We start from the raw sequence: 57,671 nt of genomic DNA, 5'->3' as shown, positions 1-57,671 counted from the left end.
GCCAGGCCAGGGCGCAGGCGACGAGGGCGAGGACGGGCAGGGCGAGCCACCACAGGGTGAGCACGGGGTGGACGTGGTGGACGTGGCAGGGGCGGCAGAGCAGGGGGCCGTTGAGGCTGCGCCACGCCAGGCCGCCCGCCCAGTGCGTGCCCATGCCGCCCTCGGTGGCGCTGGAGACGTGCAGCCTGGCGCCGACCCCGCCCCAGCGTACGTACGCCTCCACGATCCATTCGGCGCCACCTACGACGAGTCCGGTGAGCACGGCGAGCGCGGGCGCCGGGCGCCGCCAGGCCGGGACGATCGCGCTCGCCGCGAGCAGGGGCAGGGCCAGCCAGACGCCGTCGGAGAAGCGGAAGCCGGTGGCGGCCGCGACCATGGCACCCAGGCCGATCAGGGCCCGCCGCCGCGCAGGGGGGTGTGCGGCGCGCAGGAACCACCCCACGGCCGCCACCGCGCACAGGGCCACCCACAGATTGGGCATGGCCTGCGGCCCATACAGCATGGTGGTCCACAGGCCGGCGAACAGCAGCGCGGCCAGGGCAGTCCGCCCGGGGCCGAGCAGCGGCTGCCAGACGCGGTAGGCCGCGTACAGGGCGGCGGCGGACAACAGCGCCAGGACGACCCGGAGCACGGTGGTGGAGTCGGTGACGGCGAGAACCGGGGAGGCCAGAAGGCTGATGCCGCGCGAGCGCGGGGCGCTGAAGTACGCCGCCGGGCGGCGCGGGTCGACCTGCGAGAGGTACACCGTCTCGTCCCAGCCCAGGCCCAAGTGCGGCACGACGAGGGCGAGTTGGACCACCGCATAGGCGAGGGCGACCAGCGCGAGCCACGGGATCCGGCGTGGCGGTCGCGGGACAGCGCTCGACAGGACCGTACGCAAGGCGATCACGCGGTGAGCGCCCCGGTACCGAGCAGACCGAACAGCAGCAGGCCGATGGCGATGCGGTAGATGACGAAGGCGTTGAAGGAGTGCTTGGCGACGAACCTCAGCAGCCAGGCGATCGAGGCGTAGGCGACCACGAACGAGACGGCGGTGCCCACCACGAGAGGGGCCGGGCCGACCCCGGCGCCGACGGCGTCCTTCAGTTCGTACAGGCCCGCGCCGGTCAGCGCCGGGATGCCGAGGAAGAAGGACAGGCGGGTGGCGGCCACCCGGTCCAGGTCGAGGAGGAGCGCGGTGGACATGGTGGCGCCGGAGCGCGAGAAGCCGGGGAAGAGCAGTGCGAGGATCTGCGAGCAGCCGACCAGCATGGCGTCCTTGAAGCTCGTGTCGTCCTCGCCGCGCTTGTGGCGGCCCATCTGGTCGGCCACCCACATCACACCGGATCCGACGACGAGGGAGGTGGCGACCACCCACAGGGACGCGAGCGGGCCCTCGATGAGCGGTTTCGCGGCCAGGCCCACGATCACGATCGGGATGGTGGCGCAGATGACCCACCAGGCGAACTTGTAGTCATGGTGATACCGCTCCTCGCGGCGCGCCAGTCCGCGGCCCCAGGCGGAGACGATCCGCACGATGTCCTTGAAGAAGAACACCAGCACCGCGGCGATCGCCCCGACCTGGATGACGGCGGTGAAGCCGACCACGGAGGTGTCGTCGACCGGAATGCCCATCAGTCCTTCGGTGATCTTCAAGTGGCCCGTGGAGGAGACGGGGAGGAACTCCGTGATGCCTTCGACGATGCCGAGGACTGCCGCCTGGCCGATGCTGATGGGACTCATCTGGATCCGTTTCCCTGGTGAATGAAGCGGGGTGGAGGAAGCGAGGAGGGTGAAGCGAGGTGGAGGGGACGGGGTCAGCGGCGCAGACGGCGCAGGGCCCGGCCCGCGCGACCGCGCCAGCGGGCCTTGCGGCGCTGCCAGGCGCGGGAAGAACGGGTGGCCGCGAGGTCGGCGAACAACTCCTCGTAGGCCCGGGCGACATGGGCCGGATCGAAGCGCCGGGCCGCGTCGCGGGCGGCCTCGCCCATGCGGCGGCGGCCGGGCTCGTCGGCGATCAGGTCGCACAGCGCGGCGGCCAGCGCCTCCCGGTCGCCCGTCGGGATCAGGCGGCCGTCGACGCCGTCGTCGACGATCTCGGCGGGTCCGAGCGGGCAGGCGGTGGCGACCACGGGTATGCCGCAGCGCATCGCCTCGACCAGCGTCATGCCGAAGGATTCCGCGTCGGAGGCGGAGGCGACGATCGACGCCTTCGCGAACTCGGCCTCGATCGGGGACACCGCGCCCATCAGCGCGGCCCGGCCACCGAGGCCCTGCTCCTCGATCAGCCGCTGGAGCCGCTCCTTGTCGGTACCCGCGCCATAGATGCGCAAGCACCAGTCGGGGTACTTGGCGGCGACGTCGGTGAATGCCTCGATGAGCAGGTCGAACCGCTTGGCGCGCACCAGCCGTCCGGCCGCCGCGACGACGGGGGCCCTGCCGTCGGCGGGCGGCAGGCCCGGGTCGGGCACGCCATTGGGGATGGCCAGGACCCGTACACCCGGCAGCCGCATCTTCGCCCGGTAGACGGCCGCGTCGGCTTCGGTCGTGGTGACCACGGCATCCAGGTCACGGTACCGGTGGGCGAGCTGGGCGCGCAGCTTCTTGGTGTGCATGTCGTGGGTGAGGTGCTCCTGGGCGATGCGCAGGGCCCGGGGCGGGGCGTGGCGGGCCAGGTACACGTTGATGCCCGGCCGGGTGCCGATGATCACGTCCGCGTCGCAGGTCCGCAGGTACTCCCGCGCCCGCTGGTCGGTGAGGCGGCTGTACTGCTCGTACCGCTTCTCGGCGGTGGGGAAGACCTCGGCCGGCCGGTGCAGCAGCGGGTCGGCCGCGTCGGTGGCGTCCGCGCGTATGTCGACCAGGGGCACCACCGTCACCCGCGGGTCGATGGCGAACCGCGGGCGGGCGCGGTGGCGCAGCATCGACACGATCGTCACCTCGTGCCGGTCGGCGAGCGCGGCGGCGAGATTGAGCGTGGTGCGGACCGTGCCGCCGATCGCGTACACGTTGTGGATCAGGAACGTGACGCGGACCGTCCCGGCGAGCGGGGTGGGGGTCAAAGACACCGCGGGGTCCTTTCCTGCCGAGCGCCGCCCAGGGCAGAGTTCTGCCCGGGTACGAGCGCATGGCACACTGGGGAGACAGTGACTTTTACACTCGTGTAGGAGTCCTACACGAGTGTAGGAGATGAGGGAAGGGACGCCAAACGCATGGGCACCCGCACACCAGGACAGGGCCCGAAGCGGCCCAACGGTGCACGCGAGGCCGAGGTCCTCGAACTGCTGCAGCGGGCCGGCGGCGCGCTGACCCCCCGCGAGGTCACCGAACGTCTGGGCAGCGAGCTGGCCTACAACAGCGTGGTGACGATCCTCACCCGCATGCACACCAAGCAGCTGCTCACCCGCACCCCGCGCGGCCGGGCCTACGCCTACGCCCCCGTGACCGACGACCCCGGCTTCGCCGCCCGCCGCATGCGCTCCGTCCTGGAGGAGCGGTCCGACCGCCAGGACGTCCTCGCCCGCTTCGCCGACGAGCTGTCCACCGACGACGCGCACCTGCTGCGCCACCTGCTCGGTCCCGACCAGTAGGAGGCCGCCACGATGCACATCGCCGTCTACATCCCCCTGCTGCTCTCCCTGCTCGCCCCCCTCGGAGCGCGCCTGCTGTCGGAGCGGTGCGAGCCCCGCCTGGCGACCTGGCTGCTCACCGTCTCAGCCCTCGCCATGGGCACGGCGACCACGATCTCGCTGGGCCTGCTGGCCATCACCGGACTGCTCCGCTTTCCCCAGCTGGCCGTCCTCGGCCACTGGTCTGCCCCCACCGCGCAGCGCGACGACCCCGACGAACTGTCCGTCGCCCTGATCGCCGGGCTGCTGCTCGGCGCCGCCGTCCTCATGGCCGCGCGCATGCTCTGGCGGCGTGCCCGCACCCTGGCCGCCGCCGCCCTGGAAGCGGCCTGCATGCCCACCGAAGACGGCCTGGTCGTGGTCGAGGACGAGGCGCCCGACGCCTTCGCGATCCCCGGCCTGCCCGGCCGCGTCGTCGTCTCCACCGGCATGCTGCGCACCCTGGACGAAACCGAGCGCGACATCCTGCTCGCCCACGAACGCGCGCACCTGGCGGCCCACCATTACGCCTTCGTCGCCCTGGCCCAGCTCGGCGCCGCCGCCAACCCGCTGCTGCGCCCCCTCGCCACCGCCGTGACGTACACCGTCGAACGATGGGCCGACGAGAGCGCCGCCACCGCCACGGGCGACCGCAAGCGGGTAGCCCACACCGTCGGCAAGGCCGCCCTCGCCGCCCACCGCTCCCCCACCCGCGGTCCCGGCGCCGCCCTGGCGATCTTCGGCCGCCGCGCCCCGCTCACCACCGCCGGGCCCGTGCCCCGCCGCGTCGCCGCCCTCCTCGCTCCCCCCTTCGGCCGCCACCCCGTCCTGGCCGCCACGACAGCCGCGGTCCTCGCCGCCGCGGCCCTGTCCACCGCCGAAGCCGCCCACGACCTCCACCTGCTGCTGGAGGCCGTCGGCGCCCGGTAGGCGGTCAGCCGATGACCGAGCGTGCGCGGGGCGGGCATTCCGGGAAGAGCCGCCTCTGTACGCGTGGGATTGGCGCACCCACGACGCATACCGGCCGGGTCGACGGGGCGCAAGCAGACCTCCCGGCACATCGGTACGGAGTTCTCGACCCCCGACGGCTCGCCGTACAGCCCCGACGGGCCGTCGCCGGTTCAGGGGGTGCGTGCGGGGTGGGCCGTGCGGGCGGCAGGCGTGGCGAAGGATGCGGCCACCACGAGTATCAGGACGAGGAAGAGGGCGTTGCGCAGCCCGAACTGCTCGCCGAGATGGCCGAGTGAGGGCGGTCCCACAAGGAAGGCGACGTAGCCGAGAGTGGCGGCGAGGGAAACCCTCGCCGCGGAGTTGTCGCCGGAGTCGCCGGCCGCGGACAGCGCGACGGGGAAGCCCAGGGACGCGCCGACGCCCCACAGGACGGCGGCTGCCGCCGCGACGGCCTGGTTGTCGACCAGGATCACGAGGGCGATGCCGGCGGCGCCGATGACCGCGCTGGCGCACAGGGCGGCCGCGCGTCCGTAAGCGTCGACGAACCGGCCGCCCGCGAAGCGGCCGACGGTCATCGAGGCCGCGAAGACCGCGTACACGGCCGATCCGAGCGCGGGGTCGAAGCCATGGCCGTCGACCATGACCAGCGGCAGCCAGTCGTTCGCCGTTCCCTCGGCCATGGCGAGGGCGAGGATGATGCCGCCGATGAGCAGCAGCCTCGGTTCCCGCCACACCGCGGGGCCCGCGGAGGTCTGCGCGTGAGTGGCGCTGCCGCTGCCGTTGCGGCCGTTGCCGGTGCGTCGGCCCACCCCGGCGGGAACGTACCGGATCATCGGCATCAGTACGGCCGCCACCACGGCGGTGACGATGGCGAGATGCCACAGGACGGGGAACGAGAGGGCGGTCAGGGTCATGCCGCCGACCGCGCCGACCACCGTCCCGAGACTGTAGAAGCCGTGCATCGCGGGGAGGGTGGAACGGCCGAGCAGCCGTTCCACCTCCGCCCCTTCGATGTTGAGGGCCACCTCGCCGCCACCCATCCCGAGGCCGATGAGTCCGAGCCCGAGGGCCGCGACCGCGTCCGCGCCCGCCGCGGCCCCCAGGCCGATCACGGCGGACCCCGCGGCGGTCGCCAGCGTTCCGGCCGCGATGACGGGCCGGGCGCCCCAGCGGGCGACGAGCGGTCCCGAGCACAGGATGCCCACCATGGACCCGACCGAGAGCCCGAACAGGACCAGGCCCATGCGTCCGGTGGAGGCCCCGAGCAGGTCGCGCACGTCGGGGGTGCGCGTCACCCAGGACGCCATGGCCAGGCCCGGCAGGAAGAACAGGGCGAACGTGGCGGTCCGACGCCGGCCGAGGCTGACAGTCACGGGGCATGCCTCCAGTGGATGACCGAACACGACAAGTCTGTACGATCGTACACACTTGAACGGAGTCGCCTTGTGACACATTGGGGGCCGTGAGCGGCACACGGCGTGAGATTCCCAACGACCCCGGACGCAGGGACCGGATCCTCGATGCCGCCCTCGACGTCATCGCCGAAGGCGGCGTCCACAGGACGACCCATCGGAAGATCGCCTCACAAGCCGGCGTCCCCCTGGGCTCGCTGACGTACTACTTCGACGGCATGGACGAGCTGCTGGCGCTGGCGTTCGCCCGCCTCGCCGACACGATGTCCCGGCTCTACCGCCGCACCCTGCACAGCGCCGGGTCGACCGCCGAGGCCGAGGCGGCCGTGGTCGAGCTGATCTGCGGTCCGGCCTACGCCACCGACCGCGACATGACGCTCATCTTCGAGATGTACGCCTACGCCAACCACAACACCGCGGTGGCCGCGACCACCCGCTCGTGGCTGGCGCGCAGCCGGGAGAGCCTCGCCCTGCACTTCACTCCCGGAGTGGCCCGGGCCCTCGACGCCCTGATCGAGGGCTGGCCCATGCACAGCCGCTTCGACGCCGCCCCTCTCAACCGGCAGCTCGTCGCCGGAGTCGTGCACGCCGTCGTCGAGGCCGCGCCGCACCTCCCCGACGAACAGCTCTGATCCCGCCGGTGAGTCTCACGGCCCACTTCTCGGCCGCAGGGGCGCGCACACCTGCGATCCGGCCGCGCGGACGCCGCGCGACCTGCGCAGGTCGGCGACGGCGAAGCAGCGCCGCAGCCACCGGTCGTGACCGTCGTAGCGGGGCCTGAATCCGGTGCGGCCGTGCACGGCGGTGCGGTTGTCCACGACGATCAGGTCGCCCGCTTCGAGCACCGTGCCCACCAGCACGGCGCACATGGCGTCGTGCAGTTCGCCGAACGCCCGCCCCGCGGCCTCGTCCAGCGGTTCCATGGAGTGGAAGTCGGCGACGAGTTCGGGCTCCGCGTCCGGCCCGGACAGGACGGGCAGCGGGAGCGAGACGTCGCCGGTGCCGGTGCCGTCGTGGCCGAAGGAACTGCTGTGCCGGATCCGGAACGAGGGCCGGCGCAGCGCCGAGAGGCATTCGGCGGACAGGCGGGGCAGCGCCCGTGTGATCGCGGCGGAGGTGGTGCGCGCGCGGCGTTCGTGATCGGCGCGCAGGCACAGCAGGGAGAGGAAGTCGGGCTTGAACGGGTGGAATCCGTCCTCGGTGTGCATTTCGAGCATCACACTCCCGCTGTTCTCCTGCCGCGACTCGGCGCCCCGGACCGGGACGATGTCCTGGACGAGGCGGCCGTCCTTCTCGTCCGCGTAGGCGATGACGTCCCCCAGCCAGGACACCGCCGCGAGCTGGGCGAGGGTCGCCAGCGGCAGCCGTGACCAGTCCGGGGCGACGCCGTCGGCGGGTGTCGGGGGCAGTGCGTCGTCGAGGGGCACGTTCCGCACGATCAGGGTGCCGTGCGGGTTGCCTTCCCTCCGGAAACGGCTGAGCGCGCGGGCCATGCGTGGCGGGAGCCAGCGGGCCGCCACCTCGATCTCCTCGAGCAGTTCGGGGGTGTCGAGCGTCGTCGGCCCGGCCGAGCCGGGGTGCGGCAGTGCGTCGGCCATCTCGGTGACGAGCTTGCGGAACCCCTCGGCCTCGTCCGGCGTCAGCTCCAGCGTCACCTCTGCCACACCGCCGAGGGCGAGCTCCTGGGGGTGGTCGAGCAAACCGGTCCTCCTGCCGTCAGTGCTCTCGAACGGATGGGTCCTCATGCGTCCAGCCTTTCGGCCAGTACGCGGCCGATCCGGGCCAGCGGCTCGGCCCGGCACATGTCGTGGTGGACGCAGTCCACGGCGTACCGCTCCACCTCCCCGGTGACGCAGGACTCCCAGACGGCGGCGGTGGGCATCGCGTCGGGGCGGTCGGCGGTCGCCGTGAAGTGCATCAGGCTTCCGTCGAACCGGCCGGGCACATACGCCGCCGCGAGCCTTCTGTGGTTCGCGTAGACCTCCGTCAGGGCCGTGACACGTCGCTCCTCCAGGTCCGCGAGGGGCCCGCCGCCGTGCCGCAGGATCTCCATGGCGTCGTCGACCCGCAGGGGTTCGCCGGTGTGCTCGTCGTGGCCCGCGAAGCTGAGCAGGGTCGACAGGATCTCCGCCACGTCCCCTTCGTCCACGGGCTCGGCCGGGGTTCCGGGGTCCGGGGGGTAGGCGTCGAGCAGGGCGAGGAGGGCCACTTCCTCGCCCTCCGCCCGGAGTCGCACCGCGGCCGCGTGGGCGGCGAGGCCGCCGAACGACCAGCCCAGGAGGTGGTAGGGGCCGGTGGCCTGTACGGAGCGGATCTGCTCGACGTAGTCGGTGACCAGGTCGTCCATGGTCTCCGGGTATGCCTCGGGCCGGGCGAGTCCGCGGGCCTGGAGCCCGTACACCGGCCGGTCCGGACCCAGATGCCGCAGCAGTCCGGTGTAGCACCAGCTCAGTCCGCCGCCCGGGGGCAGGCAGAACAGCGGGGGACGGCCGCCGGAGGCCCGCAGCGGGAGCAGGGCGTCGAAGGCGTCGTCCGAGACTCCGAGCCGCAGCCTTCCCATGAGGCGGTTGACCGTGGGCGCCGCGAACAGATCCCGGACCGACAGGTCCAGGCCCATCGTGTCCCGGATCCGGCTCACCAGCCAGATCGCCGCCAGTGAGTCCCCGCCGAGCGCGAAGAAGTCGTCGTCGATCCCCGTGCCGGCCACGCCGAGAATGTCGGCGAACAGGCCGCAGAGGATCTCCTCCTCGGGCGTGCGGGCGGGCCGCCCGGCGGCCGTGAAATCCTGACCCGGCTCGGGCAGGGCACGCCGGTCCAGCTTGCCGCTGGTCGTCAGCGGGAAGGCGTCCAGCACGACCACGGTGGCAGGCACCATGAACTCCGGCAGCGTCGCGGCGACGTGGCCGCGCAGATCGGCCGGGCGCGGCTCGGCGCCCGGTGCCGCGAGCACGTATGCCACCAGCCGCCGCTCTCCGGGCCGGTTCTCACGGGCCACGACCGCAGCCTGGGCCACGGTCTCATGCCGGGTCAGCGCCGCCTCGACCTCGCCGGGTTCGATACGGAAGCCGCGGATCTTGACCTGCTGATCCGCCCGGCCGATGAACCGCAGGACCCCGTCCCCGGTCCACCGCACGAGGTCTCCGGTCCGGTACATCCGTTCCCCCGGCGCCCCGAACGGGCAGGCCACGAACCGCTCCGCCGTGAGGCCGCGCCGGTTCAGGTAGCCCCGGGCGAGTTGGACACCGGCCAGGTACAACTCCCCCGTCGCCCCGGGCGGCACCGAGCCGAGCCCCGCGTCCAGCACATACGCGCGCACGTTTCTCACCGGCCGGCCGATCGGCACCGGGCGGCGGTCCACGCCCGCGGCGGCGGTGTCCGGGGTGGCCGTGTCCAGGGTGGCCGACAGGGGATCACAGGTCCAGGACGTCGTGTGGATGGCGGTTTCCGTCGGACCGTACAGGTGGTGCAGTTCCACGCCCAGCATGCTCAGGGTGCGGTCCCGCAGGTCCGCGGGGAGCGGCTCGCCGCCGGTCAGGACCTGCCGCAGGCCGGTGCATCCGGCCGCGGCGGGCTCGTCGAGGAAGACCCGCAGCATCGACGGTACGAAGTGCACGGTCGTCACCGCGTGCTCCTGGATCACCGACGCCAGGTACGCGGGGTCCCGGTGCCCCTCCGGATCGGCGACCACGATCCGGGCGCCGGTGGTCAGGGGCCAGAAGAACTCCCATACGGAGGCGTCGAAGGCGCCCGGCGCCTTGTACAGGACGATGTCGGAGGGCCCCAGCGTGAACTCGGCCGCCATGCCGAGCAGCCGGTTCACCACGGCTGCGTGCGGGACGACCACCCCCTTGGGGGTGCCGGTCGAGCCGGAGGTGTAGAGGACGTACGCGGGGTGCGACGGCCTCAGCTGTGTGGCGGTGTCGCCCGGGTTCCGGTCCGGCCGGTCGCCGGGGTCGCGTACCAGGCCGTCGGCGTGCAGCACAAGGACGGGCCGGGCGTCGTCGAGCATCAGGCGGGTCCGCTCGGCCGGCTGGTTCACATCGACGGGCAGATAGGCCGCGCCGGTCTTGATCACGGCGAGCAGGGCCACCACCAGCTCGGCGGAGCGCGGCAGGGCGAGGGCCACCACCCGCTCCGGGCCGGCCCCGCGCTCGATCAGCGCGTGGGCGATCCGGTTGGCCCGCGCGTTCAGCTGCGCGTACGTCAGGGTGATGTCCTCGGCGACCATGGCGACCGCGTCCGGGGTGCGGGCCGCCTGCGCCTCGAACAGGTCCCGCAGCGTCACCGGGGGCAGCGGCCGCGCGGTGTCGTTCCACCCCGTCAGCACCCGCTCGCGTTCGGCCGGGGCGAGGAGGCCGAGCCGCCAGATTCGCTGGGCCGGGTCGGCGGCCGCGGCCTGAAGCAGCCGCAGGAACCTGGCCACCAGGCCCTCGACGGTGTCCCGGTCGAACAGGTCGGCGTTGTACTCGACGCCACCGGCCAGCCCCCCGGGCAGACCATCCGGTCCGCGCTGCTCGGCGACCCTGAACAGCAGGTCGAACTTGGCCGACCGCGACACCATCTCCTCGGCCCGGCACCGCAGACCGGGAAGCTCCAGGGACAGGTCCCCGGCGTGCTGGAGGGCCAGCATCACCTGGAAGACGGGGTGCCGGGCCACCGAGCGGGCCGGGTTCAGCACCTCGACCAGATGCTCGAAGGGCAGGTCCTGGTGGGCGTAGGCGGCCAGGCCGGTCTCCCGCACCCGCTCCAGCAGTTCGGCGAAGCTCGGGTCCCCGCTCGTGTCGGTGCGCAGCACCAGCGTGTTGACGAAGCATCCGACGAGATCGTCGAGGACGTCGTCGGTGCGCCCGGCGACCGGTGTGCCGATGGGGATGTCGGTGCCCGCGCCGTCGCGGGTGAGCAGTGCCGCAAGCGCCGCCGACAGGACCATGAACAGGCTCGCGTCGCCCGCGCGCGCCAGTTCGGCGAGCCGGGTGTGGAGGTCCGGGCCCACGCGCAGCGGCACCACCCCGGCGCGGGTGCCGGTCACCTCCGGGCGGGGCCGGTCCCGCGGCAGCTCCAGCTCGACGGGCAGCCCGTCCAGCGTGCGGCGCCAGTGGGCGACCTGGCGGGACAGCACGCTGTCCGGGTCGTCTGCGTCACCGAGGAACCGGCGCTGCCACAGGGTGTAGTCGGCGTATTGCGCGGGCAGCGGCACGAAGGACGGGGCCCGGCCCGCGCACCGGGCGGTGTAGGCGGCGGACAGGTCACGGGCGAGCGGACGGTTGGACCAGCCGTCACCGGCGATGTGGTGGAGCACGATCAGCAGGACGTGCTCGTCCGGGCCGAGCGCGAACAGGGTCGTGTGCAGGGGCGGTTCGGCCGTCAGGTCGAACCGGTGCGCTGCGGTGTCCGCGAGGGCCTCGGCGAGAGCGGCCTCCTCGACCCGCCGGACGGGCAGGTCGACCGTCGCGTCGGCGGGGGCCAGGACGTGCTGGCGCGGTACGCCCCCGGTGTCCGGGTAGACGGTGCGCAGCACCTCGTGCCGGGCCACCACGTCGTTCAGGGCGGTGTGCAGCGCGGCGATGTCGAGGTCTCCGGTCAGGCGCAGCGCGTACGGCATGTTGTAGCCGACCGACGTGGGGTCCAGCCGGTGCAGGAACCACAGGCGCGCCTGCGCGAACGAGAGGGGCAGTTCGGCGGGGCGTTCCACGGCACGCGGCGATGGCCTCCGCCCGTCCTGGGGCGCCGTGCCGAGCCGGGCCGCGAGCCCGGCCACGGTCGGGGCCTCGAACACGTCGCGTACGGCGAGTTCGGCACCGAGCGCCGAGCGGATGCGCGACACCAGCCGGGTCGCGAGCAGCGAGTGCCCGCCGAGGGCGAAGAATCCGTCGTCGGTCCCGACCCCGGGAACGCCGAGCACCTCGGCGAACAGGCCGCACAGGACCTCCTCCGCGTGGCCGCGGGGCTCCCGGCCGCCGGTCCCGTGCCGACCGGCCGCCGGGGCCGGAAGGTCCCGCCGCGCCAGCTTGCCGCTCGGGGTCAGGGGCAGCGTGTCGAGCACGACGATCGCGGACGGCACCATGAACTCGGGCAGTACGGCGGCGGCGTGTTCCCGCAGCTCGTCCGGATGCGGCGGCCGGGCCCCGGGCGCGGGCACCACGTACGCCGTCAGCCGCTGGTCGCCGGGCCTGTCCTCGCGCACCACGGCGACCGCGTGCCCGACCGTGGCGTGCCGGGCCAGCACGGCCTCCACCTCGCCCAGCTCGATCCGGAACCCGCGCACCTTCACCTGGTCGTCCGCCCGGCCGGCGAACTCCAGCAGCCCGGCGGCGGTCCAGCGGGCCAGGTCACCGGTGCGGTACATCCGTTCCCCCGGCGCGCCGAACGGGTCGGCGGTGAACCGCTCGGAGGTCAGGCCCGGCCGGTTGAGGTAGCCGCGGGCGAGTTGCGCACCGGAGAGGTAGATCTCCCCGACCACACCGGGCGGCACCGGGCGCAGCCGTGCGTCGAGCACATAGACCCGCATGTCGCGGATCGGCCGGCCGATCACCGGCCGGGAGCTGTCACGGACCCGGGCGCCGACGGCGTCCACAGTGCATTCGCTGGGCGCGTAGTAGTTGTGCACCTCGATGTCCGGGTGCTCCCGGAGCGTCTCCCACAGCGCGGCGCCCGTGGCCTCCGCGCCGAGGAGGATCAACCCTGGCCGGTGCCCGGTGTCCTCCAGCATCCCCAGTCCGGTCAGTTCGCGCAGCATGGACGGCGCGACGCCCAGGTAGTCGATGCCCCGGTCGCGCACGTATCCCAGCAGCGCGGCGGGGTCGCGGCGGGTTTCGTCGTCCACGACGTGCAGTTCGTGGCCGGCCACGAGTCCGAGAAGCTGTCCCATGCTCGCGTCGAAGGAGAGCGAGGCGGTGTGCGCCGCCCGCAGTCGTCGCCCGTCGGTGGCGGCCACCTTCGCCGCCGCCGGGGCGAAGACCAGCTCGCGGTGGCTGGCGCACAGGTTCGCCAGGCCCGCGTGGGTCACCACCACGCCCTTGGGCACACCCGTCGAGCCGGAGGTGTACACGACGTACGCCGCGTGGTCCCCGCGCACCGCCGGCCGTGGGGTCCGGGCCGGCGGCGGGCCGGCGTCGAGGGCGTCGTCGAGCAGTACGACGTCCGCCGCGCCGCCCTCCAGCCGTGCGGTCACCGCGCGTTCGGTCACCACCACGGGCACGGCCGCGTCGTCGAGCATGAACGCGAGCCGCTCCGCCGGGTAGCCGGGGTCCAGCGGCACGCACACCCCGCCGGCCTTCCATACGGCCAGAACGGCGGCGATCATCGCGGCCGACCGGCGTACGCACAGCCCGACCAGGACATCGGGTCCCACGCCGCGGCCGGTCAGATGGCGCGCGAGCCGGTCCGCCCGCGCGTCCAGTTCGGCGAACGTCCACCGCGTCCCGCCGGACACCACGGCCACCGCGTCCGGGGTCAGCGCGGCCTGCGCCTCGAAGCACTCCGGCACCGGCGCGGCCGGGGCATCGCCGACGGTGCCGTTCCACTCCACCAGGACCCGGTTCCGCTCCGCCGGGGCCAGCAGGTCCAGGGCGCCGATCCGCAGGTCCGGGTCCGAGGCGGCGGTCCGCAGGACCCGGACCACCCTGCCCAGGATGGCCTCCGCGGTGTCCCGGTCGAACAGGTCGGTCTGGTGGTCAAGGCGCAGCCGCAGCGGTCCGCCCGGCATCACCATGAAGTTGAGCGGGTAGTGGGTGACGCCGTGGCTCGGTCCCGCCGTCACCCGCAGCCCGCCGCCGAGGGCCGCGGCGGCGAGCCCGTCGCTCCGGGCCGGAAGGTTCTCGAACACGGTGGCCGTGTCGAACAGCTCGCCCGAACCCAGGGTGCGCTGGATGCCGGACAGCCCGACGTGCTGACAGGCCATCAGTCCCGTCTGGTCCCGCTGCAGACGGGCCAGCATGGCGGACAGGGGCTCCGCGGGGGCGAGCCGGACCCGGACGGGCAGGGTGTTGGCGAACAGCCCGATCATCTTCTCGGCGCCGGGCACCTGGGGCGGGCGGCCGGAGACGGTGGTGCCGAACACCACGTCCGTCCGGCCGGTCAGCTGGCCGAGCACGACCGCCCAGGCGCCCAGGAACACCGTGTTCAGGGTCAGGCCCTGACGGCGGGCGAGCCCTTGGAGGGCCGTGGCGAGGTCGTCGGGCAGGTCGCGCAGCACCTGGCCGGGCAGCCCGGGCGCCCGGGACGGATCCGCGGGCGCGACCCTGGTGGGCTCGTCGACGCCCTTCAGCACGTCGCGCCACACGTCCTCGGCGGCCGCCCGGTCCTGGCCCGCCAGCCAGGCCAGGTAGTCGCGGTACCGGGCGGCCGGGGGCATCCCGTCCTCCAAGCCGCCGCGCGTGTAGAGCTGGAACAGGTCGTCCAGCAGCAGCTGCGTGGACCACCCGTCGGTCACCAGGTGATGGGCGGTGACGAGGAACCGGTGGCGGTCGGGGCCGAACCGGATGAGGGTGAACCGCAGCAGGGGCGGGCGGGCCGGGTCGAAGCGACGGAGCCGGTCGTGCACGGCGAGCCGCTCCGCCTCCGCCTCCCGCGCGCCGGGGTCCACCGCGCCGAGATCGTGCTCCTGCCAGGGCAGTTCCACCGCGCGCGGGATGATCTGCACCGGCTCCTCCAGGTCCTCGTGCCAGAAGCCGGCCCGCAGGCTCGCATGGCGGCGGAGGAGGGCCGACGCGGCGGCGCGCAGCGCCCCGGCGTCGAGGGCGCCGTCCAGGTCGAAGGCGCTCTGCACGGTGTAGAGGTCCAGCGCCGACTCGTCGTAGAGCGCGTGGAACAGCAGGCCCTCCTGCAGCGGTGCCAGCGGCAGGATGTCTTCCAGTTCCGTTTCCGCTTCCGCCCGCGTCATCGTGTTCTTCTCCTCCATGCGGCTTCGAGCTGCTCCAACTTGTTCTGACTCATCCGCACCAGCGGTACGTCGGACGGGGTGCGGCCGCCCGCGTCGGGCCGGGCGGCGTGGGAGGCGAGGGCTTCCAGGGCGCGCGTCCAGGTGTCGGCCAGGTCCTGTACGTCGGCCTCGGTCAGCGCCGCGCGGGGCCAGCCCCAGGCCGCGGTCAGCCGGGGGCCGTCCGGACCGTCCACGACGGCCACCCTCACCTCGGCCCGGTACTCCGGCGGCAGGCCGGACCCCTCCGGCCACGTGCCGGACGGAACGCGCGGAAGCCGCCCGAGGTAGTGGAACGCCACCTGGGGCGAGGGCCATTCGGCAAGGGCCGGAGCGGTGGCGGGGTTGAGGTGGCGCAGCAGACCGAATCCCAGACCGCCGTCCGGCAGGGACCTCAGACCCTCCTTGACCCGCTTGAGCGCCGTCCCGGCGGCGTGTCCGCCGTCCCACACCTCGCGCCGGTCCAGGCCGGTGAGGTCCAGGCGGACGGGATGCGTCGCGGTGAAGCGGCCGACGGTGCGGGACAGGTCGATGCCCTCGGCGATGGGTTCCCGGCCGGGCCGCCGGACGTCGGCCATCACGGAGTCTCCCCCGGTGTCCAGCGGGTGCGGGGTGGCCGGGATGTTCCGGCGGTGCCGCCAGTCGGCCACCGCCAGCGCGAACGCGGTCAGCAGCACGTCCTCGGTATCGGCGTGGAAGACCGCGGGCACGCTGGTGAGGAGCGCCTCGGTGCGCCCGGCGGGCAGGGTGACGGTCAGCGTCCCGGCCCCGGCCCCCGGCTCCCCGCCGGCCTCCGGCCGGATACCGGGCTCCTCCCCCGGTGCGTCCGGCCCGGCGAGGATCGCGGTCCAGCGGGGCATCTCCGCCTCCTGCCGGGCGTCCTGCGCCCGGGTGCGCAGATGCTGGGCCCACCGCCGGAACGACGTGCCGACCGGGGCGAGTTCGGGGCGGCGGCCCGCAGCGGCAGCCGCACAGGCCGCGGCCACGTCGGCCAGCAGGATCCGCCAGGACTCCGCGTCCACCACGAGGTGGTGCAGTACGAGCGTCAGCCGCCCGGCCCGGCCGGGACCGGCATCCCACCACACCGCCTGGAGCATGATCCCGGCCTGCGGCGCGAGGCGGGCCGCCGCGTCACGTTCCGCCGCCGCGGGCCCGGGCCCGTCCGGTTCGGTGCCCGCCCGGCGGAGGCAGTCCGCGGCCCGGACCGTCCCGGGCGGCGTCACCTCCAGCAGCCACTCGTCCCGGCCCTCCCCGGCGGCTTCGCCGGGGGTACGGGTCAGGCGCGCCCGAAGCGCGTCGTGGTGGTCCAGGACCGCTTGCAGGGCCGCCTCCAGCCGTTCCGCGTCCAGCCCGGCCGGGAGCTCCACGGCCATCGCCTCGTACCCGGTGCCGGGGTCGGCGCCGCGTTCCCGTAGCGCGTGCAGGGCCGGGGTCAGCGGCACCGCGCCGATGCCCGCCCGCGACTCCCCGTCCGGGGCGGGCGCGGCGCCGGGCGTCCCGGCGGCGGTGGCCAGCGCCGCCACGGTCTTGTGCCGGAACACGTCCTGTGGGGCGATCGCCACCCCGGCGGCGCGGGCCCGGCTGACGACCTGGATGGAGACGATGCTGTCGCCACCGAGGTCGAAGAAGTCGTCGTCGACGCCGACGGACGGGAGTCCGAGCACATCGGCGAAGATGTCGCACAGCAGCCGCTCCCGCGCGGTCGCCGGCGGGCGGCCCGCCGGGGTACCGGCCGCCTCCGGTGCGGGCAAGGCCCCGCGGTCGACCTTCCCGTTGGGCGTCAGCGGCAGTGCGTCGATGGTGACGACGACCGAGGGCACGAGGTATTCCGGCAGCTTCTCCCGCAGCCGGGCGCGCACCGAGGCGCCCAGGGTCACCGGTGGCGCCGAGGCCGGGTCGTTGGTGAAGGCCCGCAGTGAGGAGCGGTCCCCCGCCGCGGGGACCACCGGCAGGTAGAGGTCGGTGACGGCGGATCGTGTCGCGGTGTCCGCGTCGGCGAACACCGCGTCGAAGCGGCCCTCGCCCGCCGCGTCGGCCACGCCCGACCAGGTGACGGCCACCCAGTACCCGAGCCTTTCACCGAGTTCGCACAGCGTCTCCGGGTCCACCGCGCCCTCGCCCGCCAGCCGGGCATTGGGTATCCCTGTGATGCGCAGCGGCCGCGGCCGGCGCTCCTCCAGCAGCGCGGCGCATCCCCCGGCGCCGCCGGTCACCTCCCTCCAGCGCAGCACCGGTACGTCGGCGAACGACCGGGCCGGGGAGGTGAGCGGGGCACGGCGGAGCACGACGTCGTAGCGGTACCGGGACAGCTCGTTGTGGTACCGGCCGCGCTTGAGGCGGAGGTCCACGGCACCGACTTCGGGCACGACCCCGGCCAGGGCGGGGAAGAAGTCCGGGTCGACCAGCAGCTCCCGCTCCGGCGCGGTGCTTCCGGTGGCGGCCCGCAGAGCCGGCAGAAGCCGCAGGTCGCGGATGTCACCGAGGAACAGGGCGCCGCCCGGCGCCAGCAGCCTCATCGCACCGCCGATCACCTCGGTCAGGTACGCGGCGCTCGGGAAGTACTGGGCCACCGAGTTGATCACGACGGTGTCGAAGTGGCCCTCCGGCAGCCCGGTGAAGTCGTCGGCCGGCTGGGCCCTGAGCACCACCCGGTGGGCGATGTCCGGTTCGCCCGCGACCTGCGCGGCCAGGGCCTCGACGGCGGCCACGGACACGTCGGTGCCCCAGTACTCCGCGCATTCGGCGGCGAGCTGGGCGAGAATCAGGCCCCGGCCGACACCGATCTCCAGGACGCGCCCGGAGCCCGGGGCCCCGCCGCCGCGCGGGCCCAGGTCCCGGATCGCCGCGACGGTGGCGTCCCGCCACTGCCTCATCTCCGCGACCGGGATCGGCTTCCCGTCGTAGGCGCTGTTCCAGCCGGTGAAGTCCTCCCCGAACGGGGCGGGCTCCGATCCTCCGTAGAGCGTGTCGTAGAGCCGCCGCCACTCGCCGACGGCGGCCTCGGGCTCCCTGGCCGTACCGGTCTCCGGACGGGTCCCGGTGTCCGCCGCCGGGACCACGTACCCGACCAGGCGGGTCCCGCCGGGGCCGTCGTCGCGGGCCGCCGCGACGGCCTGGGCGACGGCCGGGTGGCCCGCCATGGCGGCCTCGACCTCGCCGAGTTCGATCCGGTGGCCCCGGACCTTGACCTGCTGGTCCGCCCGTCCGGCGAACTCCAGGTCTCCCGCCGCGTTCCAGCGGGCGAGGTCGCCGGTGCGGTACATCCGGGTGCCCGGCGCGCCGAACGGGTCGGCGGCGAACCGCTCGGCGGTCAGGCCGGGCCGCCGGAGGTAGCCACGGGCCAGGCCCGCTCCCGTCAGGTACAGCTCGCCGACCACGCCCGGCGGCACCGGGCGCAGGGCGGCGTCCAGGACGTACGCGCGTGCGCCGGGGAGCGGGGTGCCGATGGGCGGGACGCCGCCGTCGCCGGGCAGCGGGCGGCTCATCGTGGCGCAGACCGTCGACTCGGTCGGCCCGTAGGCGTTGACCATCCGTCGGCCCCGGCTCCACGCCGCGGCCGTCTCCGGCGGGCAGGCCTCGCCCGCGACCACCAGATCGGTCACCGGGGCGAGCTGGTCGGGCGTCATCACGCCCAGCGCCACCGGCGGCACGGTCAGGTGCGTCACGCCGTGCTCGGCCACCACCGCGCCGAGGTCGGGCCCGGGCAGCAGCCGCTCGGCCGGGGCCACCACCAGCGCCGCACCGGTCAGCAGCGCCATGCACAGCTCCCAGAACGCCGCGTCGAAGCTCGGCGAGGCGAACTGCAGGACCCGGCTGCCCGGTCCCGCGCCGAGGGACTTACGGTGTGCGGACACCAGGGCGGCCGCACCGGCGTGGGTGACAACCACGCCCTTGGGCAGTCCGGTCGAGCCGGAGGTGTAGAGCACATAGGCCGGGTGTGCGGGCGTCAGGGGGCGGGCCCTGTCGGTGTCACCGGGGTCGGCGGCCGGGCGGGTGGCCAGGTCCGCGCGCGGGCGGCCCTCGGCGTCGTCCAGGTCCAGCCGGGGCAGGCCGTCGGCGCCGGGCACCCGGGCGCCGTCGGTGCCTCCCGTCAGCAGCAGCGCGGGGCGGGCGTCGTCGAGCATGAACGCGATGCGCTCGGCCGGGTAGTTCAGGTCCAGCGGAAGGTAGGCCGCCCCCGCCTTGAGCGTCGCGAGGACCGCCACGATCAGGTCGGCGGAGCGCGGGAAGGCCAGGGCGACGATCCGCTCGGGCCCCGCGCCCCGGGAGATCAGCAGATGAGCCAGGCGGTTGGCCCGGGCGTTCAGCTCCCCGTACGTCAGCACCTCGTCCCCCGCGAGCACCGCCGGTGCCCCGGGGTCGCGCGCCACCTGGCGCTCGAACAGCGCCGGGAGGCAGGCCGGCGGGATCGTCCGGCCGGCCCCGCCGCCCAGCATGCGGGTGCGTTCGGCGGCGGTGAGCAGGTCGGCCCGGCCGATGGGGAGTCGCGGATCCGCGCAGACCGCTTCCAGCAGCCGGATCCACCGCGCGACCATCGCCTCGACCGTCTCCCGATCGAAGAGGTCGGTGCTGTACTCGACGGTTCCGCGCACTCCCCCGAAGGAGCCACCGGCCGCTCCCGGCGGGGCGGGGCGTTCCGTGACGCTGAAGAACAGGTCGAACCGCGAGGCGCCCGCGCCCACGGGTTCGGGCGTCACCTCGACGCCGGGCAGCGCGAGACCCGCCTCCGGAGTGTTCTGGAGGACCAGGGCCACCTGGAACAGCGGATGGCGGTTCGGGGTCCGGACCGGGTTCAGCACCTCCACCAAGTGCTCGAAGGGCACGTCCTGGTGGGAGTAGGCGGTCAGCGCCGTCTCCCGCACCTGGTCAAGCAGCGCGGCGAACGACGGATCGCCCGAGGTGTCGGTGCGCATCACCAGGGTGTTGACGAAGAGGCCGACCGCGTCGTCGAGCGCCTCGTCGCGGCGCCCGGCGACCCCGCTGCCGATCGGCAGGTCCGTACCCGCGCCGAGCCGGGTGAGCAGGGCGGCCAGGCCGGCGTGCAGCACCATGTGCAGGCTGGCCTCCCCGGCCCGGGCGAGGCCCGCCAGCCGGCCGTGCAGCGCGGGGCTCAGATCGAAGCCCAGCATCTCCCCGCGGTACGTGGAGACGGCGGGGCGGGGGCGGTCCACCGGGAGCGCGAGCTGCTCGGGCAGGCCGGCCAGGGCCTTCGTCCAGTACGCCACCTCCCGGGCGAACCGGCTGCCCGGGTCGTCCTCGTCGCCCAGCAGCACGCGCTGCCAGAGCGTGTAGTCCACGTAACCGACCGGCAGCGGCGCCCACGACGGGGCCTCGCCACGGCACCGCGCGGCATAGGCGGTGGCGAGGTCGCGGGACAGCGGGGCCATCGACCATCCGTCCCCGGCGATGTGGTGCACCACCAGCAGCAGGACGTGTTCGCGCTCCCCCAGGACGACCAGCTCGGCCCGCAGCGGCAGGTCGGCCGCGAGGTCGAACGGGTAGCGTGCCGCCTCGCGCAGGGCGTCGCGCAGCCCCGGCTCGCCGATGTGCCGGACGATCAGTTCGGGGCGGGCGGCGGCCGCGTCCAGGACGAGCTGCCGAGGCACCCCGCCGACCGCGGGAAACACGGTGCGCAGGCTCTCGTGCCGCGCCGCGACGTCCGCCAGCGCGCTCCGCAGCGCCGTCCGGTCAACCTCACCGCGCAGGCGCAGGGCGACCGGCATGTTGTACGTCGCGCCCGGCCCCTCCAGCCGGTGCAGGAACCACAGCCGCGCCTGCGCGAACGACAGCGGCACCACATCGGGCCTGGGCATCGGCCGCAGGGCCGGCCGCGCCGTGTCCTCCCGGTTCCCGGCGCCGTCCAGCCGCTCGGCGAGCCCGGCGACCGTGGGCGCCTCGAAAAGGGCCCGCACGGGCAGTTCGGCGCCGAGGGCGGAACGGATGCGGCTGATCAGCCGGGTGGCCAGCAGCGAATGCCCGCCTAGGTCGAAGAAGTTGTCGTCCACGCCGACCGACGCCACGCCCAGCACCTGCGCGAACAGATCGCACAGCATCCGCTCGCGCGCGGAGGAGGGCGGGCGCGAGCCCGCCACGGAACCGAGATACGGCGCGGGGAGCGCCGCCCGGTCGAGCTTGCCGTGGGCGGTCAGGGGAAGTGCGCCGAGGACCGTCACGGCGGCCGGCACCATGTACGCGGGCAGTTGTTCGCGCAGCGCCGTGGTCAGCGTGGCGGCCAGTCCGGCGCGCTGCCGCGAGGCCGCCGGGTCGTTCGCGAACGCCTCGGGCGGTGTGGTGGCGGCGGCCGGTACCGGGCGGTGGACACCGGCGAGCGCGGTCGCCGCCGGGCCGGAGGCTTCCGGGGTCACGAAGAGCACGTCGAGGTGGTCGGCGGTGTCGCCGGACCGGGTCACCGCGACCCGGTGGCCGGTGCGCTCGCCCAGCGTGTGGAAGGCGTCCGGGCCGAGTTCCGGCGCCGACGACCGTTCCGCCGCGCCGAGGAGGCCGAGCAGTTCGGCGGGCGGGCGGCCCTCGTCCAGGGCGCGCAGGGCGGCGGCCTCGTCCGCGATCCGCTCGTCCGGTACGCCGGTCACCCGCAGCGCCTGCCCGCGGTGCCCGGTCAGGCGCCGTTCCAGGTCGTCCGGGCCGGACACGTCGTGGCCCCACCGCAGTTCCGGGGAGGTCTCCAGTGGCCGGGGCGTGGCGGGCCGCTTGTGCAGGACGGCGTCGTACCGGTAGCGGCTCAGCTCGTTGACGTAATCGCCGCGCTTCACCTGGAGGTCGACCCCGGCGATGTCGTCCCGTCGCGCCGAGAGCGCGGTGAAGAACGCGGGGTCCAGCAGCAGTTCCTTCTCCATCAGCATGGCCTGCTCCACCGCCCGGCGCAGCACGGCGCCGTCGGCGGACGGCGTGGCGCGGCGCAGCTGCGCCGCCGTGTGCAGGCACCGCAGCAGTCGCAGATCGCGCACGTCACCGAGGAACACCGCCCCGCCGGGGGCCAGCAGACCGAGCACCGTGTCGATCACTCCGGTGAGGTAGCGGACGTCCGGGAAGTACTGGGCGACCGAGTTGATCACCACCGTGTCGAAGAAGCCGGCCGGCAGTCCGCCTGTGTCCGCGGCGGACTGGACGCGCAGTTCCACCCGCCCGGCCAGCTCTTCCCTGGCGGCCACCTGGGCCCGCAGCCCGTCGACGGCGTCCGCGGAGATGTCCGTTCCCCAGTAGGTCTCGCAGTCCGGTGCGAGGCGGGAGAGCAGCAGGCCGCTGCCCACGCCGATCTCCAGCACCCGGCGCGGCCGCAGCTCACGGATCCGCGCGACCGTGGCGTCCCGCCACCGGCGCATCTGCCCGACCGGGATCGGCCGCCCGTCGTAACTGCTGGTCCATCCGGCGAAGTCCTCGCCGAAGGGCGCCGGTTCGGCGTCGGCCCGCCCGGCGCCGTAGAGCGAGTCGTACACCTCCTGCCATTCGGCGAGCTGGGTCCGTGCCGCGTCGCCGTCGCGCCGCTCACCGGCCGCCGGGACGACGTAGGCCACCAGGTGGGTGCCGGACGCCGCGTCCTCCCGCGCGACGACCGCCGCCCGGGCCACGGCCTCGTGCCGGGACAGCACCGCCTCGATCTCCGCCGGCTCGATCCGGTGGCCCCGCACCTTGACCTGTTCGTCGGCGCGGCCCGCGAAGACCAGGTGGCCGTCCCCGGTCCACCGGGCCAGGTCCCCGGTGCGGTACATCCGCTCCCCCGGCCCGCCGAACGGGTCGGCGACGAACCGCTCCGCCGTGAGCCCCGGCCGGTTCAGATAACCGCGGGCGAGCTGCGCCCCGGCCAGGTACAGCTCCCCGGCCACACCGGGCGGCACCAGCCGCAGCCCGGCGTCGAGCACGTACGCCCGGGTGTTCGGGGCGGGCCGCCCGACCGGCACCGGGCCGTCCGGGGCGGCCGCGCCGGGCGGCACCCGGTAGGTGACGCAGCCCACCGTGGCCTCGGTCGGCCCGTACTCGTTGACCACCGTGGCCTGCGGCTGCGCGCGCCGCCAGGGCGCGAGCTGTTCGCCGGTGAGCTGCTCACCGCCGACGACCAGGTCCGCGACGGGCGTGACGGTCCCGTCCCGCCCGGACGGGGCGGCGAGCGGGACGAGGTGGCTCGGCGTCGCCTTGAGGAAGGTGTACGGTCCGGGCGCGGGCGCTCCGGGGGCCAGATCCCCGATCAGCACCCGCCCGCCGGTGGTCAGCGGCGTGAACAGCGCCGTGACGGTCAGGTCGAAGGTCACCGCCGAGTGCAGCAGCGCCGTCCCGGCCGTGCCCGGGTACGCCTCGCGGGCGAACGCCAGATAGGCCGCCACCGCCCGGTGCTCGACAGCCACGCCCTTGGGCCGGCCCGTGGAGCCCGACGTGTGGATGACGTACGCGGGATGCGCGGGGCGCAGGTCCGCCGTCCGGTCGGCGTCCGTCGGATCGCTCTGCCGGTGCTGCCCGGCGGCCCGTACCGTCTCGGGGCCGTCGACCGCGAGCCACCGCGAGCGCGGTCCTGGCAGGTCCGCGGCGAGCGCGCCCAGGGTCAGGCCGCAGGCCGCGCGGGTGTCGTCGAGCAGGAAGCGGAGCCGCTCGGCCGGGTGGTCCGGGTCCAGCGGCAGATACGCGGCGCCCGCCTTGAGCACGGCCAGCAGCGCGACGACGAGACCGGCCGAGCGCGGCAGGGCGACCGCCACCACCTGCTCCGGGCCGACGCCCCGGCCGATGAGCACATGCGCCAGCCGGTTGGCCCGCGCGTTCAGCTCGGCGTACGTCAGGTCGGTACCGCCGTCGGTCACGGCGACCGCGCCCGGTGTCCGCGCGGCCTGTTCCTCGAACGCCCCCGGCAGGGTCGTGGGCGGCAGCGGGGAAACCGCGCCGTTCCACGTCACCAGCAGGCGTTCCCGCTCGGCGGCGTCGGTGAGGCCGAAGGCACTGATCGGCCGGTCCGGCCCGGCCGCCGCGGCCTCCAGCAGCCGCACGAGGCGCGCCGCCAGGGCCTCGGCGGTGGGGTGGTCGAACAGGTCGGTGCTGTACTCCAGCACCCCGTCGAGCCGGTCCGGGTGGCCGGCCTCGGTGTACCGGTCGGTGAGGCTGAACAGCAGGTCGAACTTGGCCGCGTCGGTCTCGGCGACGTCGGGGGTCACCCGCAGGCCGGGCATGGCGAACTCGGGCTCGGCGTTGTTCTGCAGCGTCAGCATCACCTGGAACAGCGGGTGCCGGGCCGCCGACCGGACCGGGTTGAGCAGCTCGACCAGGCGCTCGAACGGGACGTCCTGGTGGGCGTAGGCGGCCAGGTCGGTTTCCCGGACCCGCTCCAGCAGACCGGCGAAGGTGGGGTCCCCCGAGGTGTCCACGCGCAGCACGAGGGTGTTGACGAAGAAGCCGACGAGGTTGTCGAGGGCTTCGTCGGTGCGCCCGGCGATGGCGCTACCGATGGGGATGTCGGTGCTCCCGCTGACCCTGCTGAGCAGGGCGGCGAGCCCGGCCTGCACCACCATGAACAGGGTCGTGCCATGCGCGCGGGCCAGTTCCGCGAGCCGCAGATGCAGACCGGCGTCGAGGGTGAACAGCACCCTTCCGCCCCGGTGGCCGGCCACCGCCGGACGGGGCCGGTCGGTGGGCAGGCCCAGTTCCTCGGGCAGCCCGTCGAGGGTGCGCGTCCAGTGGGCGATCTGGGCGGAGATCAGGCTGTCGGGATCGTCCTCGCTGCCGAGGAGGTCATGCTGCCACAGGGCGTAGTCGGCGTACTGGACGGGCAGCGGCACCCACCCCGGGGCCCGGCCCTCGCGGCGGGCCGCGTAGGCGGCGGACAGATCCCGGGCGAACGGTACGTTCGACCAGCCGTCCCCCGCGATGTGGTGCATCACCAGCAGCAGCACGTGGTCGTACGCGCCGAGGGCGAACAGCTCGGCGCGCAACGGGAGTTCGGAGCTCAGGTCGAACCGGTGGCCGGCCGCTGCGGCCAGCCTCCCGGCGAGCGCGGTCTCGTCGGCACGGTGGACCGGAAGGGCGACGGCCGCCTCCTCCGGGGCGAGCACGGCCTGGTGCGGGACCCCGGCGGCCTCGGGGTAGACCGTGCGCAGCGTCTCGTGCCGGGCGATCACGTCGTTCAGGGCGGCGTGCAGCGCGGCGATGTCGAGGTCGCCCGTCAAGCGCAGCGCGAACGGCATGTTGTACGTCGGGCCCGACGCCTCCAGCCGGTGCAGGAACCACAGCCGGGCCTGCGCGAACGACAGCGGCACGGTGTCCGGGCGGTGTGCCGTGGCGCGCAGGGCGGGCCGCCGGCCGTCTCCCCCGGCGTCGATCCGGGCGGCGAGTCCGGCCACCGTGGGCGCCTCGAACACGTCCCGCACCGTCAGCTCCGCGCCGAGCACGGCGCGGACCCGGGAGATCAGCCGGGTGGCGAGCAGCGAATGCCCGCCCAGGGCGAAGAACCCGTCATCGATCCCGGGAGGGGCACACCCCAGCACCTCGGCGAACAGCCCGCACAGCAACTCCTCGCGCGCGGTACGCGGCCCACGGCCACCGGTCGGTCCGGTGAGATCCGGGGCCGGGAGTTCACGCCGCGCCAGCTTCCCGCTCGGCGTCAGCGGCAGCGCGTCGAGCACCACGACCGCGGACGGCACCATGAACTCGGGCAGCGCGGCGGCGACGTGCTCCCGCAGCTCCTCCGGACGCGGCTCCCGGGCGCCGGGCGCGGGCACCACGTACGCCGTCAGACGCCGGTCGCCGGGCCGATCCTCGCGCACCACCGCGACCGCCTGCCCGACCGTGGTGTGCCGGGCCAGCACGGCCTCCACCTCGGCCGGCTCGATGCGGAACCCGCGCAGCTTCACCTGATCGTCCGCCCGCCCGGCGAACTCCAGGACCCCGTCCGCCCTCCAGCGGGCCAGGTCTCCGGTGCGGTACATCCGCTCCCCCGGCGGGCCGAACGGACTGGCCACGAACCGTTCGGCGGTCAGCCCGGACTGGTTCAGGTAGCCCCGGGCGAGCTGGACGCCCGCCAGATACAGCTCTCCGGTGACGCCCGGCGGCACCGGGCCGAGGTCCGCGTCCAGCACGTAGGTCCGCGTGTTCCGGACCGGTCGGCCGATCGGCACCGCGCCCGGCTCGTCGTCGCAGGCCCAGGCGGTGACGTCGACGGACGCCTCGGTCGGCCCGTACAGGTTGTGCAACGGCGCGCCCAGGAGCTCCCGCGCCCGCCCGGCCAGCTCGGCGGGGAGCGCCTCCCCGCTGCACAGGACCCTGCGCAGGCCGGTGCGGCCTGCCGCGGCGGGTGCGTCGAGTTCATCGAGGAAAGCCCGCAGCATCGACGGGACGAAGTGCACGGTCGTCACGGCGTGTTCGCGGATCACCGACGCCAGGTACGCGGGGTCCTTGTGGCCCTCGGGGCGGGCGACGACCAGCCGGGCGCCGGTGATCAGCGGCCAGAAGAACTCCCAGACCGAGACGTCGAACCCGGACGGCGTCTTCTGCAGAACGGCGTCGGAGGGCTCCAGCCGGTACGTGTCCTGCATCCACAGGAGCCGGTTGACGATGCCCGCGTGCGGCACGGCCACGCCCTTGGGGCGGCCGGTGGAGCCGGAGGTGTAGATCACGTACGCCGGGTGCGCGGGCGCCGGCGCGACGCCCGGATCGGTGTCCGGCCGGTCCTCGTGGTCCCGGATGTGCGCCGGGTCGTCCAGGACGAGGACCGGGCGGGCGTCGTCGAGCATGAGGCGGACCCGTTCGGCCGGGAGACCGGGGTCGACGGGGAGGTAGGCGGCACCGGACTTGAGGACGGCGAGCAGCGCGACGACGAGTTCGGCCGAGCGGGGCAGGGCGACCGCCACCACCCGCTCGGGTCCGGCGCCCCGCGCGATGAGGCCGTGGGCGAGCCGGTTCGCCCACGCGTCCAGCTCCCGGTACGACAGGGTGGTGCCATCGGCGATCACGGCGACGGCATCCGGTGTGCGGGCGGCCTGTGCCGCGAGGAGTTCGGGCAGGGTGGTGGACGGGACCGGGTGCCCGGTGTCGTTCCACACCGTCACGACCCGCTCGCGCTCGGCCTCGTCGAGGACCGGAAGGTCGGCCAGGGTCCGCGCCGGGTCGGCGGCCACCGCCTCCAGCAGCGTGACGAAGCGGTCGGCGATGCCCTGGGCCGTGTCCGCGTCGAACAGGTCGCTCGCGTAGTCCAGGACGCCGCTGATCCCGGCCGGCCCGCCGTCCGGGCCGGTCTCCTCGGTCACCGTGAACGCGAGGTCGAACTTCACCGCCGTGGTCGGCACCGGCAGCGGGTCCGCCTCCAGTCCGGGCAGCAGGCCGAGCGGGACGGCGTCGGTGTTCTGGAGCGCCAGCATCACCTGGAACAGCGGGTGGCGGGCGAGCGAACGGGTCGGCTCGACCACGTCGACCAGGTGCTCGAACGGGACGTCCTGGTGGGCGTAGGCGGCCAGGCCGGTCTCGCGGGCGCGTGCCACCAGTTCGGTGAAGGCGGGGTTGCCCGAGGTGCTGGTGCGCAGGACGAGGGTGTTGACGAAGCAGCCGACGGCGTCGTCCAGCGCGTCGTCGGTGCGGCCCGCGACCGGGGTGCCGAGCGGGATGTCGGTACCCGCCCCCAGCCTGCTGAGCAGGGCGGCGAGCGCGGCCTGCACCACCATGAACAGGCTCGCGTCGCCCTCCCGGGCGAGGTCGCGGAGCCGGGTGTGGGTCGCCGCGCCCACGGTGAACGGCACCCGGCCGCCCCGGTGGGAGGCGACGGCGGGGCGCGGCCGGTCGGTGGGGAGGGTGAGCTGTTCCGGCAGGTCGGCCAGGGCCCGCGCCCAGTACGCCACCTGGCGGGAGAGCAGGCTGTCCGGGTCGTCCTCGCTGCCGAGGAGGTCATGCTGCCACAGGGTGTAGTCGGCGTACTGGACGGGCAGCGGCACCCACCCCGGGGCCCGGCCCTCGCGGCGCGCCGCGTAGGCGGCGGACAGGTCCCGGGCGAACGGCACGTTCGACCAACCGTCACCCGCGATGTGGTGCATCACCAGCAACAGCACATGGTCGTCCGGACCCAGAGCGAACAGCTCGGCGCGCAGCGGCAGTTCGGCGGCCAGGTCGAAGCGGTGGCCGGCCGCGGCGGCGAGCGCGCCTTCGAGCCCGCTCTCGTTCACCTCGCGGACCGGCAGGGCGGGGGCGGCCCGCTCGGGGGCGAGCACGAGCTGCCGGGGGGTGCCGCCGGTATCGGGGTAGACCGTGCGCAGGATCTCGTGCCGCGCGGTCACATCGGCGAGGGCGGCGGTGAGCGCGGCACGGTCCAGGGCGCCGCGCAGCCGCAGCGCGAGCGGCATGGTGTACGCGGCGCCGGCGCCGTCGAGCTGGTGCAGGAACCACAGCCTGGCCTGCGCGTACGACAGCGGCAGCGGGTCCGGGCGGTGCGCGGCCGGGAGCAGCGCGGGCCGAACCCGGCCGTCCGTGTCCTCGATCCGGCCGGCCAGGCCCGCCACCGTGGGCGCCTCGAACACGTCCCGCACCGCCAGTTCCACGCCGAGCACGGCGCGGACCCGGGAGATCAGCCGGGTGGCGAGCAGCGAATGCCCGCCCAGGGCGAAGAACCCGTCGTCGATCCCGGGACGGGCACACCCCAGCACCTCGGCGAACAGCCCGCACAGGATCTCCTCGCGCGGAGTGCGCGGGCCACGGCCCCCGGCCGACGTGGCGGGATCCGGGGCCGGAAGGTCCCGCCTCGCCACCTTCCCGCTCGGCGTCAGCGGCAGCGCGCCGAGCACCACGACCGCGGACGGCACCATGAACTCCGGCAGGGTGCGGGCGGAGTGCGCGCGCAAGGCGGCCGGGTCCGGGGCCGCTCCGGGCGCGGCGACCACGTAGGCGACCAGCCGCCGGTCGCCGGGGCAGTCCTCCCGTACGACGGCCACGGCGTGGGTCACCTCCCGGTGGCGCGACAGGACGGCCTCGACCTCGCCGAGTTCGATGCGGAAGCCGCGGATCTTCACCTGGTCGTCGGCCCGTCCGGCGAATTCCAGTGCCCCGTCGGCGGTCCAGCGGCCCAGGTCGCCGGTGCGGTACATGCGTGTCCCGGGCGCGCCGTACGGGTCGGCCGTGAACCGCTCGGCGGTCAGGCCGGGGCGGCCGAGGTAGCCGCGGGCGAGCTGGGCGCCCGTCAGGTACAGCTCGCCCACCACGCCGGGCGGCACGGGGCGCAGCCCGGCGTCGAGGACGTACGCCGCCATGCCGGGGATCGGTCGGCCGATCCGGGGCAGTTCGGCGCTCGCGACGGTGGCGCCGACCGCGTCGACGGTGCATTCGCTGGGCGCGTAGTAGTTGTGCACCTCGGTGGCGGGCAGACCGCGCAGTTGCCGCCACAGGACCGGGCCGGTGGGTTCGGAGCCGAGCACGATCGCGGCGGGCTGGTGTCCGTTGCCGCCGAGGAGGCCGAGCGAGAGGAGTTCGCGCGTGAAGGTCGGGGAGATGGCCAGGTAGCCGATCCGGTGCCGTCGTACGTAGGCGCCCAGCGCGGCGGGGTCGCGGCGGGTGTCCTCGTCGATCACGTGGAGTTCGTGGCCGGCGAGGAGGCCGAGCAGTTGCCCGACGCTGAGGTCGAACGACAGCGACGCGGTGTGGGCCACTCGCAACCGGCCGCCGGATGCCCGCGCCGCCGGGGCGAAGACGCGTGTCCGGTGGGAAGCGAAGAGGTTGGCGATGCCGCCGTGCCGGATGACCACACCCTTGGGCACACCGGTCGACCCGGAGGTGTAGACGACGAAGGCGGCGTGGTCGGGGTGGACGGCGCGGGGCGGCAGGATTTCGCCCGTCGGCTCCGGAGCCGACGGGATGTCGTCCAGCGAAATGAGATCCGCGCTGTGGGCGCCCAGCCGTGCGGTGGCCGCCTCCTCGGCCACCAGGACGCGCACCCCGGAGTCGGCCAGCATGAACGCCAGACGTTCCTCGGGGTAGGCCGGGTCCAGCGGTACGCACGCCCCGCCCGCCTTCCAGATGCCCAGGACCGCCGGCACCATCGCGGACGAACGGGTCACGCACAGCCCGACCAGGGTGTCCGGGCCGACACCGCGCTCGGCCAGCCGTCGGGCCAGCCGGTCGGCCCGCGCGCGCAGCCGGGCGTACGTCAGCGTCTCGCCGCCGGCGACCACCGCTGTCGCGTCCGGGGTCAGCGCCGCCTGCCTCTCGAACAGTTCGGGCGCGGTGAGGTCGGGGGCGGCGGCGGGGGTGCCCGCCCAGCCGGTGAGGATGCGCCGCCGCTCGGCGGGGGCCAGGATCTCCAGGCTTCCGATGCGCGCGTCCGGGTAGGCGGCCGCGGCGCGCAGCAGCCGTAGGTAGCGGGCCAGGAGCCGCTCGGCGGTGGCGTGGTCGTACAGGTCGGCGCTGTACTCCAGGACGCCGCCGAGCCCTTCGGGCTCACCGGCCGGACCGCGCGCCTCGGTGAGGCCGAAGGAGAGGTCGAACTTGGCCGCGCCCACCTCGGCCATGTCCGGGCTCACCCGCAGCCCGGGCAGCTCCAGCCGGGGTTCGGCGTTGTTGTGCAGGGTCAGCATGGTCTGGAACAGCGGGTGCCGGGCCGCCGACCGGGCCGGGTTGACGACCTCCACCAGGTGCTCGAACGGCACGTCCTGGTGGGCGTAGGCGGCGAGCGCGGTCTCCCGCACCCGGGCCAGCAGGTCGGTGAACCCGGGGTCGCCGGAGGTGTCCAGGCGCAGCACGAGGGTGTTGAGGAAGAAGCCCACGAGGCCGTCGAGGGCGTCGTCGGTGCGTCCGGCGATCGCGCTGCCCAGCGGGATGTCGGTGCCCGCGCCGAGGCGGGTGAACAGCGCCGCGAGACCGGCCTGCAACACCATGAACAGGCTCGCGCCCGACGCGCGGGCCAGCGTGTCCAGCCGGGCGTGGAGGTCCGCGTCGATGCGGATCGGTACGCTCCCGCCGGTGTATCCGGCGACCGCGGGGCGGGCCCGGTCGGTGGGCAGGGTCAGCTCCTCCGGCAACCCGTCGAGGGTGCGCTTCCAGTAGGCGATCTGACCGGAGAGGACGCTGTCGGGGTCGTCCTCACCGCCCAGCAGCTCCCGCTGCCACAGCGTGTAGTCCGCGTACTGGACGGGGAGCGGGTCCCAGCGCGGCGGCTCGCCGTGCAGCCGGGCCGCGTAGGCGGTGGACAGGTCGCGGGCCAGCGGGCCGTTGGACCAGCCGTCACCGGCGATGTGGTGGATGACCACCACCAGCACATGGGTGTCCGGGGCGAGCGCGAGGAGTTCGGCGCGCAGCGGTGTCCGGTGGGTGAGCCGGAACCGGTGGGCCGCCGCGGCGGCGACGGCCTCGGCGAGGCGGGCCCGCCCCGGCTCCCCGGTGTCGTCGATCCGGCGCACCGGCAGCTCGACCGCGGCGGCGGCCGAACCGGCGTCCAGCACGACCTGGTGCGGTACGCCTCCGGTGTCGGGGAAGACGGTGCGCAGGCTCTCGTGGCGGGCCACTACGTCGCCGAGGGCGGCGGTGAGGGCGGCGTGGTCGAGGTCGCCTTCGAGACGTACGACGAACGGCAGGTTGTAGTTGGGGGCGGCGCCCTCCAGCTGGTGCAGGAACCACAGCCGGCGCTGGGCATAGGACAGCGGGATCGCCTCGGGGCGGTGCGCGCGGGGGCGCACCGGGGGGCGTCTGCGGCCGTGGGCTCCGGTCAGCCGGGCGGCGAGACCGGCCACGGTCGGGGTCTCGAACACGGCGCGGATGGGGAGTTCCGCCCCGAGGACGGTGCGGACGCGGCTGACCAGGCGGGTGGCGAGGAGGGAGTGGCCGCCGAGGATGAAGAACCCGTCGTCGATCCCGACCCGGTCCACGCCGAGGACCTCGGCGAACAGCCCGCACAGGATCTCCTCCTCGGGGCCGCGCGGCGGGCGGCTCGCGCCGGTCCTGGCCCGGGCGGGCGCGGGGAGGGCACGCCGGTCCACCTTGCCGTTGGCGGTCAGCGGGAGCGCGTCGAGCGTGGTGACCAGCGCCGGGACCATGGCCTCCGGCAGCCGCCGCGCCAGGTGCGCGCGTAAGCCCTCGGGGTCCGGCTCCGCGTCGCCGGCCGGGACGACGTAGGCCACGAGCCGCTGGTCGCCCGGCCGGTCCTCGCGGACCGCCACCGCCGCCTGGACGACGGCGGGGTGGGTGGTCAGCGCGGCCTCGACCTCGCCGGGTTCGATCCGGTGGCCCCGGACCTTGACCTGGTCGTCGGCGCGGCCGGCGAACATCAGCGTCCCGTCCGTGGCCCACCGGGCCAGGTCCCCGGTCCGGTACATCCGCTCCCCGGGCGCGCCGAAGGGTCCCGCCACGAACCGTTCGGCGGTCGGCCCCGGCCGGTTCAGGTAGCCGCGCGCGAGCTGGGCGCCGGCGATGTACAGCTCGCCGGTGACACCGGGCGGCACCGGCCGCAGCCGGTCGTCGAGCACGTAGGCCCGCATGCCCGTCATGGGGCGGCCGATCGGGAGGGTGGCGGTGTCCGTGGTCTCGCCCGGGGCGAGGGGGAAGTCCAGGCATCCGACGGTGGTCTCGGTGGGGCCGTAGTGGTTGACGACGGACACCTGCGGGTGGCGGGCGCGCCAGGCGGCGAGCGGCCCGGCGGGCAGCGCCTCGCCGCCCAGCATCAGCTGCTGCACCGGGGCGAACGCCTCGGGCAGCGCGGCCAGGAGCGCCAGATGGCTCGGGGTGGCCTTCATGAACGTGGCCGGGGTGCGGGCCAGCCGCGCCGTCAGCCAGGGGTCGTCGTCCAGCGCGGCCACGACCGCGCATCCGCCCGAGGTCAGCGCGCCGTACAGGCCCGTGACGGCCAGGTCGTAGGCGAGCGCGGTGGGGACCAGGACCGTCCCGTCCAGGCCGGTGTAGACGCGCCGGGCGCGGGCCACGTAGTCCGCCAGGCCGCGGTGGCCGACCACCACGCCCTTGGGGGCGCCCGTGGAGCCGGAGGTGTAGATGACGTAGGCGGGGTGGCCGGGCAGCAGCGGAGCGGTCCGGTCGGTGTCGCGGGGGCACGTGGCGGGCTGCCGCTCCAGCGCCCGTACGGTCTCGGGGTCGTCGAGCAACAGGGGCCCGGGGCCCGCGGGCAGGTCGGCGGCCGCCTGCCGGTTCGTCACCAGCAGGACGGGGGCGGCGTCGCCGAGCAGGGCGGAGACGCGCTCACGGGGCTGGGCGGGGTCGATCGGCAGATAGGCGGCGCCGGACTTGAGCACGGCGAGGAGGGTGACGACGAGTTCGGCGGAGCCGGGCAGCGCGACGGCGACCACCCGCTCCGGACCGGCCCCGAGGGAGATCAGCAGCCGGGCCAGGCGGTTCGCCCGGGCGTCGGCCTCGGCGTACGACCACTCGGCGTCCGGCGCGGCCACCGCGGGGGCGTGCGGGGTGGCGGCGGCCTGCCGCTCGAACAGCTCCGGCAGCAGGGCGGCGGGCTGCCGGTCGGGTGCGCGGGTGTCGTTCCACTCGGTCAGCAGGCGGTGGCGCTCGGCCGCGCTCAGCATCTCCAGGCGGGACAGGGGCCGGTCCGGGTCGGTGGCGGCCGCCTCCAGGAGCCGTACCCAGCGGTCCGCCAGGGCCCGGGCGGTGGCGCGGTCGAAGAGGTCGGCGCTGTACGAGGCGTAGCCCTCGATACCGGCCGGGGCGCCGTCGTCCATGGTGGCCCCGGTCAGGTTGAGCGCCAGGTCGAACTTGGCGGTGTCCGACTCCACCCGCTCGGCGACGGCGCGCAGACCGGGCAGGGCGACGGCCGGTCGCAGCCCGCTGTTGAACGTCAGCAGCACCTGGAACAGCGGGTGGCGGCTCAGCGACCGGGCGGGGTTGAGAACGTCGACCAGGCGCTCGAAGGGCACATCCTGGTGGGCGTGGGCGGCCAGGTCCGTCTCGCGTACGCGGGCGAGGAGTTCGCCGAACGCCGGGTCGCCGGAGGTGTCGGTGCGCAGCACCAGGGTGTTGACGAAGAAGCCGACCAGGCCGTCCAGGGCTTCGTCCGTGCGGCCCGCGACGGGCGTGCCCACCGGGATGTCCGTGCCCGCGCCGTGCCGCGTGAGCAGCGCGGCGAGACCGGCCCGCAGCACCATGAACAGCGTCACCCCGTGGCGTTCGGCCAGGGCCGCGAGCCGCCGGTGCGTGGCGGCGTCCAGGCGCACCGGCACCGTGCCGCCCCGGTGGCCGGGCACGGCGGGACGGGGGCGGTCGGTGGGGAGGTCGAGTTCGGCGGGGAGCCCGGCCAGCGCGCGGGCCCAGTAGGCGACCTGGCGCGCGACGACGCTGTTCTCGTCGGCCTCGTCGCCCAGCAGTTCCCGCTGCCACAGCGCGTAGTCGGCGTACGCCACCGGCAGCGGGTCCCAGCGCGGCGGCTCGCCGCGCAGCCGGGCCGCGTAGGCCGTGGACAGGTCGCGGGCCAGGGGGACCATGGACCAGGCGTCCCCGGCGATGTGGTGCACCACGACCGACAGCACGTGCCGGTCCGGGTCGAGGGTGAACAGCTCGGCGCGCAGCGGGGTTTCGCGGGTCAGGTCGAAGGCGGTGGCGGCGCTCGCGGCCAGGGCCCGGTCCAGTTCGGCCGGGCCGACGTGGCGTGCGGGCAGCGCGACGGCGGCGTCGGCGGGGTCGAGCACGGTCTGCCGGGGCGCGCCGTCGGACTCGGGGAAGACCGTGCGCAGGGGCTCGTGGCGGCACACCACGTCGGTGAGCGCGGCGCGCAGGGCGGCCGGGTCGAGCGTGCCGTCCAGCCGCAGCACGAACGGCATGTTGTAGTCGGCCCCGGCCTCGGGCCCCTCCAGCCGGTTGAGGAACCACAGCCGGCGCTGGGCGGAGGAGAGGGGGACCACCTCGGGGCGTGCCATGGGCCGCAGCGGCGGCCGGGTGGGGCCGTCCGCCGCGCCGAGCGCCGCGGCGAGGCCCGCCACGGTCGGAGCCTCGAACAGGGTGCGCAGCGGGAGTTCGGTGCCCAGCGCGGCCCGTATCCGGCTCAGCAGCCGGGTCGCCAGCAGGGAGTCCCCGCCGAGGTCGAAGAAGCCGTCGTCGATCCCGACCCGGTCCACGCCGAGGACGTCGGCGAACAGCCCGCACAGCAGCCGCTCGGTCGCGTCGCGCGCCTCGCGCCGGGCCCCCTCGGGGGTGAACTCCGGGGCCGGGAGGGCGGCCCGGTCGAGTTTGCCGTTGACCGTCAGCGGCAGCCGGTCCAGCACGACGACGGCTGCCGGGACCATGTGAGCGGGCAGGATCCGCGCCGCGTACGCCCGCAGCTCGGCCGCCTCGGGGCGGGTGCCGGGTGCGGGGACCGCGTAGGCCACCAGCCGCTGGTCGCCGGGCCGGTCCTCGCGCAGGAACACCACGGCCCGGTCGACCGCCTCGTGGCGGGCGAGCGCGGCCTCGATCTCCCCGGGCTCGATCCGGAACCCGCGGAGCTTCACCTGGTCGTCGGCGCGGCCGGCGTAGTCCAGCCGGCCGTCCTCGTGGAGCCGGGCCCGGTCCCCGGTGCGGTACATCCGCGTCCCCGGCGGGCCGAACGGGTCGGCCACGAAGCGTTCCGCGCTCAGCCCCGGGCGTCGCAGGTAGCCGCGCGCGAGACCGGGCCCCGCCACGTACAGCTCGCCGGTGACGCCGGGGGGAAGGGGCTGGAGGGCGCCGTCGAGCACGTAGGCGCGCAGGTCGGGGATCGGCTCGCCGATGACGCCGCGGGGCGACTCGGCCATGGCGTCGGCCTCGCCGAGCGGCGCCGCGGTGGCGTGCACCGTGGTCTCGGTGATGCCGTACATGTTCACCAGCCGTGGGGCGTCGGCCGGGTGGCGCGCGTACCAGTCCCGCAGCCTGCCGGGGTCCAGCGCCTCGCCGCCGAAGACGACGGTGCGCAGGGCGAGTTCCGCCGGGCGTTCCGCCTCCTGGTCGGCGCGGACCAGTTGGTGGAAGGCGGAGGGGGTCTGGTTGAGCACGGTGATCCGCTCGCGTACGAGCAGGTCCAGGAACTCCCCCGGGGCGCGGCTGACGTCATGCGGTACGACGACCAGCCGGCCGCCGGACAGCAGCGGGCCCCACATCTCCCAGACGGAGAAGTCGAAGGCGAAGGAGTGGAACAGCGTCCACACGTCGTCCGCGCCGAAGCCGAACCACGCCTCGGTGGCGGTGAACAGCCGCACCACATTGCGGTGCGGGACGACCACGCCCTTGGGCGTGCCGGTCGATCCGGAGGTGTAGATCACGTACGCCGGGTGTGCCGGGTCCAGCCGACCGGTCCGGTCGGCGTCGGTCAGGTCGCCGCCGGGCTCGGCGGCCAGGGCACGGGCGGTGGTGTCCTGGTCGAGCGGCAGCGTCGCGTCCGTGCCGAGCGTCGGCAGCGCGACCGGATCGCCCGTGGTGACCAGGCACACCGGATCGGCATCGGCCAGCATGAGCGCGATCCGCTCGGGCGGATAGCCGGGGTCGACCGGCAGGTACGCCGCGCCCGCCTTGACCACCGCGAGGAGGGCCACCACGAGGTCGGCGGAGCGTGCCGCCGCCACGGCCACCACCCGTTCCGGGCCGGCTCCCCGCTTCACCAGCAGCCGGGCCAGCCGGTTGGCCCGGTCGTTCAGGTGTGCGTAGGTCAGCGTGGTGTCCCCGGCGGTGACCGCGACGGCGTCCGGGGTACGGGCGGCCTGTTCCTCGAACAGCCGCGCCAGTGTGTGCGGCGGCGGTGTGTGCGAGGGGGCGTCACGGTGGGGTGCGGGCGCGGAGGCGAGGGCAGGGGCGGGTGGCACCGCGCGTGCGCGCTCATCGGGCGGCAGGAAGTCGAGGCGGCCGATCGGCGCTTCCTCGCCGGCCGTCGCGAAACTCTCCAGCAGACGCAGGATGCGCCGCTGGTGGGCGGCGCCCTCGGCGGCGTCGTACACCGCGGGGTTGGTGTCCAGGTGGAGGCGCGGTGTGCCGTCGCCGGCGCGGTCGTCGACGCACAGGGAGAGGTCGTGGACCGGACCGATCGACAGGTTGCGGGGGACGGCCCTCGCCTCACCGAACGCCAGGTCGTAGGCGAAGGGCATCACGTTGACCGTCGGGCCGAAGAGACGCCGGCCACCGCCCAGCGCTCCCAGCTCCCGGCTCAGATCCTCGTACCGGTAGCGCTGGTGCCCGAGCAACTGCCGTGCCTCGCCGGTGACGTACCGCAGCAGTTCCCGACCGGTCATCGCGGGCCGGATGTCCAGCAGGAGCGGCAGTTCGTTGGACATCGGCCCGCGGACGGTCCGACCCGCGCCGGTCCGCCCGGTCACCGGGACACCGAGAGCCACGTCCCGGGCGCCGGTCATCCGGCTGAGGTACACGGCCGTGGCCGCGATCAGTACGGTGGGGAAGCCGACCCGTAATCGGCGTGCGAGCGCCCGCAGTTCGGCCGTGGTCGCGGCCGGTATTCGGGCGGTGTGCCGGTGGAAGCTCCGCGAGACCGCGCCGGCCTTGCCCGCGAGGCTCACCGGCTCGGGACGGTCCGTCAACCGGCCCAGCCAGTGGTCCCTGTCCCGGGTGAAACCCTCCGATGCGCGGTACCCGGCGTCCTCGGCCAGCAGCAGGTCCAGCGAACCGCCGCCGTCCTCGCGCACCGGCTCGCCGCGCACCAGGGCCGTGTAGACCTCCGCCACGCGGTGCGCGAACAGCGCGCACATGTATCCGTCGGTGACCAGATGGTGCCCGCGCAGGTAGAGGAAGTGGCGGTCCGCGCCCGCTCTCAGGAGCGCGAGGTCGAAGGTCCGGCCGGACTCCAGGCTGACCGGTCGCGCCATTTCGGCCCGCATCCACGCCTCGGCCGCGGCGCGCGGATCCGGCTCCCCGGAAACGTCGAGCACCGGGAACGGCCGGCCGGGCACCGGGGCGTACACCTGCCGGGGTCCGTGGTCGTCCTCGGTGAAGCCGACGTTGAGCGTGTCGGTCTCCGCCACCACCCGGCGCAGCGCGTCCTCCAGCGGCACCGCGTCGAGCGGACCCGTTATCTCCAGGTACTCGGCGGTGTTGTAGCCCGGGCTCTCCGGATCGAGCCGCTGCGCGAACCAAATGCCCCGCTGCGCCGTCGAAAGGGGCCAGCTGCGGCGCGGATCACCGGACACTACTCATCCAATCTTCCGGCACTCGCCGGAGGGCAGGGCAAGGGGAATCAATGACGATGTCCGAAGCCGGGACCGCAGTGAGGTAATGAATTCGCGGATGGAGAGTACAAAGGCCTCGATGGGGAGCTCTACGGTGATCTACGCCACGTTTGATGCGTCACCTGTCACATCGCACCACTCTGACCCCGGCCAGCGCGACGACGAACCGGACAGACCGCACGTCACCCACGGTAATATTTGCGGCGTTACGACGGAATCTGTTCGTTCGTGTCGCATCATCAAGCCATAATGCGATCACTGCATTTCGCGGGGACCCAGCGCGCCCGCGTTCGGCACCGACCACGGAGTGCCCTCCATGGTCTTCGAGGCGGGAGAACGGCTCAAGGGCTCGATCGCGGTGGCACGGGGGTAGCCCAGGTGGCGGCGGGTGGGGCCCACCGGCGGGAGCGGGGCACCGTGCCGGAGAGGCCGTAGTCCTTCCTGAGCTGTTCGGGGATGGCGTAGTGCATGACGCGTCCGCGGGTGAGGGAGGACAGCTCGAAGACGGTGGTGAGGTGACCGAGGCGGTCCAGCGCCCATGCCCCGAGGGGGGATCGGTCCTCGATGGTCTCCAGTACGCCGAGGAGGTGGGGCGCGGCCGTGACGACGGTGTCCCACGCGGTGCGGGGTACCGCGAGCCAGTCGGCGCAGGTGTCGCCGATGAGGTAGCGGATGAGTGCGGAGACGATCGGGTCGAAGAAGGTCCCGGGCACGACCTCCTCGTAGAGGTCGATGAGCTGCCGGGTCAGATGCGCGCCTTCCTCGGACGGCGCCATGTGCCGGATCATGTACAGGTCGAGGTACCGGCGGGCGTCCTCAAGGGTCTTCGGGACGGCGTCCTGGTCGACGCCGAGCATGGCACCGACCACGCGCCAGGCGTAGTAGTAGGCTTCCGCGCCTTCCGTCGACATGTGGATGCCGAGGCGGTGCAGACTGTCCAGGACGAGCAGGGAGAAGAACATCTGCCCGCCGATCATGTCCTCCTGGCAGATCGGCGTCCCGAGCACGTCGGTGTCCCAGCGGTTCTCACGCCGCAGGTGGTGGCGGATGGAGGCGTGCAGAAGGCGGACCTTCTGGGCGGCGGGGATGAAGCGGCTACCGGCCTCGAAGGCGCCGGGCTGCATCAGGTGGACGGTGAACTGCCCGGTCTCCGCCATCCGTTTGGAGGGGTACTCCAGCCCGTGGGTGGCCGACAGCAGTTTGGCCACCCGCGGGACGACGTAGCACGCGGGCATGGAGGCGAAGGACAGCGCGGTGGAGATGTGCACGTTGTTGTCGAGGAAGAACAGCCGGGCCTTCTCCATCTCCCCCCAGTCCACCCAGCTCGGCGGGGCGCTGGTGGCCCGAAGGTACTCCCGGGCCACATCGGGGAGCCCCTCCGGCAGGGGAGCGCCGGCGGTGGAGACGTAGCGCATCAGGGTGTTGAACGTGCCCACCTCCCCACCTGCGAAGAGGGCGGCGACGGTGGCGTCGGCGAGTGCGTCACCGGCCTGCCCCAGGGCGTCCATCGATGCCTCGGTACAGGTCATGACAGGACTCCTTAGTCCTTCACGGGGCATGTCTTTCACGGGGCGTTCACGACAAACGCACCGCCGCCGAATGCGCCAGCATGGTCAGGGCCGCGGCGGCGGGCTCCGGTACGTCCAGCTCGTGCACGGCACCGAGGGCCTCCTCGACCCGTGCGGTGATCATGGCTTCGATGCGGTCGGGACTCTTCAGCCGACGCATCACCTCCCGGACCGCGTCCAGGCCATCCGCGTCCAGATCGCGTCGGCCGAGGAGGCCGCGCAAGCGCTCCCGCTCGTCATCACCGGCGATGCGCCAGGTCTCCGCCAGCAGGGCCGTGGGCCGGTGGCCGCGCACATCGTCGGCGTTGGCCTTGCCGGTGCGTTCCGGGTCTCCGAACAGGCTGAGCAGATCGTCCCGCAGTTGGAACGCCTCGCCCAGCGGCAGCGCGTACGCCGAGTAGCCCTCGCGCTGCCGCTCACCGGCGCCGGCCAGGGCCCCGCCGATCAGCAGGGGCTGCTCGACGGTGTACTTGGCGGTCTTGTACCGGATCACCTTCAGCGACGCCGTGGTGTCCGGATCGGCCCCGGTGTGCAGGATCTCCAGGCACTCGCCCGCGATCAGCTCCCGGGCCAGCACCGACCACAGCGGGCGGGCCCGCGCCAGGTACGCGGCGGGCAGACCGCTGGTGGCGAACAGCTGCCCGGCCAGCGACATCAGCAGATCCCCCACCAGCATCGCCAGCGACCTGGCGGCGGCGACGGCACGCGGGCGCCGGCGTACGGCACCGTGCAGGGCGACATGTGCCGTCGGCCGGCCATGCCGCAACGGGCTGTCGTCGATGAGATCGTCATGCACCACCGCGGCGGCATGCACCAGCTCCATCGAGGCCGCTGCCCGCACGAGCGCGTCGCTGTCGGGCTGCCCCACCGCGCGCCAGCCCCAGTAGCAGAACGCCGCCCGCAGACGTTTGCCGTCCGCGACCGCCGCCTCCAGTTGCTCGGCCACCGGGCCCAGGACCGGGTCTATCGCCCACAGCTGCTCGGCCTCCTGGGTGACGAACTGGTGCAGTACCTCGTCGACGCGGGCCTTGAACGCGGTCGGCTCCCAGCGGTCAGACGTCATCGGCGGCCTGCCGAGCCAGCGCACGCCGGGCGAGAATTTCCAGGTGGGCCGGGGGGACGGCCGCATACCGGTCCAGCACCAGGCGCCCGCGCGCCGTCAGATCGCGCTCGGCCTCCGTCGCCAGCTGCGCGGCGTCCGAACGGCGCAGCAGCCCCCGCACGGTGCCCAACGCGGAACCCAGCGTGCTCACCGCCAGATCGGCCAGCCCAGCCGCCAGCAGCACCGCCCGCGTGTCCAGGCCCCCGCGTCGCCCCGCTCCGTGCGTCATCCCGTCCCTCCGCCCACAGCACCTCCGGCCCGCGCCGGTCACATACCGGTCGTCCCAGCGTCCCGTCACATCGGGCACAGGGAGGGAAGAACTCACGATCGAGCGATCACACGCTCACTCGTACGAATCGCCGGCTCACGGCCTCTTCGGCCGTCCTCCGGCGTTGCCCCGACAGGCGTAACGCGGCTGGATCGGATCCATGCGCAGCGTTCGTACAGTGGCCCCATGTGGCGCCTTCCGCAAGCCGGTACGCTCGTCGTCCTCAAGCTCCCGGCCGTCCTGCTGCTCGTCACGCTCGCACTGGTGAGCGGGGGCACGTTCCTTTCGGCGGGCGGTCTGACCGTACTGACGGTGCACCCCACGCGGACGGTCACCCCGAGCCCCACCGACACGGACACCACGACCGGCCCACCCACCACACCGCCGACCTCGCCCACCTCACCGCCGACCTCGCCGCCGACCAGCCCGGCCCCGCAGTCCGCGCCGGCCACGTCCGGCCCCGCGTCGGGCCCACTCGCCCAGGACGCACAGGATGTGGTGGGCAATTCGGCGGCGCTGCTCACCGCCTGGATCGGGCTGATCAGCCAGGTGCTCGGGCTGCTGACGGTAATGATCGGCCTGGTCGCCGCGGGCCGCCGTCCGGCCCCCGCCGAGCCCGCCGGCGGCGGTGGGTCCGAGCCGCCGGGGAACAGGCGGCCTCGCCAGCGGTGACCGCCGTGATGTCACGCCGCCGCGCGGAACATCGGAGCACCATACCCCTGTAGGGTATGGTGCTCCGTGAGTCTTTACCGAGGAAAGCGTGTTGTCGACGGCGGAGAAGGTGACAGCGCCCATGCCACACGAAGACCGGGAAAGTTCCGCACCCCGTGCCATACGTCTTGCCCGACGCGCGGCATCCGACCCGCTGGTCCGCATGGTGGCGGTGGCGCTCCTCCAGGCCGCTGCCGCGAGGTTGGAGCGCCCCGCCACCCGCGCATCCCCCGGGCGGGCCGGCTGCTGTGACACCGCGGTCGGCGGATGAGCCCACACCGTGGGCGGGGATGAGGAGCAGACCTCACGACTGGGCGGAAAAGCGCCGCAGCCGGAGCGAGTTGCCGACCACGGAGACCGACGAGAATGCCATCGCGGCGCCCGCGATCATCGGGTTCAGCAGGCCCGCCGCGGCCAGCGGCAGCGCGGTCACGTTGTAGAGGAAGGCCCAGAAGAGGTTGGAGTGGATCGTCCCGAGCGTCTTGCGCGAGAGACGGATGGCATCCGCCGCCGTTCGCAGATCGCCTCGCACGAGGGTGAGGTCGCTCGCCTCGATGGCCGCGTCCGTCCCCGTCCCCATGGCCAGGCCGAGGTCGGCCTGGGCGAGCGCGGCCGCGTCGTTGATGCCGTCACCCACCATGGCGACACTGTGGCCCTCGCCCTGCAGGCGCTTGACCACGTCCGCCTTGTCCTCGGGCATGACCTCGGCGATCACCTTGTCGATCCCGACCTCGGCCGCGACGGTGGCGGCCACCGCCTTGTTGTCGCCGGTGAGCAGGATCGGGGTGAGGCCGAGTGCACGCAGTCGGCTGATGGCCTCAGGGCTGGTCTCCTTGATGGCGTCTGCGACCTCCAGTACGGCCCGTGCCTCGCCGTCCCAGGCCACCACGATCGCGGTCCGCCCTGCGGCCTCCGCCTCCTCCTTGGCCCGTTCCATGTCGGTCGGCAGGCGGATCTCCCACTCCTCCAGCAGCTTTTGGCGACCCACGAGTACCGCGTGACCCTCGACGACGCCTTGAATGCCCAGACCGGCGACATTGGCGAAGTCCTCGGGGACCGGGAGCGCGCCGACCTTCTGTATGGCGCCCTCGGCGATGGCGCGGGCGATCGGATGCTCCGAGGCGTTCTCCACAGCGCCCGCCAGGCGCAGGACTTCGGTTTCGTCCTCCTCGGTCCGCACCGCGACCAGGGTCATCTGGCCGGTGGTGACGGTGCCGGTCTTGTCCAGTACGACGGTGTCGACCTTGCGGGCGGTCTCCAGAACCTCGGGCCCCTTGATGAGGATGCCCACCTGGGCGCCGCGGCCGGTGCCCACCATGATGGCCGTCGGAGTGGCAAGGCCCAGGGCACACGGGCAGGCGATGATCAACACGGCGACAGCGGCCGTGAACGCCGCCGTCAGACCGGCCCCGTTGCCGAGCCAGAAGCCGAACGTGCCCATCGCGAGGGCGATCACGATGGGGACGAAGACGGCCGAGATCCGGTCGGCGAGCCGCTGGGCCGCGGCCTTTCCGTTCTGCGCGTCCTCCACCAGCTTCGCCATCCGGGCGAGCTGGGTGTCGGCACCGACCCGGGTGGCCTCGACGACGAGCCGTCCACTGGTGTTCAGGGTGGCACCGGCGACGCTGTCCCCGACGACGACCTCCACCGGCATGGACTCCCCGGTGAGCATCGAGGCGTCGACGGCCGACGAGCCCTCGACCACCGTCCCGTCGGTGGCGATCTTTTCCCCGGGACGCACCAGGAAGCGGTCACCGGTGTGCAGGTCGGCGACGGGGATCGTGAACTCTCCCCCATCGCGCAGGACCGTGACCTCCTTGGCTCCGAGTTCGAGCAGGGCCCTGAGCGCCGCACCCGCCATCCGCTTGGACCGCGCCTCGAAGTAGCGTCCCGCCAGGATGAAGGCGGTGACGCCGGCGGCGGCCTCCAGATAGATGTTTCCGGCGCCGTCGCTGCGGGCGATCGTCAGCTCGAAGGCGTGCGTCATGCCGGGGGTGCCCGCGGTACCGAAGAACAGCGCCCACAGCGACCACAGGAACGCGGCCGAAGTCCCCACCGAGATCAGCGTGTCCATCGTCGCCGCACCGTGCCGGGCATTGATCCAGGCCGCGCGGTGGAAGGGCCAGGCCGCGTAGGTGACCACGGGGGCGGCCAGCGTCAGGGAGAGCCACTGCCAGTACTCGAACTGCAACGCGGGAACCATGGCCATCGCGATCACAGGCACCGCGAGGACCACGGTGGTCACCAGCCGCTGACGCAGGGGCCGCAGCTCGCCGGCCTCCTCCTCCGCCGCCCCCGCTTCCTCGGCGGCAGGGTCACTGCGCCGTGGGGCCGGCTGTTCGGCGGTGTAGCCGGTCGCCTCCACCGTGGCGATCAGATCGCTGACGGACACGCTCTCGCCGCGGTAGCTGACCTTCGCCTTCTCGGTCGCGTAGTTGACGGTCGCCTCGACCCCGTCCATGCGGTTGAGCCGCTTTTCGATCCGCGCCGCGCACGAAGCGCAGGTCATGCCACCGATGGCGAGTTCGACCTCGCCGGTTTCGGTGAGATTCGTCATCAATGCTCCTCAAGAGGGAAAGCTGGGCCCGCAACGGGGGTGTGCGGGCCCAGCAGCATGGAGGGGATCAGGCCGCGCGGCCGGTGAGCTCGTAGCCCGCCTCGTCGACGGCCTTCACGAACGCGGCGTCGTCGGGCTCCCCGCTGGTGGTGACGGCGACACGGCCGGCATCGACATCGACCTCGACGCCCAGCACGCCGTCGATCTCGCTGACGGCCTTGGTGACAGAGGACTTGCAGTGGCCACAGGTCATGCCCGTCACCGTGTAGACCGTCGAGACGCTGTCGGCCGCTGTGACCGTCGCGCTCTGCGTGGCACCGGTCGAGCAGCTTCCATCGGGCGTGCAGCAGTCGGACATGCTTCCTCCTGGGAATCACAGACATGACGAGGTCAATACCCCTTGGGGGTATCCGTACCCGACTATATACCCCCACCCCCTACCGCTGGCAAGTGAACCGGCCGCTCTTGTGTATACCCTAGTGGGGTATAAGCTCCGTCCGTGGCAGACACCGGATGACGCCCAAGGAGAACCCGATGAACACCCCCTTGAAAATCACTGCCTTCGCTGTGTCGCTCGCCGCCACCTTCGGAGCCGCCTATGGGGTGGGCGATGTGGTCGTTCCGATCGGCACCTCGACCGACTCCGCGGCCCACGCGGAACACGGAGGCGACAACACCCCGAAAAAGGAAGGCGAGCACGGCGAGCACACCGAGAGCGGCCGGAGCACGCCACCGGGCGGTCTGCAGGTCGCGGAGAACGGCTACAGCCTGGACCTGGAGACCCCGCGCATACCCGCGGAGAAGAAGTCCGACCTCCGGTTTTCCATCCGTGACAGCGCAGACCGGAAGGTCACCACCTTCAAGCGTGAACACGACAAGGAACTCCACCTGATCCTTGCCTCCCGGGACCTGGGCACCTTCCGGCATCTGCACCCCACCCGGTCACCGGGCGGCACCTGGAGCACCGAGGCCGACCTCCCCGCGGCCGGCACGTACCGGCTGTTCGCCGACTTCACCCCCGCCGCCAAGGGTGCCGAAGGGCTGACCCTGGGCACGGACCTCGCCGTTTCCGGCTCCTACCGCCCGGCCCCGCTGCCCGCACCCGCGAAGGTCGCCAAGGTCGACGGCTACACCGTCGCCCTCGACGGCCGGCTGCGTCCGGGGGCCGCGAGCGAACTCAAGCTGAAGGTCGCCAAGAACGGCCGCCCCGTCACCGACCTCGACCCCTACCTCGGCGCCTACGGCCACCTGGTGGCCCTGCGCTCAGGAGACCTCGCCTACCTGCACGTGCACCCCAACGGCACCCCCGGCGACGGCAAGACCAAGCCGGGCCCCACCATCTCCTTCAACGCGACCGCCCCCAGCGCGGGCACCTACCGGCTCTTCCTCGACTTCCAGCACCAGGGAAAGGTCCGCACGGCAAGCTTCACCGTCGAGGCCGACCGCAGCGCGCAAGAACCGGCCGAGAGCCGGAGCCCCGAAGGCCACGACGGCTCCGAAGGCGATCACCAGCACTGATCCTGGCGCCCGGGACACCGGCGTGGAGCCCCAGGCGGATCTGCCTGGGGCTCCACGCAAGGGGGTTTCGCAGGAAGCGCTAGGAGCGCACCAGCCGTGCGATGGCGTCGGACGCCTCCTTGAGCTTCTTGTCCCTCTCCTCGCCGCCCTCGGCGACGGCAGTGCTCACACAGGTGGCCATGTGCTCGTCCAGCATCTGCAGAGCGAACGACTGCAGGGCACGCGTCGTCGCCGACACCTGGGTGAGAATGTCGATGCAGTAGGTGTCCGTCTCCACCAGTCTCTGGAGGCCACGGACCTGACCCTCGATGCGGCGAAGCCGCATCATCACCTCGTCCTTGTGCGTCTTCTGGTTCTGGCCAGCCATGGCTCCTGGTCCTTCCTTCCCGGCCGGTGCCACAGCGCAGCGCGACCTCCCCCTAAAAGATACCCTCCGGCCGTATCGGAGCGTGCCCGCCGGAACAATACAAACCTGTCATGGGCACGTTACGGGGACCCGTGGGACGTCGGTCACGCGGCCGCCTCCCACCGGCTCAGCTCCTCGAACTCACCGGCCAGGTAACAGCGGCGCGCCATCCAGCGCTGCACCTTCCCGCTCGAGGTCTTGTGAATCGTCCGGGGCGGAATCAGCACCACCGCGTACGGAGGAACGCTGCACCCCAGGGAAACCGACCGGCGGATGTCGTCGACGATGTCCTGAGGGGGCCTCTCGCTGCCAGGATCCACCTCGTAGACCAGAACGAGACGTTCTGTTGATTTCTCCGCGTCCTCGATCGAGAACGCGGCGCCGCAGTTACGGCGGATTCCCGGAACCGAGTTCTCACAGGCCAGCTCGATGTCGGCAGGATGGTAGTTCCGGCCGTTGATCACGATCAGGTCCTTCATGCGGCCCGTCACGAACAGTTCGCCGTCCCGCAGGAAGCCGAGGTCGCCGGTGCGCAGGAAGGGGCCTTCCCCGGTCGCGGTCTTCTCCCCGAACGTCTCGGCGGACTCCGTGGGCCTGCGCCAGTAGCCCTCCGCGACGCTGGGCGAGGCGACCCAGATCTCGCCCACCTCGCCGCCGGCCAACGGCTCACGGGAGTCGGGGTCGACGATCAGCAGCCGAGTGTCGGGGCCGGGTCGCCCGCAGCCCACCAGCTCCCTCGACGGCTCGGACTCGACTGCCGGCCGGGCGCTTCCGTCGATGTCGAGGGGCTCGCTCGCGACCCGCACCGAGCGCCAGCCGTCCAACGGCGCACCGCCGGTCACGAACAGTGTCGCCTCGGCGAGCCCGTAGCACGGATAGAACGACTCGGCCCGGAAACCGCACGCACCGAATCGCTCGGCGAAGCGGGCCATGGTCTGCGCCCGCACCGGCTCGGCTCCGGTGAAGGTGACCTCGATGCTGGACAGGTCCAGCCCTTCGACGTGCGCGTCGGTCGCACGCCGCAGACACAGCTCGTACGCGAAGTTCGGCCCGCCGGTGATCGTCGCCCGATACCGCGAGACCATGCGCAGCCAGGACAGCGGCCGGCGAAGGAACGTCACCGGTGAGGTCAGGGTGGCGGGGATACCGAAGAACAGCGGGGTGAGGATGCCGCCGATCAGCCCCATGTCGTGATACGGAGGCAGCCACAGGGCGCCCGAACTGTCCGCGTGGATACCGAAACCACGCCCGATGTCACGGCAGTTGTCCATCAGCTTGGCGTGGGACAGCACGACGCCACGCGGCAGCGACGTCGAACCCGAGGTGTACTGCAGCAGCGCCGGCAGCCCCCGAGGAACTGCCGGCTCGATCCCCGCGCCCTCGCTGTCGAGCTCGTCCGTCGCCAATACCCGGGGAGCGTGCCCCAACGTGGTCTCGAGCCACTGCTCGATGAACGGCTTGATGTCCGTCGTGGTGAGAACGACGGCGGAGCCGGTGTCCTCGATGATTGCCGCGAGCCGCGGCAGCGTACGGGAAAGGCGCGTCGGATCCGGCGGGAAGGCCGGGACCGCGGGAACACCCGCGTAGAAGCAGCCGAACAGGCCGGCCAGATAGTCCAGGCCGGGCGCGAACAGCAGCAGCGCCGGATCATCCCGCCCTTCGGCCCGCTCGAGGAGCCCGGCCGCCACTGTCCGCGCCCGGGTATCGAGTTCGGCATAGGTGACTTCTTCGACCGTCTCGTCGTCGGCGACGAACCGGAATCCGACCACATCAGGTGACCGTGTCGCCCGCTCGCGCAGAGCGTGTGCGAAAGTCCCCGGTGCGCTCGTACCACTCCAGCCTGTACGTGTCATGGATGTTCTCCCCCGCGGTTCGGTTCTCGGATTCGGGAAAAGATCGGCAAGAGGATCAGGCCGGCGTCTGCACGTCGAGCGGCACCTCGATACGGCGGTCGATGCGGTCCTGGGCCCATGTCCGGGTGTCGATCAGCCACCAGCGCTCGACCTCGACCAGGTAGAGCCGGTGTGGAGCGGGCGACTGCAACAGCGACGCCGGAAGCTGCCACTCGGCGCGCTCCCGCGGGTCCGGGAACACGGTCTCGTAGAAGCGCGCGTAGTACTCGTCGAGCCGGTCGGGGGAGATCTCGGCGCAGCGGCCGGTGAACTGGGCGCCGTCGGCCGAGGAGATGGCCACGTCCGTGCCGGGGCTGTCGGCGATGAACAGGGAGCCACTCACCTGCGGCCGGGCACGGATGTGACGGCTGTGCCGGGAGCCGGTGGACGACCCGAAGACGAAACGCAGCGGGTCGGCGAACCAGACGTACTCCAGGGTGGCGACCCAGGGGCCGCCGCCCTCACCGACGGAGGCCAGGTTCAGATACCGGGCGGTGTCCAGCAGCCGCTTCGTCCTGACGGCCAGAATGTCGACTGTCACAGGCAGACCTTTCTCTGTCGTGGCGTGCGGTGACGGAAGAGGGCGCTGCTACGGCGCCGCTACGTGTGCCGCAGGTGGACGGGCAGCGCGAGGATGTCGTTGCCGATGAAGGTCTGGCCGGGCTGGACATGCTCGGGTGCGACGGCCAGGGCGAGGTCCGGGAAGCGGTCGAACAGTGCGGGCAGGGCCACCTTGGCCTCGAGTCGCGCGAGGTGCGAGCCGGGGCAGAAGTGGGCGCCGAGCCCGAAGGCGAGATGGTCCTTGTCCTCGCGGTCGACGTCGAACGCCTCGGGGTCCTCGTGCACACCCGGGTCCCGCCCGTGGGCCCCGTAGCAGATCAGGATCGCGTCACCGGCGCGGATCACGACCCCTTCACCGAGGTCGATGTCCTCCGTCGCCCAGCGCATCGGCAGATGCATGACCGGACAGTGGACGCGGAGGGATTCCTCGATCGCGTCGTCCCACCGTCCGGGGTCGGCCCGCAGGAGGCCGAGTTGGTCGGGCCGCGCGAGGAGTTCGCGGACCGTGTGGTCGATGAGGTTGATGGTGGTCTGGCTTCCCCCACCGATCATCAGGAGCAGCGTCGAGATCAGCTCGTGGGTGCTCAGGGGCGCTTCGCCGGTCTCCCGCGCCGCGATCAGGAAGCTGGTCAGGTCGTCGTCCGGCGTGCGCAGTTTGGTCTCGATCAGCACGTGCATCGCCGCTTCGAGGTCCTGGTAGACGGCGACGGACTCCTCCTCGGGCACATCGGTCATGGCGACGATGCGGAAGGCACGGAGCACTTCGGGCCGCTGGTCCTCGGGCACACCGAAGAGGTCGCATATCACCCGGGTGGGAACCCGGTAGGAGAACTCCTTGTGCAGGTCCACGGTTTCGCCACCGGACCGCTTTTCGAGGTCGTGGAGGAGTTCGGCGACGATCGCCTCGATTTGGGGACGGAGCTTCTCCACGCGGCGGGGGGTGAACGCCGGGGTGATCAGCTTCCGCAGCCGCGCGTGAGCGCTGCCGTCCGTGGTGGCCATGGACTCCACGTCGACCCATGGGGAGAGCCAGGGCACGGACCCGGGCACATAGGTGGGAACGGTCTCCTTCAGGTTCCGGGACACACCCGGGTGCGTCAGGAGGCGCCTGACGACATCACCCCGTGATACCGACCAGGCCCCGACGCCTTCGGGCAGTTGCACGGGGACAGCGGGCCCCGATTCCCGCAGATGTGTCACCTGTTCGTACATGCACTTTCCGCCGGCGCTCTTGATCGTCTCGACGGTGTCTGCGCTGAAACCGATCATTACGTGCCTCCCATGAGGGGGTGAAGGCGGCGACTGGTGCAGCTGCATGGCTGTCCCAGCCGCCGCCTCCGGTCCACTGATCTGTTGTCGTCCGTCCTTACTTCGAGCCGCCACCGGCGGACGCGACCGACTCGGCCGCGTCCGCCTCACCACCCTGCGACCCCGGCGCGGCGGCGCCGGTCGGGGGCACATGGCGGAGCGTGAGGGCGGCGATGATCGCTCCGGCCGCGGCGATCACGGCCGCGGTGGCCGACCCGATGCTGAGCCCCCTGGCGAAGGCGTCCTTCGTCACGCGCAGCAGTGGATCGGCGAGGTGGTCGGGAAGGTGCTGCGCGGCGGCGACGGCGCCGGAGAGGTTCTCCTCGGCGGCCGCCTTGTCCTTGGCGGGCAGGCCCTCGGGCAGCTTGCCGACGAGCCCGCTGCTGTAGGCGGCGGTGCCGATGCTGCCGACGATCGCGACACCCAGCGAGATGCCGAGGTCGTTGACGGTGGAGGCGAGTCCGCCGGCGGCGCCTGCCTTCTCCGGCGGGACCGAGCTGACCACCAGGTCGGTGGTGAGGGCCATGGACGGGGAGACCGCCGGGTAGAGAACGACGAAGCCCGCGATGAGCATCGGCAGGCCGGTCGCGCTGTCGACCTGGGTGAACAGCAGGTAGCCGATCACCTGCACGGCCAGGCCGGTGGCGATGACGTAACCCGGGCGCACCCTGCGGGCGATGACCGGCGACAGGGTGGCGACGGCGATCAGCACGAGGGCCGCGGGAAGGATCGCGAACCCGGTCCGGAGGGGCGACAGGTCCTTCACCTGCTGCAGGAACTGCGTGAACATCAGGTACACGCCGCCGAGGCCGGTGGCCGCCAGGATGAACACGCCGAGCGCCCCGCCGACGGTCCGGTTGGTGAACAGGCGCACGTCCAACAGAGGTTCCTGGGAGCGGAGTTGGCGGAGGATGAAGCAGCCTCCCAGGGCCAGCCCGATCACGATGCCTGCGGTCGAGAGCATCGGCGAGTCACTGGTGGCGAACGACTTGATGCCGTAGATGAGCGGCAGCAGGGTCGTCAGCAGCAGCGCCGCGCTGAACAGGTCGAGCTTGCTGCCCTGGGTGCGCTGGTGACGCGGCAGCAGCAACGGCCCGCCGATCACCACGATGGCCATCACCGGGACCGCGACCAGGAGCGTCGCCCGCCAGGAGAAGGCCTCGAGAAGCAGTCCGGCCAGCAGCGGGCCCAGCGCGACACCGCCGGAGATGGCGGCCGCCCAGGTGCCGATGGCGACACCGCGCTGCTTGGGGTCATGGAACATCGAGAAGATCAGGCCGAGCGTCGCCGGCATCTGCATGGCCGCCGCGACGCCGAGCACGGCACGCCAGACGATCATCATCACGGGCGAGTCCGCCATCGCGGCCAGCACGGAGAAGATGCCGAAGAGAGCGGCTCCGGCCACCAGGAGGTTCCTGTGCCCGAAGCGGTCGGCCACGGTCCCCATCAGGACGAGAAGGCTTGCCATGAGGAAGCCGTAGATGTCCAGGATCCACAGCGTCTCGGTGCTGCTGGGTTTCAGGTCGGCGGCGAGATACGGGCTGGCCAGGAACAAGATGGTCAGCATCATGAACAGGAGCAGGGCGGGCAGGACCAACAGGCCCAGCGCCGCCCACTCCTTGCTCCCGGCACGTGGTGGGGGGGTTCCGGCCGAGGACATCGGCACTCCTCTCCTCATTGGCGCCGGCGACACACCGGCGCTCGAGGCATCGATCGATTGCGGGGCAATACCCCTACGGGGTAGGCGTAGGAACATACGGATGGGGGGTATGTCTGTCAAGCGAACACCCCTTCGCCACGCGCCCGTTGACCTCAGCCGATGTCCAACCCCTGGGCGAGGCAGTTCCAGAACTCGCCCTCCAACGCGTGCACGATCCGGGCGCAGCGAACAGCGGCAGCCGGATCGTCCCCGCCGGCCAGTCCCGTCTCGAGCGTGACCGCCGCCTGGTCCAGAACGGGCTGGGGCGTCTCCGCGAAGAACCGGAAGTGACCGAGCGCCTCCTCCGCGAACCCGTACCGGGCGACCAGCGCGTCGGCCACCCGCGTGTACGTCTCGCCGGACTCCCGCGCGTTCACCAGCAGCGCCAGGGCGACGTCGCTGGAGGCACCGCACAGCGCGGACTGCGACAGGAACGCCGGATACGCCTGCGCCAGCGGCCACGGTTCGTGGCCACGCAGCTCCTCGGCGCCCATCCCCAGCGCGGCCGCGAAATCCATGAGGAGTTCCAGCGCCTGTCCTCCGCTCTGCGCCAGGGTCAGGTACAGATCCCCGGCGGGAGGAGAGGGAAAGCGCGAAGCCAGCAAGGCGAAGCTGCGTCGGTCGCTGGCCACGAGGTAGGACAGCTCTCCGGCAAGCCGGCCGAGCCGTTCCTTGGGGACATGGCCGCCCTCCAGCAATGCGACGAACCGGTTGGGAACCTTCTGCCGCGCCGTCTGCTGCCGCGCCGAGAGGAGGACTTCAGTGGTGGTCTTCACGGGGCTTCCCCTTCTGGTGCGTGGGCGGCCTCCCGGGCACGGGACGCCGGCGGGACGACTCGCCGCAGGTTCGGTCCCTTCGCGGGTCCGTGCCTCGTCTCGGCGATCCACGGGCCGTCGGTGGAGGGGTCGACCACGCCCTCTTCGAGCCAGGCGCAGTGACCGCGCATCACACGCTGGGCCACGTCGCGGTCTTCGTCGTCGGTGTTGTCGTCGAGCCGGTGGAGGAGTTCCTCGATGCGCAGCCGGGCCTGGTGGCAGAAGGCATCGGCCAGCGCGGTCGTGGTGTCACCGACGCCGTCGAGCGCGGCCGCGTAGACGCAACTCGTGCTCATCGCGTACAACTCGGCGCCGATGTCGACGATCCGGCCGAGGAACCTCTGACGCTCTGGTCCGCTGTCCGGCCCGTCCGCGACGAGAGCCAGCTGATGTGCCAGGTGTCCGGAGATCCGCTCGACGAACGCGAGGTGCGTGCCCAAAGCACCCTCCACGGAGTCGGCGGAGGGGCGCCCGCCACCGGAAGGTTCGGCCGTACGGGTCTGTGCCGCGCGGTGCGACGCGAGGAGATCCTGGGCCAGGAAATCGCGCAGCGCCTCGCTGGATCCGTCGAAGATGCGGCCGACCCGGACATCACGCAGCAACTGCTCGACCGGGATTCCCTTCTCGCCGCGTGTGATCGCCGAATCGGCCCTCTCGTACCCGCGGCCGCCCCGTATCTGGACGAGTTCGTCCGCGACCGTGCAGACCTTCTCCGTGGCGAACAGCTTGGCGAGCTCCGCATCGAGCCGGGTGTCGCTGTCACCCTGCTCCGCCAGCCGGCCGGTGACCTCGACCATCGCCTCGAGGGCGAACGCGGTGGCGGCGATGAACGCCAGCTTGCCGGCGACCGCGTCCAGCTCGCCGATGGGCCGGTCCCACTGGACGCGGGTCGTGCTCCACCGGCGTGCCACCGACAGGCTCCACTTCGCCGCGGCCGCGGACACGGCCGGCAGGGAGAGACGTCCGGTGTCCTGGGCGGCGAGAGCGATGTCCAGCCCCGCGCCGACCTCGCCGATCCGGTTGCCCGCGGGGACGGCGACGCGGTGCAGGCGGATGCAGCCGTTCTCCAGCCCCCGCAGGCCGAGGAAGGAGCTGCGGTGCTCGACCGTCACCCCCGGCGAGTCGGCCTCGACGATGAACGCCGTCATGCCCCCGGCGTCCCGGTCCGAAGGGGCGACGACGGCCAGGACGACCAAGAGGTCGGCGATGACCCCGTTGGTGATCCATGTCTTCACGCCGTCGAGGAGGTAGCCGTCCGAGGCCGGGTCCTGGACGGCGGTGGTGTGCATGCGGAACGGGTCGTTGCCGATGTCGGGCTCGGTGAGAGCGAACGCCGAGATCTCCCTGACGCACCGGGGAAGGAACTCCCGCCTTTGCTCATCGGTCCCGAACAGGAGGAGTGGCTGGGCAAGGCCGATCGCCTGGTGCGCCGCGAGCAGCTCGCTCAGTGCCGGGTGGGTCGTGCTGGTGAGCATCAGAGCGCGGTGATAGCAACGGGAGGACAGCCCCTGCCCACCGTACTGCCGGGGGATCTTGATGCTCAGCGCCCCGAGATCCTTGAGCTTTTCGATGATGTGGTCGGGGATCCGGTCCGTGTTCTCGATCTCCGCGCTGTCCACGTCCTGCTCGCAGAACGCACGGAGCCGGGACAGGAACTGCTCCTCCACGGGGTCCAGACGGCGTGGGTCGCCCCCGGGCAGGGCGAGAAGATCGGTCCTCACTCTGCCCAGGAACAACTCGCCCGTGAACCCCGGCCGCCTCGGAGACGAGGACTCCGGCTGATCCACCTGGCGGTCCGCCACGGGTTCCGCCGTCATGCGGCGGCCGTGGGGACGGCCTGGATGATCGACAAGGGTCCGGCGTCCCTGTCGCCGACCGACCGCACCGTGAAGCCGGTCTCCTCGAGCATCGCGCGGAACTCGCTCTCGGTCCGCTCGCGTCCCCCGGTCGTCACCATCATGTTGACGTCGGTGAGGAACATGACCGGTGCGCTGGTGTCGGCGGTCTCCGGAAGCACGGTGGCGACGATCAGCAGCGTGGCGGACCCGGGCATATGGGCGCGGCAGGTCCGCAGGATGGCGCGGGACTCCTCGTCGCCCCAGTCCTGGAACACGCTCTTGATGAGGTAGATGTCGCCGTCGCCCGGGACGGACCGGAAGAAGTCGCCGGCCTGGGCCTCGCACCGGTCCGTGAGGCCGGCCTTGCTCAGCGTCGCGGGCGCCTCCGCCACACCGCTGGCACTGTCGAAAACGATGCCCCGCAGCCCGGGACGGTCGCGCAGGATCGCAGTGAGGAGGGTGCCGTCGCCGCCACCGAGGTCCACCACCGTCCCGGTTTCCGGGAAGTCGTACCCCGAGGCGATGTGCTCGGCCGCGTGCCTGGACTCCTCGCTCATCGCCTCGTTGAACAGCATGCTCGTCTCGGGATGCCGACCCAGGTAGTCGTAGACCCCGGTCCCGTAGGTGTGGTCGAAGGCGCGCTCGCCACTGGAAATGGTGTGGTGCAGACCCTGCCACGAGGTGAAGAAGAGCGGGTCGCAGAACATCCGGGCGAAGTTCTTCAGCGAGTCCGGGGAATCGGCCCGCAGCTGGGAGCCGATGTCGGTCAGCGCGAAACGTCCCGGCTCCGGCTCCGCCACGATCCCGCCGGCGACCAGCAGCCGCAGCAGCCGCCGCAGTGACGGCTCGTGCGTCTGGGTCTCGGCGGCGAGTTCGCCGCAGTGGCGGGACCCCGTGCCGATGAGGTCGGCGAGGCCGAGTTCCGCGGCCACCCCGATCGAGTGCGCGATCATGTAACCGCCGATCCGCTCGATCAGGGCCGCGCGCAGGTTCAACGTGCGGGTCGACAGCGCGCTGTGCGCAGTTGTGCTGCTCATGGGTCGTACTCCTTGTCGTCGGTGCCGCTCGTGATGCGTCGAAGAGGGGCGTCAGAGACTCGCGTCGGTGAGCCGGTGCCTGACCCATACGTTGGGTTCGACGTACACCGCGCAGTCGTGCTCGAGACTCACGGTCAAAGGCGTCAGCGCTCCGGGCACTGCCACCGGACCGCTGGTGTCCAGAGGCAGGCCGGTCCACTCGCGCCACTGGGCGAGGCTTCCGGAGATGGTCATGGACGCCGGACATATCTTCAGCACCTCGCCGCCGGCCCTGACATGGACGCGCAGCCAGGGGTCCGCCGGCAGGCCATCGGGCCGGAGTGAGGCGAGGTATTCGTCCATCGGCTGTTCGGGATGTTCGTGCTTGCGGCTGGGACGGACGGGGCTCACGACATCGCGGAACCCCTTCCGTCGCGCGTGTTCGGTGACGGCCCGCAGCACACTTGCGGACAGGTTGCGCGACTGGTGGCCGGGGAGGACGGCGATCTCCAGCGCGCACAGCGTGGTGAATTCCCGGCCCGCGTACGTGTCGGACAGGCACTGCCGAAGTGCCTCGTCCCACCCGGTGTCGGGCAGCTGACCGGGGTCGCCGTCCCAGGCGAGAGCCACCCCGGCGGCGCGGGCGATGACCTGCTCCCGCTCGTCGACCACGACGAGCTGGTGTTCCTTATGCCGGTCGAAGGCCCAGTCGACGAGCAGGCCATCGGGGCGGATGTAGGCCGGCCACGACGACTCCATCGAGATCATGGCCTCTTCCAGGTCGGGCCTCTCCGCGAGGCTGACCACCTGCGGATCCTTGACGGTGATGGACACGGCATGTCTCCCAGGGGCAGGCACGGGTGGGGTGAGCTCAGTCGGCGAGGCGGCCGGCGGGCAGCTTCTGCGTGGCGAGCGGGCGGTTCTCGTCGCGGGTGGCCAGCAGATCGAGATAGCGGCACCTGGGCAGGGGGCGGGCACCGACGAGCCGGGCATGGTCGCCGTCGCGCTGGACGTCGATCGCGAGCCCGCCGGCCTCGGCGAAGCGGCGCGTCAGGTCGGCCACCGCCGTCTTGCCCGCCCCGCTGCGCAGCGTGAACTGGGAGTCGGCGCTGAACACCGCCCCGGCCCTGATGCCGAAGGTCCCGCCGATCAGTTCGTCGCCGTCCCAGACCTCGACGCTGTGGGCGTGCCCTTGCCCGTGCAGAAGGCACAGGCTCCGCAGCAGCTCGTCGGTCAACCACCGCTGTACGCGGCCGACCCGGCACTGACGCACCACCTCTTCGAAGCAGGCGTCCGCTGTCGTGGTCCAGTCCGCCCTGTTGCGCAGTTGCTGGCGCAGGCTGCGTTGGATGCGGGCCTGGTCCACAAGAATCACGGGCCGCGGGTCCGGGGACCACCATGAGATCGAAAAGGGGTCCGCGCAGCCGGGCACCGCTTTCACCCGCCCGGCTTCGACCTCGGCCTCATAGGTGAATTCATTGACGAATGCCGCTTCAGCCGTGTCAACCGGAAAGGGGTACAGGCCCCGCCGGTAGGCGGCAAGAAGGTTCTGAGGAGCGAGGTCCCCGCCGAAGGCGATGGGGTGTTCAGCGGGTCCCGCGCCGACATCCACCGCATCCCATATCGATGCGGTCCGATCCTGTGTCCGGATCATGTCTGCCTCACAGGAAGTCGATGGAGGTCAGGTATGCGATGTAACGGTCGAGCATCGCGCTGTCCACGGGGGGAATGTCGATTCCGCTGCCGCGCAACGCGGCCTTCACGTTCTCCTGCGAGAAGGTGGGAAACGTTGTTTCGAGGTACATCTCGGCAACGCTCATGGTGCCGCTGGAGCACCGGTCGATGAAGAGCGGCGCGAAAGGCGTCATGGGGTGGTCCGGCTCTTCCACGGCAGTCGTCACGATGCGCTCCAGCCACTCTTCCCAGGGGACTTCGCGAATCGTGTGGCCGTGGGCGCGAAGCCTCTCGGCAAGGAGCGAGATATTCACCTTGCCGGGATTGGTCAGGTGGTAGACCTCCCCGGCGGGCAGGCGGTTCGAGGCGATGTGCAGCAGCGCCGCCGCAAAGCAGTCCACTGGCGTGTAGTCCAGGGGAAGTTCGGCGATGGGCGAGGTCCCGGTGTCGACGACGAACCGCTTCATCGCGCACATCTCGGTCGCGGTGTTCCAGGCACCGGTCGTCCGGTCGCCGGAAATGTCCGCGGCACGGTAGATGGCGACCGGGAGGCCCTCCGCGGCAGCGTTCTGAAGAAGCGCCTCGGCGACCCATTTGCTTTCCACGTAGCCGACGGAAAGATGGTCGGCGTGGGCGAGCGGCGTCTCTTCGGTGACGTGCCGGACCCCGGCGGTGCCGAAGCCGGAGACGACCGCCATGGTGGAGACGTAGTGGACGGGGATGTTCCGGTAGCGGCCGGCCATTCGGATGATCTCCCGGGTGCCCTCGACGTTCGCCG

28 protein-coding genes (2 of these 28 cut by a window edge) are annotated in these 57,671 nt (G+C 72.9%); 5 read left to right on the top strand and 23 right to left on the bottom strand.

Features of this window, described 5'->3' with window-relative positions:
• The 3 genes from ACH4SI_RS01205 to ACH4SI_RS01195 all read right to left on the bottom strand — a co-directional run.
• On the bottom strand, positions 1 to 889 hold the 5' portion of the coding sequence (locus ACH4SI_RS01205) for a glycosyltransferase family 39 protein (RefSeq protein ID WP_398291215.1). 581 nt of this gene lie to the left of the window's left edge; the window shows 889 of its 1,470 coding nt (coding positions 1-889); its start codon is at positions 887 to 889; its stop codon lies beyond the left edge, outside the window.
• Complete coding sequence (locus ACH4SI_RS01200; RefSeq protein ID WP_398291213.1) at positions 886 to 1,722, bottom strand: undecaprenyl-diphosphate phosphatase; 837 nt, start codon at positions 1,720 to 1,722, stop codon at positions 886 to 888. Before ACH4SI_RS01200 ends, ACH4SI_RS01205 begins: the two co-directional genes overlap by 4 nt.
• A 74-nt stretch (positions 1,723 to 1,796) precedes the next feature.
• Positions 1,797 to 3,047: a glycosyltransferase family 4 protein gene (locus ACH4SI_RS01195; RefSeq protein WP_398291211.1), complete on the bottom strand. Its 1,251-nt coding sequence runs from the start codon at positions 3,045 to 3,047 to the stop codon at positions 1,797 to 1,799.
• 144 nt (positions 3,048 to 3,191) lie between these two features.
• Here ACH4SI_RS01195 and ACH4SI_RS01190 point away from each other — a divergent pair, with 144 nt between their 5' ends.
• Positions 3,192 to 3,569, top strand: a complete 378-nt coding sequence (locus tag ACH4SI_RS01190) for a BlaI/MecI/CopY family transcriptional regulator (protein ID WP_398291209.1) — start codon at positions 3,192 to 3,194, stop codon at positions 3,567 to 3,569.
• A gap of 12 nt (positions 3,570 to 3,581) precedes the next feature.
• Positions 3,582 to 4,517, top strand: a complete 936-nt coding sequence (locus tag ACH4SI_RS01185) for a M56 family metallopeptidase (protein ID WP_398291207.1) — start codon at positions 3,582 to 3,584, stop codon at positions 4,515 to 4,517.
• A 191-nt stretch (positions 4,518 to 4,708) separates the two neighbouring features.
• Here ACH4SI_RS01185 and ACH4SI_RS01180 read toward each other — a convergent pair whose 3' ends face one another.
• Positions 4,709 to 5,911, bottom strand: a complete 1,203-nt coding sequence (locus tag ACH4SI_RS01180) for an MFS transporter (RefSeq protein WP_398291205.1) — start codon at positions 5,909 to 5,911, stop codon at positions 4,709 to 4,711.
• An 89-nt stretch (positions 5,912 to 6,000) separates the two neighbouring features.
• Between ACH4SI_RS01180 and ACH4SI_RS01175 the strand changes: the two genes are divergently transcribed.
• Positions 6,001 to 6,582, top strand: a complete 582-nt coding sequence (locus ACH4SI_RS01175) for a TetR/AcrR family transcriptional regulator (RefSeq protein ID WP_398291203.1) — start codon at positions 6,001 to 6,003, stop codon at positions 6,580 to 6,582.
• Between the two features lie 15 nt (positions 6,583 to 6,597).
• Here ACH4SI_RS01175 and ACH4SI_RS01170 read toward each other — a convergent pair whose 3' ends face one another.
• The 6 genes from ACH4SI_RS01170 to ACH4SI_RS01145 all read right to left on the bottom strand — a co-directional run bounded on the left by ACH4SI_RS01170 (position 6,598) and on the right by ACH4SI_RS01145 (position 40,859).
• Positions 6,598 to 7,650 carry a TauD/TfdA family dioxygenase gene (locus ACH4SI_RS01170; protein WP_398291201.1) on the bottom strand — a complete coding sequence of 351 codons (1,053 nt, stop codon included), beginning with the start codon at positions 7,648 to 7,650 and terminating at the stop codon, positions 6,598 to 6,600.
• Positions 7,651 to 7,691: 41 nt separating this feature from the next.
• Positions 7,692 to 14,831, bottom strand: coding sequence for an amino acid adenylation domain-containing protein (locus ACH4SI_RS01165; RefSeq protein ID WP_398291199.1), 7,140 nt, complete (start codon positions 14,829 to 14,831; stop codon positions 7,692 to 7,694).
• Positions 14,828 to 37,921: a non-ribosomal peptide synthase/polyketide synthase gene (locus tag ACH4SI_RS01160; protein ID WP_398291197.1), complete on the bottom strand. Its 23,094-nt coding sequence runs from the start codon at positions 37,919 to 37,921 to the stop codon at positions 14,828 to 14,830. The genes ACH4SI_RS01165 and ACH4SI_RS01160 overlap by 4 nt, the downstream gene beginning before the upstream one ends.
• Before the next feature lie 380 nt (positions 37,922 to 38,301).
• Entirely contained in the window at positions 38,302 to 39,489 is a 1,188-nt protein-coding gene (locus tag ACH4SI_RS01155; protein ID WP_398291195.1) for an oxygenase MpaB family protein, read from the bottom strand.
• A gap of 46 nt (positions 39,490 to 39,535) precedes the next feature.
• Positions 39,536 to 40,591 carry a polyprenyl synthetase family protein gene (locus ACH4SI_RS01150; RefSeq protein WP_398291193.1) on the bottom strand — a complete coding sequence of 352 codons (1,056 nt, stop codon included), beginning with the start codon at positions 40,589 to 40,591 and terminating at the stop codon, positions 39,536 to 39,538.
• Entirely contained in the window at positions 40,581 to 40,859 is a 279-nt protein-coding gene (locus ACH4SI_RS01145; RefSeq protein WP_398291191.1) for a polyprenyl synthetase, read from the bottom strand. The genes ACH4SI_RS01150 and ACH4SI_RS01145 overlap by 11 nt, the downstream gene beginning before the upstream one ends.
• Before the next feature lie 225 nt (positions 40,860 to 41,084).
• On the opposite strand from ACH4SI_RS01145, the gene ACH4SI_RS01140 reads away from it, so the two are divergent.
• Positions 41,085 to 41,570: a hypothetical protein gene (locus ACH4SI_RS01140; RefSeq protein ID WP_398291189.1), complete on the top strand. Its 486-nt coding sequence runs from the start codon at positions 41,085 to 41,087 to the stop codon at positions 41,568 to 41,570.
• Between the two features lie 343 nt (positions 41,571 to 41,913).
• Here ACH4SI_RS01140 and ACH4SI_RS01135 read toward each other — a convergent pair whose 3' ends face one another.
• Positions 41,914 to 44,166, bottom strand: coding sequence for a heavy metal translocating P-type ATPase (locus ACH4SI_RS01135; protein WP_398291187.1), 2,253 nt, complete (start codon positions 44,164 to 44,166; stop codon positions 41,914 to 41,916).
• Positions 44,167 to 44,233: 67 nt separating this feature from the next.
• Positions 44,234 to 44,524 (bottom strand): heavy-metal-associated domain-containing protein, encoded by a 291-nt coding sequence (locus tag ACH4SI_RS01130; RefSeq protein ID WP_398291185.1) that lies wholly within the window; start codon positions 44,522 to 44,524, stop codon positions 44,234 to 44,236.
• Between the two features lie 176 nt (positions 44,525 to 44,700).
• Between ACH4SI_RS01130 and ACH4SI_RS01125 the strand changes: the two genes are divergently transcribed.
• Positions 44,701 to 45,684 (top strand): hypothetical protein, encoded by a 984-nt coding sequence (locus tag ACH4SI_RS01125; protein ID WP_398291183.1) that lies wholly within the window; start codon positions 44,701 to 44,703, stop codon positions 45,682 to 45,684.
• Between the two features lie 79 nt (positions 45,685 to 45,763).
• Here ACH4SI_RS01125 and ACH4SI_RS01120 read toward each other — a convergent pair whose 3' ends face one another.
• From ACH4SI_RS01120 to ACH4SI_RS01070, 11 genes are all read right to left on the bottom strand, one after another.
• Entirely contained in the window at positions 45,764 to 46,051 is a 288-nt protein-coding gene (locus tag ACH4SI_RS01120; RefSeq protein WP_398291181.1) for a metal-sensitive transcriptional regulator, read from the bottom strand.
• Between the two features lie 143 nt (positions 46,052 to 46,194).
• A complete protein-coding gene (locus tag ACH4SI_RS01115; protein WP_398291179.1) occupies positions 46,195 to 47,943 on the bottom strand; it encodes a fatty acyl-AMP ligase in 1,749 nt (582 codons plus the stop codon).
• A 55-nt stretch (positions 47,944 to 47,998) separates the two neighbouring features.
• Positions 47,999 to 48,523, bottom strand: a complete 525-nt coding sequence (locus ACH4SI_RS01110) for a pyridoxamine 5'-phosphate oxidase family protein (protein ID WP_398291177.1) — start codon at positions 48,521 to 48,523, stop codon at positions 47,999 to 48,001.
• Between the two features lie 59 nt (positions 48,524 to 48,582).
• Complete coding sequence (locus tag ACH4SI_RS01105; RefSeq protein WP_398291175.1) at positions 48,583 to 49,629, bottom strand: cytochrome P450; 1,047 nt, start codon at positions 49,627 to 49,629, stop codon at positions 48,583 to 48,585.
• 280 nt (positions 49,630 to 49,909) lie between these two features.
• Complete coding sequence (locus tag ACH4SI_RS01100; protein WP_398291173.1) at positions 49,910 to 51,511, bottom strand: MFS transporter; 1,602 nt, start codon at positions 51,509 to 51,511, stop codon at positions 49,910 to 49,912.
• 152 nt (positions 51,512 to 51,663) lie between these two features.
• On the bottom strand, positions 51,664 to 52,326 hold the full coding sequence (locus tag ACH4SI_RS01095) for a hypothetical protein (RefSeq protein WP_398291171.1): 663 nt from the start codon (positions 52,324 to 52,326) through the stop codon (positions 51,664 to 51,666).
• Complete coding sequence (locus tag ACH4SI_RS01090) at positions 52,323 to 54,182, bottom strand: acyl-CoA dehydrogenase family protein (protein ID WP_398291169.1); 1,860 nt, start codon at positions 54,180 to 54,182, stop codon at positions 52,323 to 52,325. The genes ACH4SI_RS01095 and ACH4SI_RS01090 overlap by 4 nt, the downstream gene beginning before the upstream one ends.
• Positions 54,179 to 55,240: a methyltransferase gene (locus tag ACH4SI_RS01085; RefSeq protein WP_398291167.1), complete on the bottom strand. Its 1,062-nt coding sequence runs from the start codon at positions 55,238 to 55,240 to the stop codon at positions 54,179 to 54,181. The genes ACH4SI_RS01090 and ACH4SI_RS01085 overlap by 4 nt, the downstream gene beginning before the upstream one ends.
• Positions 55,241 to 55,291: 51 nt before the next feature.
• Positions 55,292 to 55,987, bottom strand: a complete 696-nt coding sequence (locus tag ACH4SI_RS01080) for an N-acetyltransferase (RefSeq protein WP_398292289.1) — start codon at positions 55,985 to 55,987, stop codon at positions 55,292 to 55,294.
• A 103-nt stretch (positions 55,988 to 56,090) separates the two neighbouring features.
• Positions 56,091 to 56,873 (bottom strand): leucyl/phenylalanyl-tRNA--protein transferase, encoded by a 783-nt coding sequence (locus ACH4SI_RS01075; protein WP_398291165.1) that lies wholly within the window; start codon positions 56,871 to 56,873, stop codon positions 56,091 to 56,093.
• A gap of 7 nt (positions 56,874 to 56,880) precedes the next feature.
• Positions 56,881 to 57,671, bottom strand: partial view of an amino acid adenylation domain-containing protein gene (locus ACH4SI_RS01070; protein WP_398291163.1) — the end only. It continues 2,242 nt past the right edge of the window; 791 of the gene's 3,033 nt are visible here — the last part of the coding sequence; the start codon falls outside the window, past its right edge; it ends in the stop codon at positions 56,881 to 56,883.

The organism is Streptomyces sp. NPDC021212 (genome assembly GCF_044332925.1).
Taxonomy (GTDB): domain Bacteria; phylum Actinomycetota; class Actinomycetes; order Streptomycetales; family Streptomycetaceae; genus Streptomyces.
The sequence above is the reverse complement of the archived record's forward strand: the minus strand, read 5'-3'. Positions and strand labels throughout refer to the sequence as shown.

Coding starts and splice junctions, on each gene's coding strand:
- ACH4SI_RS01200 (WP_398291213.1), bottom strand. CDS start 1,722: ATGAGTCCCATCAGCATCGGCCAGGCGGCAGTCCTCGGCATCGTCGAA.
- ACH4SI_RS01190 (WP_398291209.1), top strand. CDS start 3,192: ATGGGCACCCGCACACCAGGACAGGGCCCGAAGCGGCCCAACGGTGCA.
- ACH4SI_RS01185 (WP_398291207.1), top strand. CDS start 3,582: ATGCACATCGCCGTCTACATCCCCCTGCTGCTCTCCCTGCTCGCCCCC.
- ACH4SI_RS01165 (WP_398291199.1), bottom strand. CDS start 14,831: ATGACGCGGGCGGAAGCGGAAACGGAACTGGAAGACATCCTGCCGCTG.
- ACH4SI_RS01155 (WP_398291195.1), bottom strand. CDS start 39,489: ATGACCTGTACCGAGGCATCGATGGACGCCCTGGGGCAGGCCGGTGAC.
- ACH4SI_RS01150 (WP_398291193.1), bottom strand. CDS start 40,591: ATGACGTCTGACCGCTGGGAGCCGACCGCGTTCAAGGCCCGCGTCGAC.
- ACH4SI_RS01145 (WP_398291191.1), bottom strand. CDS start 40,859: ATGACGCACGGAGCGGGGCGACGCGGGGGCCTGGACACGCGGGCGGTG.
- ACH4SI_RS01140 (WP_398291189.1), top strand. CDS start 41,085: ATGTGGCGCCTTCCGCAAGCCGGTACGCTCGTCGTCCTCAAGCTCCCG.
- ACH4SI_RS01135 (WP_398291187.1), bottom strand. CDS start 44,166: ATGACGAATCTCACCGAAACCGGCGAGGTCGAACTCGCCATCGGTGGC.
- ACH4SI_RS01130 (WP_398291185.1), bottom strand. CDS start 44,524: ATGTCCGACTGCTGCACGCCCGATGGAAGCTGCTCGACCGGTGCCACG.
- ACH4SI_RS01125 (WP_398291183.1), top strand. CDS start 44,701: ATGAACACCCCCTTGAAAATCACTGCCTTCGCTGTGTCGCTCGCCGCC.
- ACH4SI_RS01120 (WP_398291181.1), bottom strand. CDS start 46,051: ATGGCTGGCCAGAACCAGAAGACGCACAAGGACGAGGTGATGATGCGG.
- ACH4SI_RS01115 (WP_398291179.1), bottom strand. CDS start 47,943: ATGACACGTACAGGCTGGAGTGGTACGAGCGCACCGGGGACTTTCGCA.
- ACH4SI_RS01100 (WP_398291173.1), bottom strand. CDS start 51,511: ATGTCCTCGGCCGGAACCCCCCCACCACGTGCCGGGAGCAAGGAGTGG.
- ACH4SI_RS01090 (WP_398291169.1), bottom strand. CDS start 54,182: ATGACGGCGGAACCCGTGGCGGACCGCCAGGTGGATCAGCCGGAGTCC.
- ACH4SI_RS01085 (WP_398291167.1), bottom strand. CDS start 55,240: ATGAGCAGCACAACTGCGCACAGCGCGCTGTCGACCCGCACGTTGAAC.
- ACH4SI_RS01080 (WP_398292289.1), bottom strand. CDS start 55,987: ATGATCTCGATGGAGTCGTCGTGGCCGGCCTACATCCGCCCCGATGGC.
- ACH4SI_RS01075 (WP_398291165.1), bottom strand. CDS start 56,873: ATGATCCGGACACAGGATCGGACCGCATCGATATGGGATGCGGTGGAT.